The organism is uncultured Brachyspira sp. (assembly GCF_944388875.1).
Taxonomy (GTDB): domain Bacteria; phylum Spirochaetota; class Brachyspiria; order Brachyspirales; family Brachyspiraceae; genus Brachyspira.
Genome location: NZ_CALXKQ010000001.1, coordinates 230,686 through 288,356 on the forward strand (window position 1 = coordinate 230,686; position 57,671 = coordinate 288,356).

The following is a 57,671-nucleotide window of genomic DNA, read 5'->3' on the forward strand; positions in this document are numbered from 1 at the left end:
TTCCATATATTTTTTCATATCTTCATTTTTCATTAAAATACCTGCTTTTTAGTATTTCTATTAATTATATTAAACAATAAATTTAAAATAAAACAAGTATTAAAATATAATAAATAAGGCTGCCATTATTTTTTAATGACAGCCTAAAAATTATAGAATTATTTTATTAATCAATATACACCATTATAAGCATCTAAATAAATCTGTTTTAATTCTTTCATCAAAGGATAAACTGGATTAGCACCTGTACATTGATCATTAAATGCCTGCTCTACTATATCATCAAGTTTAGCCATAAAGTCTTTTTCAGATACTCCATATTCTTTTATAGATAAAGGTATATCCAAATCTTTTTTAAGACCATTTATAGCTTTAATTAAATTAGCAACTTTTTCAGTATCGTTTTTGCCGCCTAAATTAAGCAAATCAGCAATAGCAGCATATCTTTCTCTAGCATGCGGATACTTATATTGAGGGAATAAACCTTGTTTAGTAGGCTTTTCATTAGAGTTATATTTAACAACCTGACATATAAGCAAAGCATTGGCAAAACCATGAGGTATATTGAAAGCGGCACCAAGTTTATGAGCCATAGAGTGGCAAATACCAAGAAAAGCATTAGCAAAAGCCATACCAGCTAAAGAAGCAGCATAATGCATTTGTTCGCGTGCTTCTGGATTTTCTGCTCCTTCCTTATATGAAGAAGGCAAATATTTGAATATAAGTTTTACAGCTTTTTCAGCATTAGAATTAGAAAACTCTGTAGCACAAACAGAAGCATAAGCCTCAAGAGCATGTGTTAATGAGTCTATACCGCTTGCAGCACATAAACTTTTAGGCATACTCATAACAAGATTAGCATCAAGTATGGCCATATTAGGTGTAAGTGCATAATCGGTAATAGGATATTTAATATGTGTAGCATCATCTGTAATAACAGCAAAAGGTGTAGTTTCAGAACCTGTACCAGATGTAGTAGGTATAGCAACAAACTCTGCTTTTTTACCTAATTCTCCAGCATCGCATATTCTTTTTCTTATATCCATAAATACCATAGCTATATCTTCAAATTTAACTTCTGGATTTTCATATAATAACCAAGCTATTTTACCAGCATCTATAGGAGAACCTCCTCCTAAAGCTATAATCAAATCTGGTTCAAAAGCATTAGCAACTTTTAATATATCCATTACAGTACCAATAGTAGGATCAGGCTTAACATCTGAGAATACAGTATATCTTACATTTATATCATCTAATACTTTAGTAACATTATCAGTAATTCCTAATTTATAAAGAGGTCCGTCTGTAATAATCAAAGCTCTTTTTTTATCAGCATACTCTCTTAAAGCAACATCTAAAGAACCTCTTTTTAAATATATTTTTCTTGGTACTCTATACCATAGCATATTCTCTCTCCTTGAAGCTACAGATTTAATATTCAAAAGATGCTTAACTCCTACGTTCTCACTAGTAGAATTATTACCCCAGCTTCCGCAGCCCAACGTCAAAGAAGGCTCTAATCTAAAGTTATAAACATCACCTATAGCACCCTGTGAAGAAGGCATATTAATAAGTATTCTTCCTGTAGGCATTTTTTCGTAGAATTTTTCTATTCTTTCTTTTTGATTATCTTCATCTGTGTATAGTACAGAAGTATGTCCAAGTCCTCCGAATACTATCAAACTATGAGCTTTATTTAAAGCATCATCATAATCATCAGCCTTATACATACCAAGAACAGGTGATAATTTCTCATAAGAGAATGCTTCATCTTTACTTATAGAACTAGCCTCCCCTATAAGTATTTTAGTATCTTCAGGAACAGTAATTCCAGCCATTTTAGCTATAACATAAGCAGGCTGTCCTACTATTTTAGCATTTAGTGAACCGTCTATAATAATCACTTTAATAAGTTTAGCTTTTTCTTCTTTATTAAGGATATAAGCTCCCCTATAAGTAAACTCTTTTTTTACCTCTTCATAAACATTTTTTACAACAACCACAGTCTGCTCGCTTGCACATATCATACCATTATCAAAAGTTTTACTCATAATAACAGAGTTTACAGCCATTTTTATATTTGCAGTTTCATCAATAATAGCAGGAGTATTACCAGCACCTACTCCTAAGGCAGGTTTTCCGCTTGAGTATGCAGCTTTTACCATACCAGGTCCGCCTGTAGCAAGAATCAAATCTATATGAGGATGGCTCATCAAAGCGGCTGAAAGCTCAACTGTAGGCTCTTCAATACATCCTATAAGTCCGTCTGGAGCACCATTTTCTACTGCTACTTTATTAATTATTTTACAAACTTCTGCTGTGCATTTTTTTGCCCTTGGATGCGGAGAAAATACTATTGCATTTCTTGTTTTTAATGCTATTAATGCTTTAAATGCTGCTGTAGATGTTGGATTTGTAGTAGGTACAACGCCAGCTATTACACCTATCGGCTCAGCTACTTTTTTTATACCCATTGCTGTATCTTCGCTTATAATTCCGCAGGTTTTTGTGTTCTTATATTTATTATAAATATATTCTGAAGCAAAGTGATTCTTTATAACTTTATCTTCAACTATTCCCATCCCTGTTTCTTCGCAAGCCATTTTTGCTAGAGGTATTCTTCGGCTATTAATTGCTATGGCACATGCCTTAAATATAGCATCTACTTGTTCTTGACTAAAAGTAGAATATATTTCCTGTGCCTTTCTAGCTTTTGATATTAACTCATCAAGTACAGAATTTTCGCTTTTTACTTTAGTATCTTTACTCATTTCTGCTCCTATATTAATTTGTGATAAAAATATTATATATTGTACTATTTTTAATATATAATGTCAATAGTAATTATATTATATGCGTAAATTTCATAATAAAATATAGAAATTTCATATATTATTATGAAATTATCATATATTTTCTATAAAATGATGGCATTAAAATTAATCATGTTATATAATTAATAAAAAATATATTTTTTTTAATAATAAACGGAGATAAATGAATCATGACTTTCACAGATTTAATTATGAATTTAAACAAATTCTGGAGTGAAAACGGATGTATAATACAACAAGGCTATGACTTAGAAGTAGGAGCAGGTACTTTTAATCCCGCAACCGCATTAAGAGTATTAGGACCTGAACCTTTCAATGTAGCTTATGTAGAACCATCAAGAAGACCTACAGACGGAAGATATGGAGAAAATCCTAACAGACTTCAGCATTATTATCAATACCAAGTTATAATGAAACCATCTCCTGAAAATTTTCAGGATTTATATATACAAAGTTTGGAAGCACTAGGCATAAGTTTTAAAGACCATGATATACGTTTTGTACATGATGACTGGGAATCCCCTACTCTTGGAGCATGGGGTTTAGGATGGGAAGTTTGGCTTGACGGTATGGAAATTACTCAATTTACATATTTCCAAGCTGTAGGAGGAGTAAATTTAAAGCCTATAGCGGGAGAAATTACTTACGGACTTGAAAGAATATGCATGTATCTTCAAAATGTTGATAATGTATATGATTTGGAATGGGGACATGGAATTAAATACGGTGATGTACATTTACAAGGCGAAAGAGAGTTTTCTAAATATAATTTTGAAATAGCTGATACTGATATGTATTTCAGACATTTTAAAGAGTATGAAGATGAATGCGACAGATGCTTAGCTAACGGATGTGTGCTTCCTGCTTATGATATGGTTATGAAAAGTTCGCATGTATTTAATATGCTTGATGCTAGAAATGCTATAAGCGTTACAGAACGTGCAGGATATATTGCAAGAGTAAGAGAACTTATGAAAAAAGTTTCTGCTGCCTATATAGAATCAAGAGAAAAAATGGGATATCCATTAATAAAAAATAATTAATATTAAATAAAAAAAGGCTGATATATAAAAAATATCAGCCTTTTTATTATATATTTTCTTTTATTTCTTCATAAAATTTTTTAAAAGTATTATCAATATTATCTTCCCAAGTATTGTGAGTAAATATTATATGAGCTGTTTCTCTATATAAAGAATCCCTTTGTTTTGAAAGCTCTAATAATTTATTTTTATCTTTAGCAAGTAAAGGGCGTTTCCGAGGATCTATATTTTCAAGTATAATTTCAGGACTTCTATCTATAAAAATAGTTAATCCTTTTTCTTTCATAATTTTTCTATTTCTATCTGCCAATACTATACCTCCGCCTGTAGATATTACAGAATTATTTGAATTACTAAGCTCCTCTAAAACATCGCTTTCAAGATTTCTAAAATAAGCCTCTCCATTGTCAGCAAAAATATTCGTTATAGTTTTATTCTTTCTTTTTTCTATAAAAGAATCCATATCATATAAAGTGTAATTCAAATACTCAGCAAGCATTTTAGACAATATGCTTTTACCGCATCCTGGAAGCCCTATTATAAATATAGTATTATTTGTATTATTATCATTCATCATACTGCCCCAATATTATTAAATTCTCCACACTTCTTTCAAAATCTTCCAAATCTTCCTTATATTTATTAAAATCTCCAGTCATATCAATATAAAAATAATACTGCCATTTTCTATCGCTATGCGGACGGCTTACTATAGAAGTTAAATTAAAACATTTTAACTTATCAAGAGAATTAGCCAAACTTCCATTCTCATGCGGAAGTAAAAATCTTATAGTCATTTTATTACCGCTTCTTAAAGCATTGTCATAATTTGCAACTATTATAAAGCGTGTGGTATTGCCTCTTATATTTTCAATATTTTCTTTTAGCATTTCTAAATCATAAACTTTACATGCATTTTTATTTGAAATAGAAGCAATAGCTTTATCATCTCCATTAGAAACTATATATGCAGCCTCCGCTGTATTTGATGCTGTTATCTCTTCAAAGTTATTTTCTTTAATAAAATTAGAACATTGCTTCAAAGCCTGATGATGAGATATAACTTTCTTAATATTTTTTATACTGCTTCCTTTCTTTGCCATAAGTCCGTATTCTATAGGCAGATAAATTTCCCCCACAATCCTGCAGTTATAATCAGCAAGTATATCCAAAACTTCATTAACCATGCCAGTAGAAGAATTTTCTAAAGGCAAAACTCCATAATAACTTTCCCCGCTTCTTATACTTTCAAGAACCTCATCAAAATATGCTTTTTTTATAAATTTAGCATTATCTCCAAAAAATTTACAAGCAGCCTCATGTCCGTTTCCTCCTTCACGTCCCTGATAAACAACCGTTTCATCATACTTTATTTTATTCTCATTGATATTTTCTCCTTTTGATTCATCAATTAAATGTTTCTGAAGCTGCTTAGAAGCATACATTATATCATTATACATAGTAGTTATAAGCCCTGATAATTCTTTATTTTCAAGAAGCTCTATCTTGCCTGCAATAACTTCCTTTTCTCTTTCTGGATCAAATATAGGTATATTATTTTTTTTCTTAGTTTCTCCAACTTTTAAACTTATTTTCATTCTCTCATCTATTAAACTTATTATCTGCTTATCTATTCTGTCAATCTCTTTTCTTAATTCCTTTAATTCATCATTCATAAAAAATCCCTCATAAACTTTAATAAATAGATTATACAAAAATGAATACAAATTGTAAAGAGTTTTTAATATCATAAAAAAATGATGCTTCAAAATACTTTAGTGCTTTTATCATTATAAAGACTTTATTATACATATAACACTAATATATAAATTTTTTGACTAATTTTGATTATTTTTGATTGATTTTGATTGATTTTTATTTGTTTTTTTATATAATTATTAATATAAAGATTTCTGATGAGGAATAAATTAAATGCTCAAAGTAAGCAGATACGAATTAATATTGGAAATGATAAAAGAAAAAAGAAATATAAAAATAGAAGAGTTGATTGAAAAAGTTAATGTATCTGAGGCTACTATAAGAAGGGATTTAACATTTCTTGAAGAGGCTGGAAAAATAAGAAGAGTGCATGGAGGTGCTATACTTATAGACACTCAGGAAGAGAGTTTAATATACAAAAAGGAAATGCATTCTGAGGAAAAAGAGAAGATAGGTAAATTTGCAGCTTCTTTAATAGAAAGAGGCGACATAATATATTTAGATGCGGGAACAAGCGTATTTGCTATGATTAAATATTTAGCTGGTATAGAAAATATAAAGGTTATAACAAACGGACTTACTCATGCAGAAGAACTTTATAACAAAAAAATAGAAACATATTTAATAGGCGGAAAAATAAAAATGCTTACAGGAGCTTTAGTTGGAGCCAATGCTGTTTTATCGGTTAGAAATTTTAATTTTAATTTGGCATTTATGGGTGCAAACGGCGTAGATATTAATGGATATTCCACTCCAGACCCTGAAGAGGCATTAATAAAAAATGAGGTTTCTATAAAAGCTGATAAAACTTATTTTTTATGCGATGAATCTAAATTAAATAAAAAGAGCCTAGTAAACTTTTATAATTTGGAGGATTCTTATTTAATAACAAATGCTAAAGAAATAAATGATGATATAAAAAATAAATTAAAAGGATTATACATTGTTAATTAATAAACATAAAAAATGGAGAATAAATTATGATATATACTTTAACATTAAATCCAGCTATAGATTATTATATAGACATGAATAACTTTGAAGAGGGAGAATTAAATAAGGTTAATAATGCCTATACATTGGCTGGAGGAAAAGGAATAAATGTTTCAAAAGTTTTGAAAAATTTTAATATTGATTCTGCCGCTTTAGGATTCTGCGGAGGATTTACTGGGGATTATATAAAAAAACATCTTAAAGAATATGGTATTAAAGAGAGTTTTATATATTTAGAAGAAGATACAAGAATCAATATAAAATTAAAAACAGATAAAACAGAAAGTGAAATAGCAGGGAAAGCTCCTAATATTTCAAAAGAAAAAGTAAATGAATTATTAGAGTTCATAAAAAATAATATAAAAGAAAATGATATATTGGTATTATCAGGAAGCGTTCCTAGCTCTATTGAAAACTCTATATATAAAGAAATCATAAATAAAGCAGGCAAAAATGTAAAGGTGATATTAGATGCAAGAGATGAGGCATTCAAAATAGGTGTAAAAGAAAAAGTATTTCTTACAAAACCAAACAAAAAAGAGTTAGGAGAATATTTCAATAAAAATATAGAAACCACAGAAGATATTGTTAAGTACGCTAGAGAATTAATAAAAGACGGAAGCGAAAATGTAATAGTATCGCTAGGCAAGGAAGGTTCTATGTTAATAACAAAAGATGAGGCTTATATAGGCAATGCACCAGACGGCAAATTAATAAGCTCGGTTGGAGCTGGAGATTCTATGGTGGCAGGAATAGTTTATGGAATAAGTAAAAACCTTAGCCTAATAGAATCATACAAATATGCTATAGCAAGCGGAAGTTCTACGGCATGCTCCGAAGGATTAACTACATTTGAGAATATGAAAAAATTTTTAGAAAATACAGAAATAAAAAAAATTAATTAATGTTATAAATAAATGGAGGCTAAAAATGCTAAAAGATGTTATAACTTTAGATTGTATAAATATTGATTTAAAGGGACAAACAAAATTAGAAATTATAGATGAAATGGTAGACATGCTCTATAATAACGGTAAATTAAATGACAGAGAAGAGTACAAGAATGAGATTCTAAAAAGAGAAGCTCAAAGCTCAACTGGTATGGAAGAGGGAATAGCTATACCTCATGGAAAAACTAAGGCTGTAAAGATTCCTACCGTAGCAATAGGTATTTCAAAAAAAGGTGTTGATTATGAATCATTAGACGGAGAACCTTCCCATTTATTTTTTATGATAGCAGCTCCTGAAAACTCTAATGATTCTCATATAGAATTATTATCAAAAATCACTACTCTTCTTCTTGAAGATGATATAAGAGAGGCTTTATTAAATGCAAAAAGCAAAGAAGAAGTATTAGATATTTTAATGAAAAATGCTGAAAAGGATAATGAAAACTCATCTCTAAATCAGGAAAGTAATAATAATAACAATTCATATCAGGTATTAGCTGTTACGGCATGCCCTACTGGAATAGCACATACTTATATGGCGGCAGATGCTTTGCTTAAAAAAGGTAAAGAATTAGGAATTACGGTTAAAGTAGAAACTAATGGTTCAAGCGGAGTAAAAAATGAACTTACAAAAGAAGAAATAAAAAATGCAAAAGGTATAATAGTAGCTGCTGATAAGAATGTAGCTATGGAAAGATTTGCAGGAAAAAATGTTGATATAGTAGGAGTTAAAGAAGCTATAAAAAATCCTGAACAATTAATAAGAAATGCTGTAAATCAAACTGCTCCTATATATCAATCAAGTAATGACAGTTCTTCTTCCAATAATAGATTTGCTAAAAAGCCTAAAACTGGAGTATATAAACATTTGATGTCTGGAGTATCAAATATGCTTCCTTTCGTTGTAGGAGGAGGAATACTTATAGCTTTCTCATTCATGTTCGGCATAAATGCAAGCAATCCTAATGATCCTTCCTACAATTATTTTGCTAAACTTTTAAATGATATAGGAGGAGGAAATGCATTCTTCCTTATGGTTCCTGTAATGGCTGCATTTATTGGTATGAGTATTGCTGACAGACCTGGATTTGCTCCAGCTATGGTAGGCGGCTTAATATCAATAAACAGCGGAGGCGGTTTTTTAGGCGGTTTAATAGGAGGATTTTTAGGAGGATATATTACTCTTCTTCTTAAAAAAGTATTCAGCAAATTGCCAGACAGTTTGGAAGGAATAAAGCCTGTTTTACTATATCCGTTATTTGGTATATTCTTTACTGGTGCTGTAATGTATCTGTTTATAGTTGACCCAATAGCTGCAATCAATTCTGGACTTTCTGAGTTCTTAAAAAGTTTAGGAACTGGAAATTTAATAGTACTTGGTACTATACTAGGTGCTATGATGTCTACTGATATGGGAGGTCCTATAAATAAGGCTGCTTTCACATTTGGTATAGCAATGATAGCATCTGGAGATTATGCTCCTCATGCTGCTGTTATGGCTGGAGGTATGGTTCCTCCTTTGGGAATAGCATTGGCTACTACAATATTTAGAAATAAATTTACTGCTGATGAAAAAGATGCAGGAAAAACGTGCTATATTATGGGTTTATCATTTATTACTGAAGGAGCTATACCATTTGCCGCATCAGACCCTATAAGAGTACTTCCATCATGCATAATAGGTGCTGCAATTTCTGGGGCTTTATCTATGGCTTTTCATATAGAACTTAGGGCTCCTCATGGAGGATTATTCGTTTTGCCTATAGTAAACAATCCTGCATTATATCTGCTTGCTATAATTATAGGCTCTGTAATTACTGCCTTGATACTTGGATTTATTAAGAAACCTGTGAACAATTAACATATATCGGCTAGAGTTTATAATTAAGCTCTAGCCTGAAATTTTCAAAAAATTATTCTAAATAGCATCTATGAAATCTATGAAAGCCAAGAGAATCATAATAAACATCTTTAAGTTTAGGAGATACAAGTAATGGTTCTGTATAATAGTATATAGGTATTATAGCCTCTTCTTTCATAAGCATCTCCTCAGCTTTATGCATAGTTTCCATTCTAAATTTTTGATCTCCAGAAAGCATAACCTGATTAATCATATCATCATAAGCCTTATTGCTGTAAACACTGTAATTGTTAGGAGAATAGCTTATACATAGAGTCATAAAATTAACAGGATCATCAAAATCCCCATTCCAGCCTCCTCTAGCCATAGTAATATTTCTATCATATCTAGTTTGCAAAAATACAGCCCATTCTTCTTGAGTTAATGTAACATCTATACCCAAATTTTCTTTCCACATCTGCTGAACTGCTTCAAATATTTTTACATGTATTCCTGGATCTGCCTTAAACTCCATAACTGGAAAACCTTCTCCATTAGGATATCCAGCTTCTGCCATTAATCCCTTAGCTTCTTCAACATTCTTTGCATATCCTTCTTCACTTAAATCAATATATTCCCCGCCATTTTCTCTAAAATCTCCTTCATAATCTGATATGCCGTAAGGAACTAATGCTCCAGCAGGTTTTTCTCCTCCCATAGTTACATATTGAACTATATAGTTTCTGTCAATAGCAAGAGATAATGCTCTTCTTACTCTTACATCTTTCAATATATCATTAGTTAAATTTAAGCAATAATAATATGATGATATTCTAGGCTTAATAACTATAAGTCCCTCATCCTGCAATGCTTTTATATCCTGTCTTGGAAATGATCTTGCAAAATGCAAAGTTCCGCCCTTAACTCCTGCAACTGAACCTGTTTCATTTTCCATAAGTACAAATGTAATCTTGTCTGGAACTATATTATCTATATTCCAGTAATTAGTATTTTTTATCATAACTAAACTTTCATCTCTGTTTCTCTCAATAAGTTTGAAAGCCCCGTTTCCAATATAAGTATCAGCTTTCAAAGTCCATTGATCTCCGTACTTATCTATAATATCCTTTCTTAATGGGTAAAAAGTAGGAAAACTTAAAAGCTCTAAAAAATAAGCTGTAGGAGCTTCTAGTGTTACTTCTAAAGTATAATCATCTATTGCTTTTATACCCAAACTCTCTTTAGGCATTTCACCAGCAGTTATAGCCTTAGCATTCTTTACTGGCTCATGCTGATAACCATACTGACTGCCTGTTGCAGGATCAACAACTCTCTGCCAAGAATAAACAAAATCTGATGCTGTTACTGGTTTTCCGTCAGTCCATTTAGCATTAGTTCTTAATTTAAATGTATAAACAAGTCCGTCATCACTAATATCCCAGCTTTCTGCAACTGCAGGCGATAATTTACCATTAAAATCTTTTTCCACCAAGCCTTCAAATGTATGAATTAAATAAAATACTGCATCCGAAGTAACATTAATGCTAGGATCAATAGTATTAGGTTCAGGTCCTGTATTGATGAATATTGATATGCCTTCATTTGATGAATTTGTCTTTGATGAGGAACATGATATCATTAAAGACATGATAATAGTTAAAATAAATATTATATTTATCTTTTTCATAATAATATATCTCCTGTATAACTTTATAAAGTAATATTTTAGATAGTATACACTTTATTCAATTAATATCAAATTTAATTTTTTTATTCTAAATATGCACTAGAAAAACTATGTTTACCCATAGAATCGTATAGAACACCTTTTAATTTCGGAGATACCAGCAATGGTTCATTATAAAAATAAATAGGTATTATAGCCATATCCTGTATTAATAGTTCTTCTGCTTTATGCATGGTAAGCATTCTATGAGATGTATCTGTAATCAAAGTAGCACTCTTTATAAGATCATCATATCTCTTATTGCTGTAAACACTATTATTATTTGCAGAATAGCTTAAAAATATAGATAAAAAATTAATAGGATCATCAAAATCTCCGTTCCATCCGCCGCTTGCTATTTCTATATTTTTATCAAATCTTTGAGTAACTAAATCAGACCATTCCAATTCCTCTAAAACAACTTCAATACCAAGATGATCCCTCCACATCTTCTTCACAGCATCAAATATATATTTATGAACACCATGAGTAGTTTTAAAAGTCAAAGTAGGAAATCCAGCACCGTTAGGATAACCTGCAAGCATCATTAATTTTTTAGCCTCTTTAATATTATTCTCATAATTTTCTTTTGTTACATCTATATAATCTCCGCCGTTCTCTCTAAAATCTCCAAAAAATCCTGAAACTCCATAAGGAACTAAAGCAGCTGCTGGTCTTTCACCGCCCTTTGTAATATTTTCAATTATATAGTTTCTGTCTATAGCTAGAGATAAGGCTTTTCTAATATTGGCATCAGATAAAACTCCGTTAGTAACATTAATAAAATAAAAATATGTCGCCACTCTAGGAATATTGCGTATATATCCTGCCTTATTTAAAGATGCAATATCTTCTCTTGGAAAATTTCTTGAAAAATAAAGATTACCATCCAATACAGCTTTAGCAGAATATCTATTATTATTAGTTAATACAAATTCTAATCTGCTTGGATAAACATATTCTTTATTCCAATAATATTCATTTCTTTCCATTACGATGGATTTATCAAACTCTCTCTTTGTAACTTTGAAAGGACCATTGCCTACAAAAGTTTCAGGAGAATCAGTCCAATTAGAACCGTATAAAGTTATTATATCCTCTCTTAAAGGATAAAAAGTTGGGTATGCTAGAATTTCTAAAAAATATGTTAAAGGCATATCCAATATTATTTCTAAAGTATAATCATCTATGGCTTCAACACCCAAATATTTTGTCTCAATTTCTCCACTGTTAATAGATTTTGAATTTTTAATAACATTATATTGATAAGCAAATTTACTCTTTGTTTTGGGATCAAATAATCTTCTAAATGAATAAACAAAATCCTTAGCTATAACTGGATTGCCGTCGCTCCAATAAGCATTATCTTTTAAATGAAATGTATAAACTAATCCGTCGCTGCTTATATTCCAGCTTTTAGCAACAGCAGGAATTATATTTCCATCTTTATCTTTATTTACCAAACCTTCAAATACATGAGTTAAATAAATTAATGTATCGGATGTTACATTGATGCTTGGATCTATTGTATAAGGTTCTGAACCTATATTAATTAATAATGATTGATTTTTATTAACTCTATTCTGCGATACGGCACTATCTATCTTAGAACATGATACCAAAAATACAAATATAGCAAATAAAAAACAATATTTTAACATACAGCATTCCAATAAATATTACATTCTATATTTGAGTATATATTTTATATTAATTAATGTCAAATAGTATTTTTACTCTCTTAATTTAAAATAAGATATTATTTTCTTTAATTCTTTTACCTCATCAGAAAGAAATCTGGATGATTCAGTAGCCTTATCTATAAACTTAGAATCTGCAGCATTGCTTATATCTTTGCTGGAATCATTAATCTTGTCTACATATTCATGTATCTTATCAGAATTATTTGAAACCGTATTAACTTTTCCTTTTACTGTACTTATTACATCATTTAAATAATTTATAGTACTGTTAATACCTCTGCTCATATCCCCAATCTCATCGTTTAATTTAAGATAATCTTCAGAAATCTCCCAAGATATATCTCCGTCTTTTATTTTAACAAGATTATCATTCAAAACATTAACTACAGATACTACCTTTCTATTAATAATATTAGGAACTATAACCACTATTAATATAATTATAGCTGATATTATTATCCACATAAATATTATGATTTTATAATTACTGAAAAATTCTGCTTTAGCTGATACAGCCAGCTCTATTCCCCAATACACGTCATCAAACATATGTATAGGTTTAAGAATATAAAAATATTTACTTGAACTCTTTTCATTATATGCTTCTTCAAATACAGTATTATTAGAGTGTATAGCTCCTAATAAATTAATATCTTTATATATAGACGAATTGGTAATATTTTCTCCTATTCTGTATATATCTGTTGTGCAGTAAATAATATCTCCTTCATTATTAAATAGAGAAACTGTAAAACCATTTGTATCATCATAAAATATAAGATTATCCAAAGATAAATTCAAAGAAGATACAGCAATTATTTTATTATCTCTAGAAAATATTGGTACTGAGTATGTATACATAGGCATATATTTTTCTTGCACTGGATAATAGTTCAATGTTGTAATATGAGGCTTTCCGCTTTTTATAGTAATATTTAAATAATTATATTCCAAATCTGATTTCTTCATACTAATTCTGCTCACGCTATTATCTTTATCTTTAAGCAAATATATTCCCAATCTTCCGTCAATATCATTATAAAGAGGATTATTAATATATATGCTGTCATTATCAAGAGCATTAGTTAAAAATACCAAAGATATAGATGCAGCATTAGTACTCATTTCGCTTGCAAATCTCTTCATTAAGTCTTCATACACTTCTCTATTTCTAACATTATAATTATATAAGTTTTCTACAGAATATTTTATATTATTAAGATAGTTTAATTCTACATTGATTATGCTTTCTACTTCAAATAATTCTTTATCAGACATTTGAGATATTGCAAATAAAGACATTTGCTTTGTCATTTTATATATATAAATTGTATTTATGATACCGAATATTAATATTATTGTTATTATAGGTATCATAATGAATAAACTTATCTTTATATTTAAGCTTACTTTATCATTCATAAAATCCCTTTTAATTTTAAATTTTTTATTATTTATCAAATTGGAATATAAAATAATTATCTAATTTCTCAATTTAAAATATCCAATAGCTTCTATTAATTCACTAGCTTCATTAAGTAAAGACTGTGAAGCAGCTGTTGCCTCTTCAACTAAAGCGGCATTCTTTTGAACAGAAGAATCCATATTGCTTATAGCCGAATCAACTTGTTCTATACCTTTTTGCTGTTCCTGAGATGCTATATTTATTTTATCCATCATGCTTGATGCACTATCCATCTTTAGGGAAATGTCTTCAAACATTTCCTTAGAATTTTTTACACTATCAGCTGCTAAATTAGTTTTTTCATTACTGTCTATTATAAGTGCAGTAATATTTTTTACAGATTCCTGAGTATTCTGTGCCAAGTTTCTTACCTCGCTTGCAACAACAGCAAATCCCCTACCCTGTTCGCCTGCACGTGCTGCCTCTACAGAAGCATTAAGTGCAAGTATATTTGTCTGAAATGCAATATTTTCTATAAGTTTAGTAATATCCATTATCTTAGTACTGGCTTCATGAACATCATTCATCTTATTAACTGTTTCTTCTACTGTAATTCCAGCCTTATTTAATGATTCCTTAGCATCTGACACAATAGAAGTACTTTCAGCTACACTCTCAGCCGATTCTTTTATAGCACTAGCCATTTGATTCATTGAAGCCGCAGTTTCCTCCAAACTAGATGCCTGAGATTCTGTTCTCTGAGATAAATCATTGTTACCTGCCAAAACCTGATTTGCAGCTGTAGAAACTTGCTCTGCAGAATTTTTTACCGTTCTCACTACTTTATTTAAATTGCTCAATATCCTTTCCAAACTTTTGGCAATATCTCCCCATTCATCATTCATATTAAGAAACTTCTCTGATACATGAAATGATATATCTCCATTTGATATTCTTGACATAGATTTGGAAAAAATACCTATCATACTAACTACTTTTCTTTTAGTTATTATAGGAACAATTATTGAACTTATAACCACTATTAAAAATGATATTATAATCATAATATTTCTTATTATGTTGCTGTCTTTTAATATAACATCATTTGGAGCAGTTATTTTTAATCCCCAATATCTTCCCTTTGACAATTCTAAAGGAGTAAAAGAATACGTATAATACTTCTTCAATGTACCGCTGAAACTTTCAAATATCAAATTCTGCCCGCTTTTTATTTTATTGAATACATCATGCTTCGCATAATAAGGATATATTTCATCTATAGACTTATACCTATAACTGCTTTTATCACTATCATATACTATAGTTCCTGAATTATCAAAAAGAGTAACTGTAGTACCTTCAAATAATTTTATTTTTGATAATAAATTATTAACAGAATCAGATATAATATCTAAGCAAATAACCCCTATTACCTTATTGCCGTTTTTTATAGGTATACCCCAAGTATAAAGCATATCATTATATACATCTGTAATATAAACTTCTCCAGTATTCAATGGCTGCGTATAAGAAAGATTTCCAAAAACCTTTGAATCAAAATATGATTCTTTAAAATTATCTGCACCGTTTCTTTGAACATAATAATTAAAACGTCCATTAGCAGAACCATATTTCTGAGAATTTGTATAGTTAGAATCATTATCTAATGCATTAGGTTCAAATCCTATAAATATAGCGTTAACATTTTGAGATAGTTTTGTGAAAAAATTATATACTGTTGTTTCGTAAAAAACTCTGTTTGTCATTCCGTCGCTATAAAAACCCTCTATAACTTTTTGAAGCCCAATAGTATAATACAAATCATCTTCCATAAATGACTGTAATTTTGCCGCTTCACCTTTTGAGCTTTCCTCTAAAATTTTATAAGATAATTTCTTGTTTGCATTTTTTACATATAAAACATTAATAGTGTTTGAAATGATAAGCATTACAAGAAGAGGAACTAATATTGCTAAACTGATTTTTATTTGAAGACTGAATTTTTTAATCATAAAAAAACCTTTATATATAATTATGAATAATTATATATATTAAACATATAATTTCAATAATAAAAATTGTTTTATTACAAATAATTTTTAAAATAAAATGAAATAATTATACAATATACATGTTTGAAAACTCAATTGATAAGTAATTATACTATTTTAATTTATAGTATCTGTATTTCTATGATTTCCTTCTGCTTTATAAAACGTAAGCATAAAGAATATCTTATACAAAATAGTTAATATTTCAAAATATAAAACATTATTTTATAATTAAAAAAAACTTTATAAAGTACTTTCTATGCAATATAATACTTAATTTTGTATACCATTATTTAGTAACTTTTTAAAATTTATCCTAAACAATGTTACAGTTGTACATACTGCTATAAAATCAGCTATAGGTTCAGCTAATAATACTGCCATAACTTTATTTTCAAAGAATATAGGAAGTATAAATATAAGAGGTATTAATAGTATAACCTTTCTCAATATAGCAAGAAATGCTGATATTTTAGCATTTCCCAAAGCAACAAATGTCTGCTGGCATGCAGTCTGAGCTCCAAATATCAAAGAACTAGCCATATATATTCTTAAAGCCCAAATACTATAATTTATTAATTCATCATTACTAGTAAATACTCTTACAAAAAGATATGGAAAAAATATTGATATTGTCCACATTAATGAAGAAAATGATAAACAGCTTATAAGAAGTATTTTAAAAGTACTTTTTACTCTTTGCAAATTCCCAGCTCCATAATTGTAGCTTATAATAGGCTGAGCACCTTGAGTAAGCCCCATTATAGGAAGAAAAGAAAACTGCATAATACTGCTTAATATTGTCATAGCACCGACTGCTAAATCTCCTCCATATTTTAAAAGGGAAGTATTAAAAGATACTGATAAAATACTCTCTGTAAACTGCATAATAAAAGGTGAAAAACCTAAAGCCAAGCATGGAAGTATTATTTTTGGAGATATTTTCAAATTTTTTATTCTTAATTTCAAAATAGTTCTTTTTGAAGTCATAAATAAAAGAATCCATATACAAGATATAGCCTGAGATATTATTGTTGCAAGTGCCGCACCTCTTACATCCATATTAAATGCAAATATGAATATAGGGTCTAGTATTATGTTTACTACAGCACCTATAAGAACAGTAAACATGCTTGTCTTTGCCTTACCCTGTGCAGTAATAAACGTATTTAATCCCAATGCCAATTGAACAAATATTGTACCTATAGAATATATACGCAAATATCTTAATGCATATATAATAGTATTTTCACTGGCTCCGAAAAGCATAAGTATAGGCTCAGCAAATATCAATAATAGTATAGTTAATGTTATTGAAATTATTATTAACGTCATAGTACAGTTGCCAAGTATCTCTTCGGCATTATCATAATGCTTTTTTCCCATCATAATAGATGCACGTGGAGAACCGCCCATACTAATAAGATATGCAAATGCTGATACGGCAATAATTACAGGCATTGTTACACCAACTCCTATTAAAGCCATTGCTCCAATATCTTTAATATGTCCGATATACATTCTATCTACTACATTGTATAAAACGTTTATTATTTGGGCTGCTATGGCAGGAAGGGCTAACTGAAATAATAGTTTTCCTACTGGTTTATTTGCTAAATCATTTGATTTATTGTTTAATACTGCATCATTACTCATAATTATTCCATATAACAATTTTTTTATATAGTATACAATATAATAAACCTATTTATATTTTAGTCAAACTATATTATTTATTCATTTACTCCGCCTGCTGTTATATTAGATATAATTTTTTTGGATAATATTATATACATCACTATAGTTGGTATCAAAACTATGACAACAGTAGCAAACATACCTGAATAATCATTCGTATATCTCATAGACTGTATCATAGAAAAAAGTCCTATTGACAAAGGGCGTAAATTTGTTCTATTTGCAAATATTAATGCTATAAAATACTCATTCCATATAGATATAAAATTAAATATAGAAACAGTTATTATTCCCGGCGAGGCTAATGGAAACATAATACTCCAAAAGGCCCTGAAAGGCGTACATCCATCTATTGCGGCAGACTCTTCAAACGTAGATGATATATCTTTAAAAAATGATATTAAAAAGAAAATTGTAAAAGGTATATGCATAGCTATATAAACCATAATAAGTATAAATCTGTTATTTATAAGTTTTAAGCTGGTTGCTATACCAAATAACGGAATAACTATCATTATACCAGGTATTCCCATACCAAGCACAAATATATTTTTCAAAAGTCTGTTAAATTTAATATCAATTCTAGCTATAGCATAAGAAGCAGGAGCACATAATATAATCAAACCTACACAGGAAACAATAGAATAAATAATAGAATTAACAAAATATGTACCTACCCTATTATTAACAAAAGCCTTATAATAATTTTGAAAGTTTATACCAGAAGCAAGCAATTTTCCATCAAAAATATCAGCTGTTGTAGATAATGAAGCTAAAAATATCCATCCCAAACATATAAATGTTAATAAACACCAGCTAAACATTATAAAATATTTTAATATAGATGATATCTTAATACTTTTTTTTCTTTTTATATTATTGATTGTCATAATTATTTATTTTTATCCTTTATCAATAAGTTTACTAACAAGAAAGAAATCAATGCTATTATAGACAAAATAACGCATACCGAAGCTCCTAATCCTGCATTTCTCTCAGATATTGTAACCTCAGAACCGAATAATTGAGTATACATATATACTTTTGGAGTAACTGTACCAGGCAATGCAAAAAGAGGTGAAAATATTTGAGACCATACAAATATTCCAAATGATTCCACACTCCATATAACTATAGCACTTTTTACAGCACCTAAAATCATTGGAAAAGTAATATTAAAAAATTTATCAAAAGAATTAGCCCCATCTATTGAAGCAGAATCGTATAAACTTGCAGGTATTGATTCCATAGATGCTGAAAACATAACCATATAATAACCTATATTAGAAAATGAATATGCTGTCAATATTGCAATAAATATATAGTCAGGGGAAGCCCATTTTACTTGTGCTAAAGAATTCAGTCCTATTAATGTAAAAAATGATTTTAAAAATCCATAATCAGGCTGAAAGAAATAATGAATCCACATTGTAGCCAAAGCAACCGATGATATAATATTAGGCATATATATAACTGTTTTGAAAAATGATTTAAATCTTATATTGGAAAATGTAATAACAGAAGCAAAAAATAAAGCTATAGAAAAAACTATAATTCCTCCTATAATCCATATTAAAAATACATTAAGTAAAGATCTAACAAATAATTCACTATTAAAAAGATAAATAAAATTTTCAAGTCCTACAAATTTCCAATTAGCAAAACTGTCAGATATAGTTTTTACATAAAAAAGACTCATAATCCCAGTTCTAAAAGCAGGATATAAAAATGTCAATATAAATACTATTAAGGCAGGAAGTACAAAAACTACCGCTGTTATTTTACTATATTTTTTATACATACTATATACTCAAAAACTGTAAGGAGAGAATAATCCTCTCCCTACAGTGATTATAACAAAACTATTTTATTTTTTCATCTCAGCTACAAACTCTTCAGCTGTTATTTGACCAGACATTAATTTTATAATATTAGCATTTATAACAGGTGTTTTTTCTGTATTAACATCTATTCCTCCGTCTATAGGATAATATTTTCCTAATTTAGGGAATATTTCTTTAGTATCTTCAAGCTGTTTAGTCCAATATGTTGTCATAGTAGATACAGGAAGTGCATAAGAACGCTTAGCTATCTCTTCATCCCATTTTCCAGTTGTAAGATGAACTATTATATCAAATACTTCTTTAGGATATTTTGTATCTTTATTGATTTGGAAAGACTGACTTCCATACTGCATATCATAAAGTCCGTCAGTTCCGCCTTCAACTGTAGGATAAGGGAAATGTCCCCATTCAAAATCCTCTCCTGCTGTAGCCATTACAAAATTAGGAACCCAAGTACCATTTAAAAACATAGCAGCTTCTCCTCTGGCTAATTCATGTCTTCCTGCTGGGAATTTATTTCCTGCAACCTTAGGAGATACATATCCCAATTCCACCATTTCCTGCCAGTCTTTAGCAGCTTTTAAAACTATAGGATCATCCCATAATCCTTCCATAGCTACTTTTTGCACAAATTCCGTACCCTTATATCTAGCTATATGATATCCCAATAAAGCATTAATCTCAGCATCATCATCTGTAATAGGAGGTATTCCTAAAGCTTTTATTTTAGCACAAGCATCTTTAAACTCTGCCCATGTTTCAGGTACTTTTTCTATACCAGCATCTCTGAATATTTTTTTATTGTAATTAAATACAAATACAAAAGGCTGATATGGTATAGAATATAGATGTCCATCACCAGCATGCTGTCTGCCCAAGTCTAATAATGATTTTATAATAACATCCTGATAAGGTTTTCCGCCTGTAGTATCATAAACATTAGTAATATAATCATCTAAAGGCAATGCATATTTTTTCCAAAGTTTAGAAGTTCTTTCAATATCTTCATCCCAAAAATCTATCACCTGTCCGTAATCCAAAGCAGGCTCAAGAGTTTTTCTGATTTCACGTCCATTGAAATTCATCTCTACTTCTATATCAGGATGCTGCTTCATATAATCCTCAATAGCAGCCTTAACTGCCTGACCTTGAGATTCTGTTTCATTCCACATTGACCAATAAACTATTTTCTTTTTTTCTGTATTACTGCCTGAACATGACAGTAAAAATACAAATACTAATAAAATGAATAAGATTTTTTTCATAGTAAAATCTACCCTCCAAAAAATATTTAATTTTTATTTATTTGATTTTTAAGGCAATGTTATTTCACAGATATTAATATATTGTGAATAAATATGAATTGTATTTAATACAGATGACCCATCTGCAAATATTAAAGAATTGGAGGAAAGCAGTATTTATAGATGAAATGCATAGTATGACTTTTTTTAAAAATTTTCATAATAAAATACCTTTGAATAACTTTACTCTATGTTACAGATATTAAATTAATATATTAAAAAAGTCAATTATTATTTTTATTATTTAATATAAAATTTATTAAACATATTTTTCCATTTGATGATATATTATATCAGCCAAACCGAAAGTTTTAGTTTTAGAGAATTCTTTTGCATATTCATCATAAAGCATATCTCCAAAAATTTGTTCAGCCATACCGCCGTCTATTAAACCGCTTTTATCAACTGTTTTTCTCATTTCTTTAAGCATCTGATTAATCATTAATGCTTCAAAATCCTCTGAAACTTGTCTTAAGCGTTTTTTTTCAAATTCTTTATCATATTTTGATATATTATTATTTTCTAAAGAAGATGCTTCATCTATAGAAAATTTAGCATTTCCGTATTGTTTTTTTGTGTTTTCTAATTTAGAAAGATTAGCACTATTCATACTTAAATTATATTTATCAGTTATATTCATATCTTAATCCCAAATTGTTAAATATATAAAATTTTATCGGTAAAGCAAATAAAGCCATTAGTATTTTTTATAGCAAATAAAAAAGGCTTAAACCGCATTAAAGATTTAAGCCTTATATTTTTAAATTACCAAGTTACAATGTACTCAGTATAAATATAGCCTTTGCTTATTGATTTAGTCATTTTTACCTTTGAACTATTAGGATATTTATACCTTATTATATTTTTTATCATTTCATCATAATAAGTTTCTATAATAGAATCATAATTAGGGAAATAATGTAAATGATAAATTATACGTTTTTTCTCTGCTTTTACAGCTTCAATATTAATATTCTTAAACATCTTTTTATTGAAATTAATAAATATATCAGCTAAAGTACGTTTTTGAGCAACTTTTATCAGCATTTTAGTAAATATACTAAACTTTTTAAAATCATATCTTGCTTTCTCTCTTATACCATCTCTTGAACCTTCATAAAACTCATCCATTATAGTAGTCATTGGTATAAAACATGAAGAAGATAATGGATATTTCTTTCTAAATTTCAATTTCTTAATATCTTTAAAGAGTAATTTGGAATCATCAGGCATTTGTTCAAGCATTTGTTGGAATTTATCTTTGCCGAAAGTTGCTATAACAAATCTATAAATACTTAAAACAAAAGCACTTCTGCCGTAAGCTCTATCCCCTTCATTAATAACTTTAATCTTCTCTTTAATAACCTCTTCAAAATCCTTAACAACATAGTTAGACATTTCTTTTTCTAAAGTGTCTACAGAATCATTAGCAACATTTGATAACTGTTCTATTTCTTTAATAAGTCCGAAAACATTTCCTATACTTTCGCTCATGTTCTGAGTTCTGGAAACTATATCATCAGTATTTTGAGATACTAATTTCATAGCTTCATCATTCTTTTTAGACAAATCTGAAAGATTTACCAAATCATCTTTAGCAACGGATATTCTGCCATGCAGTGTAGTATACTGTTCTTTAATTTCTTTTACAGCATCATATAAACTTTCTATAGAGCCGCTTATCTCATTTGTAGATACATACTTTTCATCAGAAACTTTTTTTACTTTAGTCATAGTATTAACAAAATTCTGCATTTTATTAAGCATGTCTTCTATACCGATAATTCTATCAGTCATACTTGACATAATGAGATTCATTTCTTTTTCTATATCTCTTAATATTTTCCAAGCCTTTTCAGACTGCAAATTAGTAGTTGTAGCAAGTTTTCTAATTTCTTCAGCAACAACAGCAAATCCCTTACCTTGTTCTCCAGCATGAGCAGCCTCAATAGCAGCATTCATCGCCAACATGTTTGTCTGCTGAGATATATCTATTGTAGAGTTTACGAAGTCTGTTATACCTCTTATAGAAGTAATAAGTGATTTTGTAATGCTCTCTGTTTTCATTATTTTTTCTTTACTGTCTTCAGTTAAAGCAACCATTTTTTCTGATTCTTCTTTTGCTTTTCCTACAGAAGCAGATACCTCCTGCATATCCTTTTGCATAGTTACAGTTAATGAATTAATTTGATTCAAGCTCACAGACTGATCATCAATTTTTCTTTGAAGATTATTAGTCATATCATCAATGGAAATTAATTCTGCTAAACTTGAAGCTATAATTTTATATATTTCCAAATTACTGCTTTCTACATGTTTAAACTCTGTTTGCTGAGATGATATATTATCTACTATTAAACTCACAGATTCTGTCATTGATCCTGCAGACTCAGATATATCTATCATCTTTTCTTTTAAAGCATTGCTTTGCTCTTTTGATATTTTGAGAGTTTTTGATACGCTTGAAAATACATGCTGAATCATATCAAAAAATATTCTTATCCAAGTACTCAAATCCCCAAGAGAGTCCTTAGAATTAATCCTGCTTACATTTACAAATATATTATTATCAAATACTCCAGACTCTAATTCCTGAGATATTTTTTCCAAAGGTTTCAATGATATAGGTATTGTAATATTTAGTACAACTATAATAATTATTACAGCAACTATTAATATTAAAAATATTGTATTATTTGTTGCTGTTAAAACATTATAGAAATAATTTGTAGGAACATACATGAAAATATTATAAAAACCGTTATCAAATTGTCTGAAAAATAAAGAATAAGACTGATCATCAACTATATAGTTTTCTCTTACTCTGGTATTAGTATAGAAAGTTGTATTATTAATAGCATTATCAACCCACTCTATATTTGTTAAACTAGAAAGTATATAATTAGGATTATCATGGTAAACTATTTTTTTATTTCTAGAGTCAAAAATTATTGTATTGAAAGGTCCTGTTTTTACTATATTAGTAAACATTTCATAAGCTATATCCAAAGATAAATCTGAAAGCGAAACACCTATAAGATTCTCATTCACGCTGGAATATATAGGAGATGAAAAAGAGATAACCTTTTGAGGTCTGTCTATATTCTTTAAATATGGAGAAGAAAAATACACAGTACTTGGTCTTTTAGCCTCTCTATTCCAGTTATCAGGCAAAGCTAAAGAATAAAATTCCTCCTGAGTATAATTATCTCTGGAAGTTTCTATTTTAGGCTGCATATTGCCAGTATCTCCAACATCATATAGATATAGAGAATAAATATCTCTCATATATGGATTATTATCTACTATATTAGGCTCAAAATATATACCGTTCGCTATTACATGATGCAAATCTCTTTGTGATTTATGGAAACGGTAAATAACTTTTCTAAGGTTTGTGGCTACATCCCTAACTGTTCCTGTAGAATATAAATCATAAGATACTGTGGCTATATCGGACAAGGAAACAGTTCCTACAGTAGTAGAGGCAAATATATTATCAAAAGTAGACACCATATCATAAAAATAATTCTGTGATACTGACATTGCTGAATCATATAATGCCTTTTTATTTGTTCTTGTATTTATAAAAATAGTAGGAGATAATACCAAAATAACTACTATGACTACCAAAAGAAGTACCTTATTCTTTAAACTCATATAAAAAACCTTATTATTTTATTAAAAAATTATTACTTAAATTGTCGGATATTTCTAATATATTATTGAGAATTATTAAAAATATATATATTATTTTTTGCTAAACCTTCTCAATAGTCTGCCTTTAAACATATTAATAAATGACATAAAATCATCATTTCTAAATATTATATTGACTACAGAATATATTAATACTCCAAACAATATAACTATAAAAACTTTAATTATAAAAAATATCCTAGAATCGCTATTATATAATATGTAGTATTTTAAACCATAAACAGCAGCAGCCATAAATAAACTGGATATAATAGTTTTTACTACCTCTATTTTTTTATTAATTATAGATTTAACAGCCATTCTTTTTATAAGCAATACATATAGTATACAAAAAGATACAATATTTGCAATAACACTTGATATTGATATTCCAATAATATCGAATTTAAATACATAAACACATAAATAATTACTTACAGCATTAATTATAAATGTAAAAAACGCTATATATACAGGAGTTTTCATATCCTTCATAGCATAAAAAGACTGTACTAATATTCTATAACTAGCTACAAAAAACAATGACACAGATAAATATCTTAAAGCACTTGATACTAAATATGTAGATTTTGAAGAAAATGCCCCATATTCAAATATCATTCTAACTATTTCTTTACCTAACACTATAAACCCGAAAGTGGCTGGAATAGTAACTAATGCCACAAGTCTTAAAGAATATGATAAAGTTTCAACAGCCTCATCTTTTTTGTTGTCTGTTATAAGTTTGTTTAAAGTGGGAAGCATAACAGTTGCAACACTTACAGCAAAAACTCCTAAAACAAATTCATGTATTCTAGTAGCAAATGTAACAGCAGAAACCCTACCCTCTCCGATAGCACCTGCAAATGCAGTAGATACCAGTAAATTGATCTGATATATACTAGCTCCAAATATACCGGGAGCAAATAATTTTATCATTTTTATAACATAAGGATCTTTAAAATTGAAATAAGGCTTAAAACTAAATCCCTGCTTATGAACAAAAGGCATTTGATACACAAACTGCACAAATCCTCCCAGTAATACAGCAAATGCAAATACATAAGCCATATTGCTGAAAAAATTAGGCATAAAAAAATAAAAAAACAGTGCCATAGATATAATGACTGTATTTAAAAGTATAGGACTTGCTGCCGAAATGGAATAATATCCTCTTATATTAAGAACTCCCTGCATTAATGCTGCTAATGATATAAATAGAAGATATGGAAACATTATTCTTGATAAATCGGATGCCAAACTTAATGCCTCTATATTATCTTTTCCAGATTTATAAAGTATATTAACAAGTAAAGGAGAAATTATGATACCAACAGCAACAACACCTATAAGTATTAATCCAAGAAGTGTAAAAACAGCTCTAAAAAATTTTTTTGATTCCTCTTTTCCTTTTTCTTTTTCAAGCTCTGTAAATACTGGTATAAAACTTGCTACCATATTGCCTTCAGCAAATAAACGCCTTAAAAGATTTGGAAGTATAAATCCTATGGCAAAAGCATCAGCTATAAATGTAGTTCCAAGTAATGCCCCCTGTATTTGATCTCTGACAAGTCCGAATACTCTGCTTATTGTTGTTACAAGCGACATTTTTAATGATGATTTGGCTATTTTTTCTTTGCTTACTGTTTTATTATCTGACATATTTCCTCTATAATAAATAAACTGCTGATAGTTTTTATTTTAAAATATTATTAATTATAACAGTATATCAAACATATCATAAAAAGCGAATTTATACTAAAAATTTTTTAGTTTTTTAGTTTATATATTTTTATGCATGCTTCTTTGAATAATGCTGCAGTAAAAAAATAATTGACACAAAACAAAGCCAAATATAGAAAAATAAAAATTAATTATGAAACAAATCTATTAATAATACATCAAAATGAAATCAAATTTTTCTTAAAAAAAATAAAAAAATTACGTTTTTGTGGAACTTTTACAAAAAATATTCGTCTAATTAATAAATTAAATATACATATAGGGAGTATACCTATAAAAAGAAATCTTTTTATTATTTTCACACTATTATTAACAGCAGTTATGAGCAATGCTCAAACAGCAAAAACCGAATCATACGAACTTGACAATATAAAAGTTGTCAACAAAAACGGATTAGCACTTAATGACTTTATATCGCTGCTTAAATCTGATCCTAATATAGTATTGGTTGATGCAAGAACACCAGAAGAAATTAAAGAAACAGGAACTATAAAAAACTCTGTTAATATTGACTACAGAGCTAAAGGCTACAGCAAAAAATTATTATCACTAGACAAAAACAAAAAATACATGTTCTATTGCAAAACAGGAGGACGCTCTGGAAAAACTGTGCAGTATATGCTTGATAACGGATTTAAAAATATTAATTATCTAAAAGATGCAGGATATGCAGAACTTTCAGTCGCTTTGAAATAAGTTTAATTGAATAAATATACTTAATTTAAATAAATACAAAAAGAGGGACTGTTTATTACAGTCCCTCTTTATAATTTTACTTATAATTAATTATAAAATTTATTATATATAAGGCTATTGAATAAATATATTTTAAATATATTATACATTGATGTTTAAAATCATAAAAATAATACTAATATCACTACTAGTGCTATTTGTAAATTATGACAATAAAAATCATAGTTCAAATTATAATATACCAATAGATGATTTATGTATTATAAGAAAGAATACTGGATTCCCATGTCCAAGCTGCGGTATGACTAGAGCATATATAGAAATGTTTAAGCTAAATTTTAAAAGAGCTTTTTATTATCATCCGTTATTCATTCTTCCTGCTGTAATCTTTTTGACTGCCTCATTAAGAAAAAAATCAAAAACAGCAGATAAAATATACAATAATCATTATATTACAATTACTATATTAATAATATTTATAGCAGTATATATAGTGAGATTTATAACTTTATTTCCAGATGAAGAGCCTTTTACATACAACTATAACAGTAATCTATACATATTTATACAAATAATACAAAATATAAAATAGACTATTAAGCATAAATTTTATTATATTAAATATTGATTTTTTTTTAATAATATATATAATACTTCAGTGCTATTTTTTACATAAATTATTGTTTATTTATTTTTATTTACTAAATTGGTTGGATATCTTATGAATTTTTTTACTAAAATAAAACTATATATAATAGTTCTTATATTCTCATGCAATTTAATATTTGCTAAAAGCGGTTTTGAAGCCATATTAAATATTCCTTTTGGCATAACATTATCATACCCAAATGAAACTCTTAAAAATTTAGGATATAAAATGTCCCCTAATCTGGATGCATCTGTACTACTGCAGACTGGATATATGTTCTCTATAGTTGAAAACTTTTCTATAAGTGCTTTAGGCGAAATAGGATATTCTTATGACAGTTTTTCTGTATATAAAAAAGAAAATGATATCTCTAATATAATTTCATGCTTTACACATAATATACAGCTTGGAATATTATCAAAATTCAATATAAAACAATATTCAATAGGAATAGGCGGAGGAATGAAGTTTCCTATGTATGTTAATTATTTAGTAAAAAATAATAATTCTATAGTAAGCAAAGATTCTATAAAAACTGCTGATATAAAAAATTATTTTGATTCTGTTTTTTCTTGGTATGTAAAAGCAAGTATAGATTATTATGTATTTTTTACTGATATTCTAGCATTGAACATAGGTGCGTATTTTTTATATGATTTTGGCTTAAAAGGAAAAAAAGAGTATAATAATACCATAGGATTCAGCAGTTTTGATGTAGGAATACAAATAGGGTTCAGGTTCGGTCCAAAGCCTTAATATCATAAAATTTATATCTTTATTACAATTTATTCATAATATAAATTATTTTCCCATTTTAATATTTATATGGTTTAATTTATGTGCAGTTTTTTACGTTAATAATGAAAAAAATATGATTAATGTTATAATACAAATGTGATTTTTATTATATTTAATGAAGTCAAGTGTTGAAATAGGAAGATAAAATATGAGAATTATATTGATATTGTTTATATTATTATCTGTATATTCTTCACTTTTTGCTGAGGAGATTATAACTAATTATCAAAATACGAATTATGAAGATGTAAATGATATAGACTATGAAGATTATAATGAGGAGGAAGATAATCAGGATTTTGATACCCCAAATAATATACAAGTTCTGCATAAAAAGAAACAGCTTCTTCTTGACAGCATGATAATAATAAGAAAAAAAGATATAAAAGAATCAAAATCAAAAAACATAGCTGAGCTTATAAGAGAATATGCTAATATAGACATAAAAAATAAAACGGTATATTCACAATCCACATTCATATTAAACGGTGAAATACTTAATAACGAAAAGAAAAAAATATATCTATTTTTATATGATAAAAACAATATAGACTCTATAGATATTAATTATCATGTTATGACAGGAAGAATAGTATATAACATATTAAGCAAGAATTATGCAAAATCTGAAGAGATTTTATATATGAATCTTTCAAGAGATGTTCAATTAGAATCATCAAAAACTATAGGATATACAAAAACTCAGACTAATGAAAGTAAAACTTCAGGAAAGATGAATCTATTAGAATATAATATAAAAAATCAAAATAACAGCTCTTTGAAATTCAATTTAGATACATCAGGAGAAGAAAGAGGAGGGAGTACTAAAAAAAGCACCTCAGCAGATTTCAGATCTTATATAAACGGAGATGTTAACTTTAATATCAATCCTATAAAAGAGATATCTTTAACAGGCAAATACTTCGTAAATATGCAGACAGATATTGCTTTATTAAATAAAGGATACACAAACAGTATAAAAAATCAGAATATATATCAAGGCGGAAATATAGGATTATCTATAAAACCAACAAGCATGATAACAATAGAAGCATTATATTTTATAAGCAGTAAAAAAGACCTGTTAAATGTAACTAATAATAATTATTTAACAACGCAGGGAAACAGAACAAGCATAACATTCAGCATACCAATAAGACAAATTAATTCTACCATAAAAATAAAAGGTAATTATTCTTATTTGGTTGGCGAAAATTTATATAATGTTAGCGTTCAAAATAACAGCCTTCCTGGACTTCCTAAACATCAATTTAATACATCATTGGAATATGTTTACAGCAAAACAAGTGATTTAGAATCCAGCATACTATTTAATGTTCAGTATATAGGAGATGAATATAATAATGCCACTCAAACAGACCTTGACAAAGCATACACAACTTTTGATATAATAGCTTCTTTCATATTCAAAAAAGATATATCACTAAAATTTGGAGTAAAAAATATATTAGATGTAAAATATGAAAATATAAAAGGATATCCTATATCAAGCAGAGAGTATTTTCTTAATGTATCTGCAAAATTAAGATAAAATATAGAATTTTATGACCTAATACAAAGATTTGATTTATTTACGCACGCAGAACAAAGTTAAAACTACATAATTATTTGCAATTCAAATTTATGTTATATTAAAAATTTGGTTTATCGTGCGTTAATAAAAATTCTAAATTTAATAAAAGCTAGGGCGGGTGTGCTTTTGTAATTAGGCAGTAAAATTAATTAGAATTCTATTTTTAATAAAAACATGAAATTTATAAGGGCGGGGTATGTTTAAAAAATTTTAAAATCTATTTTCATTTTCCCACCCTTTATATTTTCTGCTTTAATATACAATTTCTATATTATTTTTCTTTTTGGTTAGAAATAGTCATGGCACTACCCACCCAAGTGTTTTTTTAATTTATTTCTAACCCACCGCACACAGAACGAATTTGAAAATATAATGTATTTATAATTTGTATTTTTTTATATTATAAATTTTATTAACCGTGCGTAGTATAAAAACAATTATTATAATTGTATCAAAATACTCGACAAAATTAGTAATAAAATTAGTTTTGGAACAAGTCTAAAGTACTTTTCAAATATATATAGTTTATGTATTACAATTTTATAAATAGTGATTTTTTATACATTGTTTTTATTTTAATATAATATTTCATATAAGGATAAAGTATTTCTCTTGCTGTAGGCAGTAGTTAATATAGTTCTTTATGTACTCCCTGTACTACAAAAAACTGGGTATACTTCCAACTATTAAAATTATAAATATATACATAGCTACATAACCAAAATTTTTAAAAAAGTGTTGAATTATTTATTTTAATATAGTATAATCCGCCAATGGATATTAATAAGATGAATAATACTTTGGGCTTAATCAAGCCAAGCCAAGCCAAGCCAAGCCAAGCCAAGCCAAGCCAAGCCAAGCCAAGCCAAGCCAAGCCAAGCCAAGCCAACTAATATAATAATCTTTATTTTAAAAAATTATATAATTCTAATAATCTGTGTTAGGTATTTTTGTTTAGAAAAATTTGATACAATAGGAGATATAAAATGGATAGAAAAACAATAGATATGATAGTATGGTGGATACCTTTTAGACGATTAAGAGATGTTGTAAGATGTACTTTAAATGATATACATTCTATTCTAAATGAAACAATAGATACAAAAAATAAAATAAATAAGATATTATCAAAAGAGAATATAATATACCCTTGCAAATTATCTGATATAGATTTTTATTTTTATGATTCTATGATATCTTGTACTACAGATGTAGTAAAAAAAGAAATAGGTCCATATAATTTTGATTCAATAGATTTCAAAGAAGGTGATATAGTGATAGATATCGGAGCCAATATTGGCATGGTATCTATATATTTAGCTAAAAAATATCCTTTTTTAAAAATATATGCTTTTGAACCCGTAAAACAAAATTATGAAAATTTATTAAAAAATATAGAAATAAATAATATACCTAAATATACAATTACAGCTGAAAATGTTGCAATAACTAAGGATAGAAGAGATATTGATATAATAATTCCATTATATAATACAGCTGCAAGTAGTTTCGTAATAGAACGCGGTACAACAGCATTAACTTCAAATATTGATATACATGTACAATCAATCACATTTGATGATATATTTAAAAAATATAATATAAATAAATGCAAATTATTAAAAATTGACTGTGAAGGTGCTGAATATGAAATATTATACAATGCTAGTAAGGAAAATCTAAAAAAATGTGAGAATATGAGAAGAGAATTTCATGGATGTATAGATGAACAAAAACAATTATATGAGTATTGTTCTAAGTATATAAAAAACATAGAATAAACTTGTTTTTAAAGTTATTTTTACTTATAGCTATATTAGCTTTATTAAAAAATGTTATAGATATACAGATAGTATGCTTTTCTTGCTATAATATTTTTTTAGTGAATAAATCTTCTTTGATTATTCTAAAAATGTGTATTTTTTAATCAATATTTTCTTTACATTTTTTTATTATTTTTTTAATTTTTTACCTTAATATTCAAAACATATATAATATAAATTTATGTTCTTCTGTTATAATTCAAGTATGAAAGATATTAACATACTTAATGATTTATTTATGCGGTATATATTGGAAAATATTGTTAATGCTGTTTTTAAATGAGGAAGGATTCAGACAAGGTATAAAATAAAATCAAATATTAACAGCTAAAAATATGAAAAATAAAAATATGGATTTGAACCTCATAAGCGAATTAACAGGACTAAGTATAGATAAAATAGAATAAATATAAAAAAATAATTAATTATGATTTAAAAGGTTATAAAATTAAATACTTTTTTATCAAAATAAATTTATTCCAGTTATTTTATTTTACATTATAAATTAATTATATATAATTCAATATTTACTTATTTCTATAAAATTGTATAATTCAATATTATGAAAAAGACATTTCTTATTATTGACGCATTCGGTATACTTTACAGATACCATTTTATTTTTTTGAAAAGACCTCTATTAAACTCTAAGGGGCAGAACGTTTCATCTATTAATGGTTTTATGAGAACTTATTTCTCGCTCATTAATACATATCCTGCAGAATATATTGCTATAGCATTGGATAGTTCCAGAAAAACTTTTAGAAATGAAATATATAAAGAGTACAAAGAAAACAGAGAAAGCATGCCTGATGATTTAAGGAGCCAGATACCTATACTCTATAATCTTATAGATGCTTTGGGAATATCTAGAATAGTTCTTGATAATTATGAGGCTGATGATATTGTAGGAACTATTGCCGAAAAAAATAAAAAAGAGAATATTAAAACTATTATTTACTCTCCTGATAAAGATATACTTCAGCTTGTAGATGATGATGTCAGAGTGGTTGCCAGCAATAAAGATAATGAGCTTATGGAGTATGATGCTGAAACTGTAAAAGAAAAAAGAGGAGTTTATCCTAATCAAATAATAGATTTACTTTCTCTAATGGGGGATGCTTCAGATAATATACCGGGAGTAAAAGGAGTAGGAGAAAAAACTGCTTTAAAACTTCTTGAAGAATATAAAAGTTTAGATGGAATATACGAAAATATCGATTCTATTAAAGGAAAGGTTCAGGAAAAATTAATTGAATCAAAAGATATGGCATATATGAGTTACAAACTCGCTACTATTGAAAGAAATATAAAAGATTTTAATTTAGACTATAATGAAATAGCAAGCAATAAAATAAATATTGAAGAAGTCAATAAAATATTAGATGAATTGGAATTAAAGCAAATAAGAGATAAAATAAACTCTTATATAAATGTGGTAAGCAGCAAAAAAGAAGATAAGGTGAAAATTTCAAATAATGCAATTAATTCATCTAAAACAGAAGAAGATACAAAAGAAGAAAGCCCAATACTTAGTGCTAAGGATAATAAGGCAAGCTATTATTTAATAGAAAATGAAACAGAATTAAAAAATTTATTAAATGATATTAATAGTAAAAAATTGGTATGCATAGATTTTGAAACTACAGGTCTTGATACATTTAAAGATACTATAATAGGAATTTCTTTTGCAATAAAGTCTAATGAAGCATTTTATTTAGATTTAAGCAGCAGAACAAATATAGATAAAGAAAAATGCTTAAATATGGTGTTTGAAACTTTAGCTAAAGAAGATATAAAAGTTATAGGGCATAATCTTAAATATGAATATAAGATGATGAGGGCTATTAATAAAAGTTTCGGAAATTTATATTTTGATACTATGGTGGCTGCCTATTTGATTAACCCAACAAGAGGAAGATATAATATGGACGATTTAGCTATAGGATATCTTTCATACAATACTATAAAATACAGTGATATAACAGATAATGCCAAAAAAACTTTATTGGAAGTGCCTTTAAAAGATGTTGTAGAATATGCATGCGAAGATGCGGATATAACATTCAGATTTTATGAATGCTTTGCCCCGCTTTTAAAAACACATAATCTTGAAGACTTATTTTTTAACATAGAAATGCCTCTTGTAAGCGTACTTGCCGACATGGAATTTGACGGAGTATATATAAGCAGCGAAAAAATGAAATCATTATCCGATGAATACTCCTCACTTTTAGAGAAAACAAAGAAAAAAATATACGAAGAAGCAGGAGAAGAGTTTAATATACAGTCTCCAAAACAGCTTGAATATATACTATTTGATAAAATGGGTATACCTCCTACCAAAAAAACTAAAACAGGATTTTCTACTGATGAGGAAGTATTAACAGAATTATCACAGAAATATAAAATAGCCGAGTATATGCTCACATACAGAAAATATGCAAAATTAAAAAACACATATCTTGATGTATTTCCTACTTTGATAAATGAAAAAACAGGAAGAATACATGCTTCATTTAATCAGACAGTAACAGCTACTGGACGTTTGTCATCATCAGAACCTAATTTGCAAAATATTCCAGTAAGAGGAGAAGAAGGCAGAGAGATAAGAAATACATTCATAGCAGAAAAAGGAAATTTGCTTATAGCTGCCGACTATTCCCAAATAGAATTAAGACTATTAGCACATTTCAGTAACGACCCTGCTTTGGTAGAAGCTTTTAAAAATAATGATGATATTCACAGAAAAACAGCAATGAAAATATATTCCGTAAGTAAAGAGCATGTAACTCCTTCAATGAGAAATATTGCCAAAATAATAAACTTCTCTATTATTTATGGGAAAACAGCATTTGGCTTATCCAAAGAACTTGGTATAAAACGCAAAGAAGCAGATGATTTTATAAAAGGATATTTTTCTACTTATTCTAGGGTAAAACCTTTCTGTGAGGAAGTTGTTGAGGAAGTAAGAAATAAAGGCTATGTTCGTACTATGTGCGGAAGGATTAGAGATTTATCTAAGACTATAAACTCATCAAATGCTATGGCTAGAAATGAGGCTGAAAGAATGGCTTTAAATACTCTTATTCAGGGAAGTGCTGCAGATATGATAAAGGTTGCTATGGCTGCTATACATAAAGAGTTTAAAAATCATTTGAAAACTGCAAAAATAGTCATGCAAGTTCATGACGAATTAGTAGTCGAAGTTTCAGAAGCAGAAGCTGATAAAGCTATGACTATAATGAAAGAGATAATGGAACATTCAGTAAAAACTAATGTGCCTATAACTGTTGATATACATAAAGGAAACAGCTGGGGAGAGGTTCATTAATATTCTGATTTTTAAAGAAAAAGAGTTTTGTATAAAATTTAGGAGTTTGTAATGAGAATAATTGAAATTGTTAATTATGATCCTAATTGGAAGAATTTATATGCAGAGGAAGAAGTAAAAATAAAAAATATTCTTAATGATATACTCATAAGCATTCATCATATAGGAAGTACATCAATAGAGAATTTAAAAGCAAAACCTATTATAGATATACTAGCTGTAGTTGATGATATAAATAAAGTTGATCATTATAATAATGATTTTTATAATGTTGGATATAAAGCTATGGGAGAAAATGGAATAGCAAACAGAAGATTTTTTATGAAAGATTATATTAATGATAAAGGTACCCAAAAAAGATTTTCTCATATACATATATTTGATATTAATAATAAATTTGATGTTGAAAGGCATTTAGCTTTCAGAGATTTTTTAAAAGCTAATAAAAATATTGCAGAAGAATATGTTAAAATAAAATTACAAGCTTTAAAAAATTGTAATAATGATATTGAATTATATTGCAATTATAAAGACAAATTTATAAAAGACACTGAAAAAGCAGCATTGGAATTTTATATAACAAAATTATAAATATTATAAAATATTATTTTATTAAATTTCTTATTAATGACAGAGAATCATTTTATAGAATGAAAGATTTATTTTATAATTAAACTATTTTAAGAAGGTATTATGTAAATTAACTATAATAAAAAAATATAAATTTATTTGATAACAAATTAAAATATTTTAATAGATAATAAAAAAAATAATAATATACATAAAGTTTTTTTTATATTTTTAAAAATATACATTTTTTACAATTTTATTTATTTCTATTTTTTATATAAACTGTTTTATTTATAAAATTCTATAAGGAATGAACATGGTTAAGAAAATATTAATAAGTTCAATTATGATTATATCTCTAATATCATGCGGTAATAAATCGCAGCAAAATGATTCAGCAAAAAATAATACAGAAAACAAAGTTATAGAAAATGGCTCTTGGAATATTGATACACAGCAGTCAGATGCTATAAACGAAGATATTAAAACAATTTTTTCTAATGCAACAAAAGAACTATTAGGTGTAAAAAGAGAATTAATGCTTTATCTAGGAAATCAAATTGATGAAGGAATAAATTATGCTTTTATATGCAGAAGTGAAATCCTCGCTCCGTCTGCCCTTCCATATTATGAAATTATTATATGTAATGTGTCAGATCAAAATGAAACATCAATAACAAAAATAGAAAAAATTATAGAAAGTAGCCAAAGTTCTGTAGGCGGTATAATATGTACTTCTTCAGATGAAGCTAAAATTAACACTTCAAAATCAAAAGAGTCTGAAGATATAATAAAAATATTTGAAAATGCTATTAAAAATGCTGGAGATGTAAAATATAATCATGAACTTTATGTTGCAAATCAAGTTGTAAAAGGAATTAATTATTATTTCATAGCAAGCGACGAAACAAGCATAAAATTATTAACTATAAACAATTTTATGGATTCAAGTGAAATAATTAAAACAGAAAACATATTATAAATAAAAAATATTCTCATTCAATTAACATAACAATGCAGATTTATGATATTTAAAACCGATAATAATTTGCAGAGGGTATAAACTATGAGAAACATAAGATATAAATATTTGCTTGTTATTTTATCGGTAGTATTAATAACTACTTTAGGAAATTTATATGGTCAGAATAATCTAAATACTTATGCTATACGTATTAATCAAAATGATATTTTGATTGATAAATTAGCCAATGGTTATCAAATCTATATAAAGAAAAAAGGAAATACTGCAGGATTGAGATTGTATTCAAGACTGCCTAATGGAAATTACTCTTATCTTTATATTAACAATACTGGAAATACTAATTCAATAGTTAATATAAATAATGTAGATTTTCATAACAGCCTTGGAGAGGTATTTGAAGTATTCATTCCAGAAACATTATATTTAGACAGAAGAAATAATAATTCTGTTTTCAGACTAAGCGATAGTATTAATATAATATTAGAGTCTTATGATACAAATGGAAACACATTATTAGATAATGAAATCGTTTTCAGAGTGAATAATAACAGTACTTCAAGACCTACTATAACATTAAGAAATGTAGAAAAAGAAGGTGATTTGTATGCATTTTATTTGTATTATTCAGGAGGCGATAACGGAGAATACGCTTTCTATGTAAGAGAAGGAAAAACAAATACAGCATATAAACTAATAAACACTTATTATGGAAGCACATTAAATGCTGATAATAGTGCTGTAGTATTGGAAAACACTTATAATAGAGAATTAGGTAAAAAACTATATATTAAAGCATATTTTAAGCAGCTGCCTAAAGACAGATACTTATCATTTAATGTCTTTAATATAAGAGGTGAAAGTTTTACCTACCCTATAGACTATGTTATAGAAACAACTAATGTACAGCAGGAAGTTATACCTCCTCAAATGCCTAGCGGAGGAAATGAAGGAGATGTGCCTAGAAGACCTATAGATAAAGTTATAGATCAGTCTACAAATACTATTATAGTAAGCAGTAAAAAAGAAGAACCTATTATACTTGCAGAAAGTGAAAATAAAGAAACTGCAAAATCAAATGAAGTGGATATGAAAGAAATAAAAATTACTGAAAACGTAGTAAAAAAAAACAACTTTTATGACGGAGAGGCAATGGATGCATTAGACAATACGAGCAAAGCATTCCATACTCCTAATAATTATGCTGAAGATGAAGATGAACTTACTGACAAATTGAAAAGTATAATAGACAGATATAAGAATGCAGGCAGTATAGACTTGGTTATAGTGCTTGATACAACAGAAAGTATGCATCCTTATCTTAAAACTATAAAAAGAGAAATAAGAGGCATAGTAAGAGAATTATTTGACAATCATAAAGAAGCTAGAATAGGATTCATGCTTTATAGAGATGTTAAAGATACATACTTTACAAAGATGATAGACTTCAGTGATAATATTAATGTTATAAACAGGGAAGTTAATTATTTTTATGCTGCTGGAGGCGGAGATAAGCCTGAACCTATGTACGAAGCTATACAGGAAGCATTAGAGAAATTTAATTTTACTAATGAAAAAAAATTAATAATAGTTGTAACAGATGCACCTGCTAAAGTTATAGGAAGAGCTAATTTAGAGCTTAATGCTAAAACTGCAGAAGCAAAAGGCATAACTGTAGAATTGGTATTAACCTCAGAAATTGAAGAAGAAGATACATCAGATGATCATTTATATTTTCTAAGCTTCTAATTAAAAATTATAAAGCCCTTGTATTATTAATGTACTTGGGCTTTTTTATTTCATAAAATCATTAATAATATTATTAATTTCAAATTTAGGTATATAAATTTGATTGAAATCCTCAATATCAACATCCATTACATATATGAGTGAAGATATTTTTTTGTTTCTATTTGCTATAGCATTAAAATCACTATTTATCTTTTCTATGTTTTTATTATAATTTTTTATATACTCTTTTATATCATTTTCTTTTGATATATTATATTCAGCAGATAAAATAATAAAATTAGCCTCTTTTATTTTTTCCAATGCATCTTTTTTATCATTAAAACTTTCAAAATCTTTTAAACTATTTTCAAACTGTACTACCCCATTCTTAGCAGCTTCAATATACTTTAAAAATAATTTTTTTATTGTACTGTCATCCAAAAATACATTTTCAGATTTTTTCTCATAATTACTATTTATATTTTCTTCTGTTATTACTTCTCTTACAGTTTCTATATTATCATCATTACCATTATTATTACTCTCAATATTTAAATTAAACTCCTCATCACTGTAATAATCAAAATTAAGCATAGCATCAGCTTTATTTAAAACATATTTCAAAATAGAATACATCAAAATTCTAATATCATTATCCTCAAAATTAAAAGCTATATTTTCATTACTATCAATATTTATAATTGGTATATCATTATTCTTTAAAAACTCTTTAATAGATAATTTTACTAATTTTAAAGCCTTTATATCAGCATCTTCTTTACTGCTGTTTTTAGAAATTTCATTATTGTAAATATCATCTAATAATTCAAATTTTACTTCTATACCCTGATCCTCATAATAATAATATTTCTTAGAAGCTCTTACATTCCTGCTATGATTAATTACGATATTTAAATACTTATCATTATTTATATAATTTAATCTATTCAATACAGTTTCTATTGCTGTAATATTTTTAATCCCAATAGGTTCATAATTACTTGCCTGATTATCATTATAAACCATAGCTGCTCTATAAAAATAACTCATATTATCCTCCATTTTTTATAATATATATAACTTATTTTATTTGTCAATTTGTTTTTTATAATATAGACAAAAAGTATAATGTTAATTATAATAAAAAATCAAAATAAATAATTAAGATTGTTATGGGATTTATAATGGATAAGATTTTAACATTAGATGAAATAAATAATTTAGCAGAAAAAAATTATAATAAAAAATTCGATAAAAGCACATTATTTATAGATGATTCTATAATATCAAATGTACTTACAAAGGATAAAAGTTCAGCTGTTTCAAGCAGAGTTATAAGATATATTTTAGGAGAATATTTAGATATAAAAGAGCCTTACAGAATTAGAAATGCCGATTTAATAGGATGCTCTTTAGATAATAAAAGTTTAAGCGATGCTATGGAAAATGTATATAATGCTTGGAATGAAGATAATAAAACTAAATCAATACTTTATCCATACTGCATATTTGCAAATAATAATCAGCTTGATAAACTATATCAAAAGGCAAAAGAAATAGGAAGCAGCAGGTCTAAACTATCATGCTTTATGCTTGAGGCTATTGCTTTAAGCGGAACAAAAAAGGGATTCGGATTAGTGTATGAAGCATCAAGAAAATTCAAGCAAAGCAGTGTAAGAAATAGATGTTCGGAAATTTTGTTTAATATAACTAAAAGACTGGGAATAAGCAAAGAGGCTTTTGCAGATAAGGTTATACCAGATTTTAATTTTAATAAAGACGGTGTTAGAATAGTAGAAAGCAGCGGTACAAAATTTAAGATAACATTAAAATCAGATTTCACTATATCAATATTCGATGAAATAAAAAATAAAGAATTCAAAACGTTCCCAAAAGATTTTCCAGAAGAGGCAAAAAAAGAATTATCAAAGATAAAAAGCGAAATAAATAAAGTATTAAAAACTCAAACAGAACGTATGCAGTTGGTATTTATGGATGCAAGGAAATGGACAGTTACAGAATGGAAGGAGGTATTTTTTGAAAATCCTTTTATGAAAGCATTTGCTATTAAGCTCATTTGGGGAATATATGATAAAAATAATAATTTATTAAATACATTCAGATATATGGAAGACGGATCATTTAATAATATAGACGATGAAGAAATAATAATAGATGATAATTCTTTAATAACTTTAATAAGTCCAGTAGAAATAAAAAAAGAATTAATATTAAAATGGAAAAATCAGCTTGCAGATTATGATATAGTGCAGCCTTTCAATCAGTTATCAGAATACACAAAAGAAGAATTAATTTCTAAAATACCAGAAACTGTAACTGTAGGAAATATTAAAAACACAGCACAAAAATTGGGAATGGAAAAGGAAGAAGACGGAGGATTGATAGAAGGATATTATATACATGACTCATACAATAATGCATTAGTATATATTTCAGTATCAAATATGTATTATGGTTCTGGCAATAATGATGAAACTAATATAAAAATCAATTTTAAGAATTCAGATAATAGATTTGAATACGGAGCTTATTTAATATTATCTAATTATTTAAAATAAAAGAGGGAAAAAATAATCCCTCTTTATTTATATAAATAAAAAATATTTTCTATTCTTTATATGAATAATAAAACTTATGAACTGAAAGAGGATCATATAAAACATCTTTCAATTTAGAAGAAACCAATAAAGGTTCTGAATAAAAATACATAGGTATTATTGCAAAACTATTTATTAATATATCTTCAGCCTTATGCATAGCTTCCATTCTTATTTTTTGATCCGATGTGCCTAAAGCAGTTTTTATATATTCATCATACTGAGCATTGCTGAAAGATGAAAAATTATAAGGAGAGTAGCTTGCAAATAATTCTAAGAAGTTTATAGGATCATTAAAGTCGGCAAACCATCCGCCTCTTGCTATTGTGAAATCTCTTGAAAATCTTCTGCTTAAAAATACGGACAATTCCTCCTGAACTATTTTTGTATCTATACCTAAATTCTCCTTCCACATCTGCTGAACGGCCTCAAAAATTGCAACATTTATACCGGGATCAGAATTAAATTCAAATACAGGAAAACCCTCTCCATTAGGATATCCAGCCTCAGCCATTAATTTTTTAGCCTCTTCTATATTATTTTGATAATTCTCACTGCTTACATCAAAATAATCTCCGCCATTCTCTCTGAAATCTCCAGATGCATCTTTAACACCATAATGAACAAAGCACTGGCTGCCCTCTCTCCCGCTTTAGTTATCTGTTTAACTATATACTCTCTGTCAATAGCCAAAGCTAAAGCCTTGCGTATTCTAACATCCTTCAATACCTCATTAGTAGTACTCAAGCAGTAAAAGAAAGATGCTAATGAAGGTTTTATCTGAATCAAACCCTCCTCCTGTAAAGCGGGTATATCCTGTGTAGGAAGTATTTTAGAAAAATCTATAGAATCCTCTTTTATGCCAGCAACAGATGCTGTTTCATTTTGCATTATAATAAAGTTTAGTTTTTCCGCTACTATAGAATCGCTGTTCCAATAATTAGTATTTTTTACCATAACTATTTTGTCATCTGCACTTATTTCAATAGTGGTATAATGTCCGTTTCCTATATATGTTTTTGCATCCAAGCTCCAGCTATCGCCATACTGCTCTACTATATCTTTTCTTACTGGAAAGAATACTGAAAATGATGTCAAATCTAAGAAATATGCTGTAGGACGTTCTAATAATACCTCAAATGTATAATCATCTATAGCTTTTACTCCTAAATCATCAGTACTCAATTCCCCAGCAATAATCTTATCAGCATTTTTTATCGGAGACATTAAATAGTTATAATCACTTACAGTTATAGGATCAACAACTCTCTTCCATGTATAAACAAAATCATTAGCGGTAACTATTTTACCGTCATTCCATTTAGCATTAGTTCTTAAATGAAACACATATCTTGTACCGTTATCAAACTCCTCCCAGCTTTCAGCAACACCTCCTACTATATTTCCAGACTTATCCGTTCTAGTTAATCCTTCAAAAGCATGAGCAATATAATACGAGCCTATTAATGTAGAACTTAAACTAGGATCTATAGCTTTAGTCTGAGGACCTAAATTTATATTTATAGTTTTTTTATCATCAGAAGGCGATGAAGATGAGCATGAAACTGATAACATTAGTATGAATATCAGAATTGCATTTAGTTTATTATTCATTTATAAAACTCCTTAAATTTATTGAAACTATTATATATTTCATATATTAACTGTTAAGCGGGAACTTTTTTAAATTTCATACGTCTAATATAGTATAAAGAGAGTTACTTTAGACATTTGGAGGTTTATGAAAGATTTAAGATGCTTTAAATATTTAGGAGGTTTATATTTAATGCATCTTAAAATAATAAGGAGGTTTTATTATATGTTTAAAGTAACTTTACTTATATATTGTTCCTATAACAAATAGATTTAAGGTACATTGATATTAGCAAGTAAATTTTCTATAATCATATCGCTATTAACATTTTCAGCCTGTGCTTCATAGCTTATGCTTATTCTATGCCTTAGTATCTCATAAGCAACGGCTCTGATATCTTCAGGCATAACAAATCCCCTTCCCTGCATCATGGCATTTGCTTTAGCTGCTTTAGTTAAATATATTCCAGCTCTTGGAGAAGCACCGTACTCTATATATTCAGACTGAAGTTTATATTCCTTAGGATTTCTAGTGGCATCTATAATATTTACTATATAATCTATAAGTCTTTCTTCTATATGTATTTGATTTGCTAATTTTCTTAATTTTTCTATAGTTTCTATAGTAGTTATAGATTTTAATTCTTCAGGTTTTGAAGATGACATATTTTTTATAATAGTTTTCTCCTCGCTTTTTGTAGGATACTGAACTATTACCTTTAACATAAATCTATCAACCTGTGCTTCTGGAAGAGGGTATGTTCCTTCCTGCTCTATTGGGTTTTGCGTTGCCAATACTAAAAATACATCAGGCAGCTGATAAGTAGTATCCCCTATTGTAACCTGATGCTCTCCCATAGCCTCAAGCAATGCTGACTGAACTTTTGCAGGAGAACGGTTTATCTCATCAGCCAATATTATATTAGAAAATATAGGTCCCTGCTTAGGTACGAATGCTGAATTTTTTATATCATAAATTTCTGTTCCTACTATATCTGCAGGAAGTAAATCTGGTGTAAACTGTATCCTCTTGTATGTGGCGTCTATTGTACTTGCTAAAGATTTTACAGTTAATGTTTTTGCTAATCCTGGTACTCCTTCTAATAATACATGCCCATCGCATATAATACCTAAAAGAAGTTTATCTATCATATTTTCCTGACCGATTATAACTTTTTTTATCTCATTTTTTATTGCCTGAACAACATCAAGTGCCATTTTTGAGGCTTCTGAAATTACTTGTAAATCTTTTGAATTGCTGTCTACCATTTACCAAATTCCTTTTCTTCTTATATGTTTTTTAAAGATTTTTTATTTTGCCTATGCTGATCTATTATAAATTTATAAATCAAAAAAGCAATAAGCACTATTATAACCCATTGACCAATCATAATAAGTATAAACCAAGAACTAAAAACTCTTATATCATATTCTCTTATAATTTCTTCCTCTGGAACTAAACTATTTCCCCGTTCTATATTATAATATCTAGCTTCCAATTCAGGTATTTTTAATTTGCCTTTAGTAATAGGCTTTAATGTATATGTTATCTTATAATTCATAGAAGCAATTTCATTATCTTTATGTATAGTTTCGCTTTCTATTTTTTTATTAATAACCTCAAAATCACTTATAGCATTTTCATTTAAGCCTTCAACTTTAAACTTACCCGCATCGCCTGTAAATAAAAGAGAATACTCTATAGTCTGCCATTCATATATACTCTTTTTATTAACTTTCTCTTCAACTATAACTATAGGATATAGTATATTTGTCATCATTACTATTAAAAAAATATAATATTTAATCATTGAAGTAGATTATATAAAAAATAAAAAAAAGTCAATATAAAGTAAAAAAACTTATCTTATAAATCTGTTAAAATCAAAAGTATATGATAAATAAGCACCTATACCGAAATAAAATCCGCTTGCTAACTGCTCTAAATAAGGAGTAAAGTTAAGAGAAAGACTAGCATCGCTGTTTAATACCAAATATAAACCCAAACCTAAATGATTAAGATATAGAAATGCCTTATTATAAAAATCATAAGCTATATGATATTCTAAATATATTCCTGCAAGAGAAAATCCGAATAATGCCCCCGGATAAACACCGAAAGCCGCCTTTAATCTTAAAGATTCAACTACTCCTCTAGGATCATTAAAATACATTGGAACTTCAAAGTTAAAAAATGCTGTAAAGAAGTCGCCTAAACCTATTAAATAATGAAGCTGAGGATTAAGTCCGAATTTCTGCTTGGATGACCCAGGAAATAATACCTCCACTGCTCCTATAAAGCCGTTAAAAAATTGGAATCTAGGCATTATAGAAAACTGAGGCTCTCCTTCTACTCCAACTCCTACTTCAGGTATATAAGTAATGGGAAGCACTCTTGCAAAGATATCAAAATTTCTAAAAATACCAAAATTAATCATAATAGGACTTGAAAGCGTATAATTCTTAGTACCTATTCTGTCATTATTTAAATAAATTGTTCCGCCAAGACGCAAAGCTCCTGTCATTCCTGTATACATATTATATGGAAAGGAATAAAGAAACGCTGACAATATTAACGTAAAAATAAATGTAAAAACAAACTTTCTCATACTATACTTCTAACTTTTTAATAATATATTAATATATTATCTAAAAAATATCAATAAATAAATATTGCTTTAAGTAAAATACAATTCTATGAATATAGTAATTTTTTAATTTTATAGTCCAAAATTTGACTTTTAAAAACTATATGATATAATCTACTTAAAAGTTCATCAAAGGTTGGATAAGATGTCTAATTATTAGATTTCTTCTCCAGCCTTTTATTTTTTGCAGGAGTGCAGATTATGGATATACTTAAAGCAGATGTTAAAAAAATATTTTTTAAATATTTGTATGCAAGTTTTGGAAGTGCTTTAATAGCGGCAATTTATTCTATAGTGGATGTCGCTATGGTAGGACAATATGAAGGGGATAATGGAGCAGCTGCATTAGCTGTATTTGCTCCTATATGGAATATAATATACAGCATAGGCATGTTATTTGGTATTGGAGGATCTGTACTTTTTAGTAAGTCAAGAGGTTCAGGAGAGCATGAAAAATCAAATATTTTCTTTACTGCTTCATTCATTGCTCTGTCAATAGTTATATTTATAATTTGGGTTTTATCAATAGTATTTGAAGATAATATACTTTATTTTTTTGGTGCGGATGATGTACTTTTAAGATTAGCTAAAATATATTTTCTTCCTATAAAAATAATTCTTCCCTTATTTTCATTCAGTCAGTTTTTTGCTGCATATCTTAGAAATGATAATGCCCCTATGAAAGCAACAATTGCTGTTATGGCAGGCGGAATATTTAATATATTTGGAGATTACTTTTTTGTATTTGTATGCGACATGGGTATATTTGGTGCTGGTCTTGCTACTGCTATAGGACAGGTTATTACCGCTTCAATTTTAATATCTCATCTATTTACGAAAAAGAATACTTTAAAATTTGTAAAAGTAAATAAATTATTTTCATTATCAAAGAATGTCATATCAATTGGTTTTTCTACATTTTTTATAGATATAGCAATGGGAATACTAGCTTTAATGTTTAATAATCAGATAATGAAATATTTTAACTCTTCAGCATTAGCAGTGTACTCTGTAATAATTAATATTAATATATTAGTTCAGTCATCAGCTTATGCAATAGGACAAGCAGCACAGCCTATAATATCTGCTAATTTAGGTGCAGGCAACATGAACAGAATAAAATCTGCAGTAAAATACGGTATATTTACAGCTTTAATACTAGCAATAGTATCTACTTTATTTACATACTTTAATACTGACTTTTTAATGAAAGCATTTATGAAGCCTTCAGATGAAGCTTTAAGTATATCAAAAAATATTATGAGAGCTTATTTTATATCATTCTTAATACTTCCTTTCAATGTATATGCAACATACTATTTTCAGGCTATAATGAAACCAGCCTCTTCATTTATAATTGCTGTATTAAGAGGGCTTATAATAAGCGGTATTTTAATATTTGTAATGCCTTTAATATTTACAAGAGAAAGTATATGGTACGTTATGACTATTACAGAAATTTTTGTTTTTATAATTGTTATGGTATTTTTTATCAAATATAGAACTATATATTCAAAATAATCATCTTAATTATAAAAATAATTATTAAATTTAATATAATCAATAAAAAATCAAAGGAGATACATAATATGAAACTTTTAGATAAAAAAATAGCATTAGTAACATCAGCAACCAGAGGTATAGGTTTAGCCTGTTCAAAAAAATTAGCAGAAAATGGAGCAAAGGTTTATTTAGCTGTAAGAAGACTTGATGCTGGAAAAGAAATTGCAGATGAAATAATAAAAAACGGCGGAGAAGCTGATGCTGTATACTTTGATGCGACAAAAGAAGAAACATTTACTTCCATGGTTGAAGATGTAGTTAAAAAAGAAAATAGAATAGATATACTTGTTAACAATTTTGGTACTACTGATACTAATAAAGATTTTGATTTAGTTAATGGAGATACAGATGCATTTTTTAATATAGTTAATGAAAACTTGAAAAGTGTTTATCTTCCTTCAAAGGCAGCAGTCAAACAAATGATAAAAACAGGAGGAGGAAGCATAATTAATATTTCTTCAGTAGGAGGTATATTCCCAGATATGTCAAGACTTGCTTACGGCATATCAAAATCAGCTATAAACTTCCTTACAAAAAATATTGCAGTTCAGTATGCCAGACAAAATATAAGATGCAATGCTGTACTTCCTGGATTTGTAGCAACTGATGCAGCTATGGAGAATATGTCGGAAGATTTTTTAAAATTATTTTTGAAAAATGTACCTTTAAACAGACCAGCATCTCCAGAAGATATTGCTAATGCTGTACTATTTTTTGCAAGCGATTATTCATCATTTATAACAGGAGAAACTATGCCTGTAGCAGGAGGCTTCGGACTTCCTTCTCCTATGTACAGTCAGTATATGGATATGGGAGGAAAAAAAGGATAATAGCTGTTTTTGTAAAAAAAGCCTATACTCTTAAAAGAATATAGGCTTTTTATTTAGTTTTATATTATTTATTTTTTATCTTCTTCATCTAAAGGAACAACAGCTAAGTCGCTCACTCTTGCACCGTCAGAAATATTAACTATTTTTACACCTTTAGCGTTTCTTCCAAGTTCTGGTATAGAATCAGCTTTTATTTTTATAGTCATATCATCGGTAGTAACAACCATGATCTCATCTTTATCACCAACAGTTTTTACGCTTACAACTTTGCCTGTCTTGTTATCAAGTTTTATATAAATCTGACCCTTTCCGCCTCTTCCTTTAACATTAAACTGTTTTGAAGAAAGCCTTTTTCCTATGCCATTTTCGGTAATAACTATTAATGATTCTCCTTTATGTATAGCATTGCCTGATACGCATATATCATCATCGTCTAAAGATATACCCTTAACACCGCCTGCTGCCCTGCCCATTTTTCTGATTTTCTCTTCAGTTATTCTCAAAGCAAGACCAGTAGCTGTAGTCATTATAAAATCATCTCCAGTCTGAACTGCAGAAACAGCCACAAGCTCATCATTATTTTCTAATGTTAAAGCAAGTATTCCTCTTTTCTTAGCATTTTCAAGATGTTTTAATTCCATCTTCTTTATAGTACCCATTTTTGTAACCATTATAATTGACTGCTTAGGATCAAAATTGGAAACTGTAAAATAGCTTGTGATTTTTTCTTCAGGAGCTAGATTAAGTATGAATTTAATACTTTTTCCTTGAGAAATCTTGCTTAAAGCAGGTATTTCATGCACCTTCATCCAGAAAGCCTTGCCTCTGTCTGTAAAAATGAATAAATAATCTTTTGTAGAAGCAACGAATAAATGCTCTATATAATGCTCGCCCTGAGATTTACCTCCTTGAACACCTACTCCGCCCCTTCCTTGCGTACGGTAGCTTGAAGCGGGTACTCTTTTAATAAAGCCCTGAGTTGTGATTGATACAGCAACATCTTCATCATGTATCAAATCTTCTTCATCTATTTCTGTGTCATTAGTTTTTCCTATTATTTCGCTTCTTCTGTCATCGCCGTATTTTTCTGATATTTTTTTAAGTTCATCTTTGATAACAGCAAGTATTTTTTCTGGGTGAGCAAGCAAATCTTCACAGTAAGCTATAAACTCTCTTAATTGCTGTAATTCCTGTTCTATTTTTAATTTTTCTAAAGCAGTTAAGCGTTTAAGAGGCATATCCAGTATAGCCTGTGCCTGTTTTTCTGAAAGTTTGAATCTTTCCATAAGAGTATTTCTAGCAGAATCTGTATTCTCACTCTCTCTTATTATTCTAATAACTTCCTCAATATTAGCCTGTGCTATGAGTAAGCCTTCTAATATATGTGCTTTAGCTTTAGCCTGATTCAAATCATATTCTGTTCTTTTAGTAATAACTTCAACTCTATGATCAACAAAATATTTTATAAGCTCTTTTAAATTTAGAACTTTAGGCTCTCCATTAACTAAAGCAAGATTAATTATACCGAAAGTTGTTTCCAAATCAGTATGCTTCCATAACTGATTAAGAACTATCTGAGTAGCAACACCTTTTTTAAGTTCTATTATAAGACGAATACCAGCTCTGTTACTTGATTCATCTCTAATATCAGCAACACCTTCAATTTTTCCCTGTTTAACTAAATCTGCTATTTTTTCATGCAAAGTAGTTTTTACAACTCCGTAAGGAAGTTCTTTTACTACTATAGCCTCTCTGTCTCTTTTTGTTTCTTCTATTTCAAGTCTTGCTCTTAATTTTATTCTTCCCTTTCCTGTAGTATAAGCTTCTTTTATGCCTTCTTTACCATATATAATACCAGCAGTAGGGAAATCAGGACCTTGAACATAACGCATTAAATCTTTAATTTCAGCATCCTGATGATCTATGTAATAAACTACAGCATTTACAACTTCTTTCAAGTTATGAGGAGGCATATTAGTAGCCATACCAATGGCAATACCCATACTTCCATTAACTAAAAGCTGAGGAACTGTTGCTGGAAGAACAGAAGGCTCAGTTCTAGAATCATCAAAGTTTGGTACGAATTTAACAGTTTCTTTTTCTATATCATTAAGCATCTCTTCAGCAAAACGCGTCATTCTAGCTTCTGTATAACGCATTGCTGCAGGAGGGTCATCATCTATAGAACCAAAATTACCCTGTCCGTCTACAAGCAAATATCTCATAGAGAAATCTTGTGCCATTCTAACCATTGTACCATAAACAGCAGCATCTCCATGCGGGTGATAACGTGCTAAAACCTCACCTACTGTAGCTGCCGACTTTTTATATGGTTTGTCATGCGTAAGATTAGCATCATACATGGCATATAGTATTCTTCTATGAACTGGCTTTAATCCGTCCCTTACATCAGGCAATGCCCTTGACACTATAACGCTCATAGCATAGGTTAAATAGGACTCTCTAAGTTCATTCTCTATCGATATATGATCTACTCTTTTTAAGATGTCTTTTGTCAGTGTGGAATATTGTCTTTCTTCCGAGCCATCTTCATTTTTATTCTTTTTTACTGCCATAACTTATTATCCTTAAAAAAATATTGTTTTTATTATAACATTTTAGTGTAAAATTATCAATATAACATAGTCTATATATATGTAAGAAATTTATAAGTTATACCTGTTTTTTATATAAAAAAGCACATATCTGTTATAAAAAATAATCAGATATATGCTTATAATTTTATAATCTCTTATTTTATATTATATTTTTGTATAATTTTATTTTTATACACTTCGGCCTGAGTACCATAAATAGCCTGTATTCCGTTTCCTGCTCTTAATACTTTTTTAGATTTAAGAGAAGTCCATACATCATCGCCTGCAACTTTACTTGGATCTTTAACTGTAACTCTTAATCTAGTAATACATGCATCTATATTATCTATATTATCAACTCCTCCAAGTGCATCAACTATAGAATCTATTATACTGTCATCATCAGCTTGTGATGCTTTACTATCTTTAGAACCTTCTTTTTCATTATAGTCGGCTCTTCTATATAATTTTACTTCGCTTCCTGCTCTTCCAGGAGTTGCAAAGTTAAATTTAATTATTAAAAACTTAAATACAAAATAATATACAACCGCATATACTGGAGCTAATATTAATATCCATTGATAAGAAGTTTTACCCATACCCTGAAGTAATCCAAAGAACGTGAAATCAATTAACCCCCTTGAAAAAGTGATACCCACAGCAACATTCAATACATACATAAGCATATATGCCAAACCTTCCAATACAGCATGAACAACATATAAAGGAGGAGCTACAAATAAGAATGTAAACTCTAAAGGTTCTGTAATACCTGTTAAAAATGAAGTTAAAGCAGCAGATAATAATATACCTTTAGCTTTTGATTTGCTTTCATCATCAGCTACATGATACATAGCTAAAGCAGCAGCAGGCAAACCAAACATCATAGGCAAAAATCCTCCTGTCATAGTTCTAGTAGCAGCTGCACTGAAATGTGTTACTGTAGGGTCTGCTAATTGAGCAAAGAATATTCTCTGTCCTCCTGCTACCATTTTACCGCCTACCTCTAATACGCCTCCCAATTCAGTATACCAAAATAAAGGATATATAGCATGATGAAGTCCGAATACATTTAATATCCTCATAGCAAAGCCGTAAAAGAATGTTCCTATATAACCAGTAGCAGCAAAAAGCTCTCCTGCTTTTACTATACCCTTAAAAATACTAGGCCATATAAAAGGAAATATTGCAGCCAATGGAATAAAAAATACCATAGTCAAAACGGCAACGAATCTGTTTCCGCTGAAAAATGCTAAATAATCAGGCAAAGTCTGATTTGCAAATTTATTGGTTATAAATGCTGATAATAAACCGCATATAATACCTCCGAAAACCCCAGTCTGTAATGTAAATATTCCTAATTCTCTGGCATATAAGGCAGCAGTACCAGCAGCCTCTCCTGAACTCATACCTGCAGCCATTAAAGCATCAACTGTTGTATTATCAGGCGTATGACCTTGAAATTTTAATATAACACCTATAACAGTATGAAATAATAAAAAACCTACAACAGCAGAAAGAGCAGCAGTTTCTTTACTCTTATTTGCCATACCTATAGCTATACCTACCGCAAACAAAAGAGGCAGATTAGCAAATACAAAATTACCCGCATTGAATAATAGAACTAAAATATAATTTAAAGGCTTTCCTGATTGCAAAAAAGTTAGATTATATGTTTCTATTAAAGTAGGACTTGTAAAAGCTCCGCCTATACCTAATAATATACCCGCCATAGGAAGTATGGCTATAGGAAGCATGAAAGACCTTCCTATTTTCTGAAGCAGTGCAAATGAATTTTTCATTTTTTGATTTTCTCCTGATTATTTTGCATATTTATATTGAACAATTATAACATAATAGATAAAAATTGATATAATACTTAATTTTTTATAAAGATTCTATAGCTTTTACAAATTTTTCTGCTATTTGCTTAGGTCTTGTTATAGCTCCGCCAACAACAACAGCTAATGCCCCCATTTCTATAGCCTTTTTAGCCTTATCAGGAGTATCTAAATTACCTTCTCCTATAACAGGTATTTTTACAGATTTTAACACATCTCCCAAAGTAACTAGAGGTTCATTGCCTTTTGTGTAATCGGTATATCCGCATAATGTTGTACCCACTATGTCAATACCTATACTCTCAGCATAAACAGCTTCAGAAACATCGGAAATATCGCCCATTATAATTTGATTAGGATATTTTTCTTTTATTGCTTTCACAAAATCCTTTAATTCAACTTTGTCAGGTCTATCCCTTTTTGTAGCATCTATTGCAATAATATCAACACCCTCTTTTGATAATTCATCTATTTCTTTCATAGTAGGCGTAATATATACATTGCAGTCGCCGTAATTTCTTTTTATTATTCCAATGATAGGAAGATTAGTATTTTTTTTGATTTCCTGTATATCAGCAACCGTATTTGCTCTTATGCCGCCTGCTTTAGCCTGATCTGCAGCCAAAGCCATTCTTCCCATTATAAAAGAACTAAATAGTGGTTCATCCTCTAATGCCTGACATGATACTATAAGTTTACCTTTTATTTTATTAAAAATTTCATTCATGTATTAACTCCTTATTAATTTATAATAAGGATTATAATACAAAAAGCAATTATTTTAAATAATCCTCTCTGCCTAAAACTTTAGCTAGATGCTCAACAACAGTTTGACGCTGAACAGGTTTAACAACATATCCTTCTACTTTTAGTTTTAAAAATTCCATCAAAACACCCTTATTAGCATAGGATGTAACTACTATTATTTTTGAATCAACATCTAAAGCTCTTATCCTCTTTAATAAATCAACCCCATTCATCTGCGGCATTTCAAAATCTATCATTATAATATCAGGCTTCTCCTCTGCCTCTTTTAATTTCTTTAAAGCATCCATTGCCCCATCAGATTCCAGCATAACCTCAAATTGTTCAGATAAAAGTATTTTCTTCTCTGCCATACGTATAGTGCTAGAATCATCTATAACCATAACTTTATAAGGCTGATTTGTTTTGATATTAATTCCTAATGGACTACTGCTCATATTAATTATACCCCAAAATATTTTTCATACTATTAAATCTATAAAATTTGCTGATATTGTCAATTATTTTTTATAAAAATTAAAGAAAAAAAATATTTTTTGTTCAGTAATTTGATTTTTATACATTTTTTGTTATTATAATTGAATGAATATATCAGCTAAACTGCATAGTTTAATACAAGAAAAAAATACAGATTTGGACTCTTCCTACTTGATAGAAAAAAATAAAGACGGAATAATAACTATTTCTAAAAATGGAAGGGCTGTACATAGTAAATATAATATAAACAATGAATGCCGAAAATCTCTAGAGAAAATTAATAAAAATAAAAACCTCCTAATAATATACGGCTATGGACTCGGGTACATTCTGAAATTTCTGCTTGAAAATATAAATGATTACTTTAATCAGAAAACTACTCAAACATTGAAAATAGTTATAGTTATTGAAGATGCTAAACTGTTCAAATATTCATATTATAATATATATAATACCGATAACAAGAATGTATTTTTTATATATAAAGATGATTCTATAGATTATGTAAATCAATTAATAGATTATAAGAGTATAAATGGTATTAATTTGGTGATACTGCCTTCTCTCACAAAAGAAGAAAAAGAGAATGCAAATAATTTTTATAGTGAAATACTTGCGGATATGGAAAAAGAAATATCTAATATATTCACAAATATGTATTTTGAAAATATATGGACTAAAAATATAATATTCAACAGCGAATTTATTAAAAACTCTGCTGATATATCTATATTAAAAAATGCATTCAAAATGTTAAAAGCATTATTAATATGTCCAGGTCCTACATTAAAACATAGCATAGAAATTATAAAAAAAGAAAGAGATAATTTTTTAATAATATGTGTTGATACAAGCTATAGTGTATTATGTAAACATGGTATAGTGCCAGATTTTGTTGTAACAGTTGATGGAGGTTTTTTTAATTCATTAGATTTTGTTTATGAAAATAATAGTTTTCCATATCTGGTAATGGATATGGCATGCAATAAAATAATACCTAGAAATATTAATAGCAAGTCCAAAATTATAAGATTTACTTCAACTGATAACTTAGGAATTATGGAATATATAAAAGAATTCGCATCGATATCACATTTAACAACATCAAATACTGTAGCAACAACTATGATTGATTTTGCATACTATTTAGGTTTGCAAGAGGTTCTTTTAATAGGATTTGACAACAGCTATCCTTTTTATCAAAGACATATAAAGCATGCATTATCTTATGAATATATGGTAAACAAAATTAATAAATTAAAAACTTATGAATCTTACTATTTCAATACTATAAGAAACAATACAAATATAGATAATTATCCGCCTACAGAATTTATATTTGAAAGTCAAATAGAGTATTTTAATGATTTCAAAAATAAATATTCAAATATGAAAATAAAAAGATTAACTTATGAAGCTGTTAAAATAGATTCTATTGACGAAGGAAATATTAATGACTTTCAGCAAAACAATGCAAAAGAAAAAGCATTAAATATAGCAAATAATCTATTTAAAGAAAACGGCAGTCAAAATATTAAAGAAGCATATATAAATTTAATAAGCACATTAGAAGAGTTTAGAAATATCATACTAAATATATATAACAACTTGAATAATAACCCTGATAATATAGATAATATATATACTGACACTATAAACATAATAAAAGAATATCAAAATAAAGTGAGCATATTAAAAACTATACTTTCTGCCTCAATTATGATGTGTGAAAGAGGAGAAAGAGATAATAAAGAAAAACTTATATTTTTATTAATGGAAAGTTTAAGAAATATAAACTACTTTATTACAAGAATATCTATAATAATAAAAAAACTATAAAATTATGAAGTTAGAAATTATATATGAAGACGAATATATATTGGCAGTCAATAAAAGTGCCGAAATAGAAGTTGATGAAAGTTTAATAAAAAAATTAAAAGAACAATATAATCGTATAAACAATTTATATTTAGTTCATAGAATAGATAAATACACATCAGGAATAGTAATACTTGCAAAAGATGAAAATACTAAAATCTACTTTGAAAAGGCTTTTAAAGAAAGAAAAATTAATAAGATATATCATGCTATAACAGAAGGCACTATAAGAAAAGAAAGCGGATGTATAGATATATCAATAGGTATTGACAAAAAAAATCCTAATAAAAGGATTCCTTTATCTATTAAAGACGGAGGAGAGGCTGCTGTAACATACTATAAGATATTAAAAAAACTTAATGAACACACTTTAGTGGAATTAAAGCCTGTAACTGGAAGAACACATCAAATACGAGTACATCTTTCATATATAGGGCATCCTATAATAGGTGATAAAATATATTCAAAAAATGCTGGTATTTACAAAATGAAAGGTTTTGCTTTAATAGCTAAAGAGATAAATTTTATTCATCCTATCACAAAAAAAGACATAAAAATCACAGTAAAATATAATAAAGAGTTCTTAATAAGGCTTAAACTATTAGAACAATCAAAAAGAACATAATAATTTCTTTTTTTTATTGACTTTTTTCCTAATAATTATATATTTTCTTTAAAAAAGATAATAATTATTTTTATTATTAAAATAATATTGAAGGAGTAGAAAAATGACAGTTACATTTCAAGGTGCAACACAAAATTTAGAAGGTGCTCAATTATCAGTTGGTTCAAAAGCATTGGATTTTACAGTAGAAAAAACAGATTTAAGCCCATGGAAACTTTCTGATGCAGGCAATACTGTAAAAATCATATCATCTGTACCATCTTTGGATACACCTGTATGCGATGTACAAACTAAAAGATTTAATAAAGAAGCTGCTGCTCTTCCTGGAGTAACAGTTGTAACAGTGTCAGTAGACTTACCTTTCGCTCAAGCTAGATGGTGTGCTGCTGCTAATGCTAGTTCACATATCGTAGCTTCTGACTACAATCAAAAAGATTTCGGAAGAAAATTCGGTACTTTATTAAAAGAATTACAGCTTTTAACTCGTGCTGTATTCGTACTTGACAAAGACAATACTGTTAAATACGTACAATACGTTCCAGAAATCACTAATGAACCTGATTATGATGCTGCTTTAAAAGCTGCTAAAGCTCTTTTATAATTTTTAATTAAATTATAAAATTATAATATAAAGGCATATCTTTAAAAGGTATGCCTTTTTTCTTTACATTATGTTTGCATATATAATAAAACTAATTTATAATTTGCTCAATGTAAAGTTGATGTAAGGTTATGGAGGATATTAATATGAGCATATACGATTACACCGTAAAAGATGCTGAAGGCAAGGACGTTAAATTAAAAAAATATGAAGGCAAAGTTTTACTAATAGTGAATACTGCAACTAAATGCGGATTTACAAAACAGTATCCAGCATTGCAGGACTTATATAAAAAATACAAAAAAGAAGGTTTTGAAATATTAGACTTCCCATGCAATCAATTCGGAGGTCAGGCTAAAGAACCTATAGAGGAGATTGCTGAGTTTAGAAAAGAAAAATTTGGCATAACATTCAAACTATTCGACAAAGTAAAAGTTAATAGTAAAAATGCTGATCCTTTATTTATTTATTTGAAAGCAGAAAAGCCTACTGAAGAAGGCATTGAAAAAATAAGATGGAACTTCGGTAAGTTTTTAATAGACAGACAAGGAAATATAGTAGGACGTTATGATCCTAGAGTAAAGCCTGAAGAGCTTGATGAGATAGTAGGCGAACTTGTAAAAAAATAATAAATAAAAGTTAAGAGCTTTTATATATAAAAGCTCTTTTTTATTTAAAAGTTATTGATTTAGAAAAAATTATTTATTTAATTATAAAAAACTTGTTTGCTAAAGACAATGACATTCTTACAGGTATCAGGTACTCACAAATTTTTTATTATAATTTTTCTATTTCTTCTATACTTAATCCTGTATTTTCGCTTATAATTTTTATGTCTATGCCTGAATTTTTTAAACTTTTAGCTATAGATATCTGCTGCTGCCTTTTACCTTGTTCTATACC

45 protein-coding genes and 2 pseudogenes (2 of these 47 only partly in view) are annotated in these 57,671 nt (G+C 28.1%); 21 read left to right on the plus strand and 26 right to left on the minus strand.

All coding sequences use genetic code 11. The features are described from left to right. Positions 1-33: the start of a MarR family winged helix-turn-helix transcriptional regulator gene (locus Q0J69_RS01115; RefSeq protein WP_297203508.1), read on the minus strand. It extends 408 nt beyond the left edge of the window; the window shows 33 of its 441 coding nt (coding positions 1-33); the start codon lies at positions 31-33; its stop codon lies off the left edge, out of view. A 137-nt stretch (positions 34-170) separates the two neighbouring features. Beyond that, a complete protein-coding gene (gene adhE, locus Q0J69_RS01120; RefSeq protein ID WP_297203509.1) occupies positions 171-2,774 on the minus strand; it encodes a bifunctional acetaldehyde-CoA/alcohol dehydrogenase in 2,604 nt (867 codons plus the stop codon). A 233-nt stretch (positions 2,775-3,007) separates the two neighbouring features. On the opposite strand from adhE, the gene Q0J69_RS01125 reads away from it, so the two are divergent. Beyond that, positions 3,008-3,880: a glycine--tRNA ligase subunit alpha gene (locus Q0J69_RS01125; RefSeq protein WP_297203510.1), complete on the plus strand. Its 873-nt coding sequence runs from the start codon at positions 3,008-3,010 to the stop codon at positions 3,878-3,880. Between the two features lie 46 nt (positions 3,881-3,926). Here the strand turns inward: Q0J69_RS01125 and Q0J69_RS01130 are convergent, their stop codons facing one another. Both Q0J69_RS01130 and Q0J69_RS01135 read right to left on the minus strand, forming a co-directional pair. Then, positions 3,927-4,454, minus strand: coding sequence for a shikimate kinase (locus tag Q0J69_RS01130; protein ID WP_297203512.1), 528 nt, complete (start codon positions 4,452-4,454; stop codon positions 3,927-3,929). Beyond that, positions 4,447-5,556: a chorismate mutase gene (locus Q0J69_RS01135; RefSeq protein WP_297203514.1), complete on the minus strand. Its 1,110-nt coding sequence runs from the start codon at positions 5,554-5,556 to the stop codon at positions 4,447-4,449. The genes Q0J69_RS01130 and Q0J69_RS01135 overlap by 8 nt, the downstream gene beginning before the upstream one ends. Before the next feature lie 256 nt (positions 5,557-5,812). Here Q0J69_RS01135 and Q0J69_RS01140 point away from each other — a divergent pair, with 256 nt between their 5' ends. The 3 genes from Q0J69_RS01140 to Q0J69_RS01150 are packed head-to-tail and all read left to right on the plus strand — an operon-like array spanning position 5,813 to position 9,403. After that, positions 5,813-6,553: a DeoR/GlpR family DNA-binding transcription regulator gene (locus Q0J69_RS01140; protein ID WP_297203515.1), complete on the plus strand. Its 741-nt coding sequence runs from the start codon at positions 5,813-5,815 to the stop codon at positions 6,551-6,553. Between the two features lie 26 nt (positions 6,554-6,579). Further along, positions 6,580-7,497: a 1-phosphofructokinase gene (gene pfkB / locus Q0J69_RS01145; RefSeq protein ID WP_297203517.1), complete on the plus strand. Its 918-nt coding sequence runs from the start codon at positions 6,580-6,582 to the stop codon at positions 7,495-7,497. A 25-nt stretch (positions 7,498-7,522) separates the two neighbouring features. After that, positions 7,523-9,403 (plus strand): fructose-specific PTS transporter subunit EIIC, encoded by a 1,881-nt coding sequence (locus Q0J69_RS01150; RefSeq protein ID WP_297203519.1) that lies wholly within the window; start codon positions 7,523-7,525, stop codon positions 9,401-9,403. Positions 9,404-9,455: 52 nt separating this feature from the next. On the opposite strand, the gene Q0J69_RS01155 is transcribed toward Q0J69_RS01150, so the two are convergent. From Q0J69_RS01155 to murJ, 11 genes are all read right to left on the minus strand, one after another. After that, on the minus strand, positions 9,456-11,069 hold the full coding sequence (locus Q0J69_RS01155; RefSeq protein WP_297203521.1) for a peptide ABC transporter substrate-binding protein: 1,614 nt from the start codon (positions 11,067-11,069) through the stop codon (positions 9,456-9,458). A gap of 83 nt (positions 11,070-11,152) precedes the next feature. Then, positions 11,153-12,769, minus strand: a complete 1,617-nt coding sequence (locus Q0J69_RS01160; protein WP_297203523.1) for a peptide ABC transporter substrate-binding protein — start codon at positions 12,767-12,769, stop codon at positions 11,153-11,155. 72 nt (positions 12,770-12,841) lie between these two features. Then, positions 12,842-14,233, minus strand: a complete 1,392-nt coding sequence (locus tag Q0J69_RS01165; protein ID WP_297203525.1) for a methyl-accepting chemotaxis protein — start codon at positions 14,231-14,233, stop codon at positions 12,842-12,844. Between the two features lie 60 nt (positions 14,234-14,293). Beyond that, positions 14,294-16,228 carry a methyl-accepting chemotaxis protein gene (locus Q0J69_RS01170; protein WP_297203527.1) on the minus strand — a complete coding sequence of 645 codons (1,935 nt, stop codon included), beginning with the start codon at positions 16,226-16,228 and terminating at the stop codon, positions 14,294-14,296. A gap of 312 nt (positions 16,229-16,540) precedes the next feature. Beyond that, positions 16,541-17,923 (minus strand): MATE family efflux transporter, encoded by a 1,383-nt coding sequence (locus Q0J69_RS01175; protein WP_297203530.1) that lies wholly within the window; start codon positions 17,921-17,923, stop codon positions 16,541-16,543. A gap of 77 nt (positions 17,924-18,000) precedes the next feature. Continuing rightward, the gene (locus Q0J69_RS01180) at positions 18,001-18,855 is read right to left on the minus strand and encodes a carbohydrate ABC transporter permease (RefSeq protein WP_297203532.1); all 855 of its coding nucleotides are present in this window, start codon (positions 18,853-18,855) and stop codon (positions 18,001-18,003) included. Positions 18,856-18,857: 2 nt separating this feature from the next. Then, the gene (locus Q0J69_RS01185) at positions 18,858-19,766 is read right to left on the minus strand and encodes a sugar ABC transporter permease (protein WP_297203534.1); all 909 of its coding nucleotides are present in this window, start codon (positions 19,764-19,766) and stop codon (positions 18,858-18,860) included. 66 nt (positions 19,767-19,832) lie between these two features. Then, positions 19,833-21,074, minus strand: a complete 1,242-nt coding sequence (locus Q0J69_RS01190; protein ID WP_297203537.1) for an ABC transporter substrate-binding protein — start codon at positions 21,072-21,074, stop codon at positions 19,833-19,835. A gap of 298 nt (positions 21,075-21,372) precedes the next feature. Next, the gene (locus tag Q0J69_RS01195; RefSeq protein ID WP_297203539.1) at positions 21,373-21,753 is read right to left on the minus strand and encodes a rod-binding protein; all 381 of its coding nucleotides are present in this window, start codon (positions 21,751-21,753) and stop codon (positions 21,373-21,375) included. 125 nt (positions 21,754-21,878) lie between these two features. Next, complete coding sequence (locus Q0J69_RS01200; RefSeq protein ID WP_297203541.1) at positions 21,879-24,773, minus strand: methyl-accepting chemotaxis protein; 2,895 nt, start codon at positions 24,771-24,773, stop codon at positions 21,879-21,881. Between the two features lie 90 nt (positions 24,774-24,863). Beyond that, a complete protein-coding gene (murJ, locus tag Q0J69_RS01205) occupies positions 24,864-26,474 on the minus strand; it encodes a murein biosynthesis integral membrane protein MurJ (protein ID WP_297203543.1) in 1,611 nt (536 codons plus the stop codon). Between the two features lie 354 nt (positions 26,475-26,828). On the opposite strand from murJ, the gene Q0J69_RS01210 reads away from it, so the two are divergent. From Q0J69_RS01210 to Q0J69_RS01225, 4 genes are all read left to right on the plus strand, one after another. After that, positions 26,829-27,251, plus strand: a complete 423-nt coding sequence (locus tag Q0J69_RS01210) for a rhodanese-like domain-containing protein (protein WP_366030052.1) — start codon at positions 26,829-26,831, stop codon at positions 27,249-27,251. Positions 27,252-27,441: 190 nt separating this feature from the next. Further along, entirely contained in the window at positions 27,442-27,843 is a 402-nt protein-coding gene (locus Q0J69_RS01215) for a DUF2752 domain-containing protein (protein ID WP_297203547.1), read from the plus strand. 129 nt (positions 27,844-27,972) lie between these two features. After that, positions 27,973-28,656, plus strand: a complete 684-nt coding sequence (locus Q0J69_RS01220; RefSeq protein WP_297203549.1) for a hypothetical protein — start codon at positions 27,973-27,975, stop codon at positions 28,654-28,656. Positions 28,657-28,846: 190 nt separating this feature from the next. Next, a complete protein-coding gene (locus Q0J69_RS01225) occupies positions 28,847-30,250 on the plus strand; it encodes a TonB-dependent receptor (protein WP_297203551.1) in 1,404 nt (467 codons plus the stop codon). A 769-nt stretch (positions 30,251-31,019) separates the two neighbouring features. Here Q0J69_RS01225 and Q0J69_RS01230 read toward each other — a convergent pair. After that, the gene (locus tag Q0J69_RS01230; protein WP_297203553.1) at positions 31,020-31,181 is read right to left on the minus strand and encodes a hypothetical protein; all 162 of its coding nucleotides are present in this window, start codon (positions 31,179-31,181) and stop codon (positions 31,020-31,022) included. Positions 31,182-31,278: 97 nt separating this feature from the next. On the opposite strand from Q0J69_RS01230, the gene Q0J69_RS01235 reads away from it, so the two are divergent. The 6 genes and pseudogenes from Q0J69_RS01235 to Q0J69_RS01260 all read left to right on the plus strand — a co-directional run bounded on the left by Q0J69_RS01235 (position 31,279) and on the right by Q0J69_RS01260 (position 38,750). Next, positions 31,279-32,073: an FkbM family methyltransferase gene (locus Q0J69_RS01235; RefSeq protein ID WP_297203555.1), complete on the plus strand. Its 795-nt coding sequence runs from the start codon at positions 31,279-31,281 to the stop codon at positions 32,071-32,073. Positions 32,074-32,396: 323 nt separating this feature from the next. Beyond that, positions 32,397-32,522 (plus strand): annotated as a pseudogene (locus tag Q0J69_RS01240) (ATPase); the annotation flags it as partial. 155 nt (positions 32,523-32,677) lie between these two features. Next, the gene (gene polA, locus Q0J69_RS01245; RefSeq protein WP_297203557.1) at positions 32,678-35,449 is read left to right on the plus strand and encodes a DNA polymerase I; all 2,772 of its coding nucleotides are present in this window, start codon (positions 32,678-32,680) and stop codon (positions 35,447-35,449) included. Between the two features lie 51 nt (positions 35,450-35,500). Further along, positions 35,501-36,040, plus strand: a complete 540-nt coding sequence (locus Q0J69_RS01250; protein WP_297203559.1) for a GrpB family protein — start codon at positions 35,501-35,503, stop codon at positions 36,038-36,040. 295 nt (positions 36,041-36,335) lie between these two features. Next, positions 36,336-37,001 carry a hypothetical protein gene (locus tag Q0J69_RS01255; RefSeq protein ID WP_297203561.1) on the plus strand — a complete coding sequence of 222 codons (666 nt, stop codon included), beginning with the start codon at positions 36,336-36,338 and terminating at the stop codon, positions 36,999-37,001. Between the two features lie 84 nt (positions 37,002-37,085). Then, complete coding sequence (locus tag Q0J69_RS01260; protein WP_297203564.1) at positions 37,086-38,750, plus strand: vWA domain-containing protein; 1,665 nt, start codon at positions 37,086-37,088, stop codon at positions 38,748-38,750. Between the two features lie 45 nt (positions 38,751-38,795). Here Q0J69_RS01260 and Q0J69_RS01265 read toward each other — a convergent pair whose 3' ends face one another. After that, positions 38,796-39,782, minus strand: a complete 987-nt coding sequence (locus Q0J69_RS01265) for a hypothetical protein (protein ID WP_297203566.1) — start codon at positions 39,780-39,782, stop codon at positions 38,796-38,798. A 134-nt stretch (positions 39,783-39,916) separates the two neighbouring features. Here Q0J69_RS01265 and Q0J69_RS01270 point away from each other — a divergent pair, with 134 nt between their 5' ends. Then, entirely contained in the window at positions 39,917-41,311 is a 1,395-nt protein-coding gene (locus Q0J69_RS01270; protein WP_297203568.1) for a DUF4132 domain-containing protein, read from the plus strand. 49 nt (positions 41,312-41,360) lie between these two features. Here the strand turns inward: Q0J69_RS01270 and Q0J69_RS01275 are convergent. From Q0J69_RS01275 to Q0J69_RS01290, 4 genes and pseudogenes are all read right to left on the minus strand, one after another. Then, positions 41,361-42,964, minus strand: a pseudogene (locus tag Q0J69_RS01275) (peptide ABC transporter substrate-binding protein). 252 nt (positions 42,965-43,216) lie between these two features. Further along, a complete protein-coding gene (locus Q0J69_RS01280) occupies positions 43,217-44,161 on the minus strand; it encodes an AAA family ATPase (RefSeq protein WP_366030054.1) in 945 nt (314 codons plus the stop codon). A 71-nt stretch (positions 44,162-44,232) separates the two neighbouring features. Next, positions 44,233-44,721, minus strand: coding sequence for a BatD family protein (locus Q0J69_RS01285; RefSeq protein WP_297203572.1), 489 nt, complete (start codon positions 44,719-44,721; stop codon positions 44,233-44,235). Positions 44,722-44,805: 84 nt separating this feature from the next. Continuing rightward, positions 44,806-45,552 (minus strand): hypothetical protein, encoded by a 747-nt coding sequence (locus Q0J69_RS01290; protein WP_297203574.1) that lies wholly within the window; start codon positions 45,550-45,552, stop codon positions 44,806-44,808. A 240-nt stretch (positions 45,553-45,792) separates the two neighbouring features. On the opposite strand from Q0J69_RS01290, the gene Q0J69_RS01295 reads away from it, so the two are divergent. Then, complete coding sequence (locus Q0J69_RS01295) at positions 45,793-47,112, plus strand: MATE family efflux transporter (RefSeq protein ID WP_297203576.1); 1,320 nt, start codon at positions 45,793-45,795, stop codon at positions 47,110-47,112. Between the two features lie 68 nt (positions 47,113-47,180). Beyond that, positions 47,181-47,984 (plus strand): SDR family NAD(P)-dependent oxidoreductase, encoded by an 804-nt coding sequence (locus Q0J69_RS01300; RefSeq protein WP_297203578.1) that lies wholly within the window; start codon positions 47,181-47,183, stop codon positions 47,982-47,984. A 68-nt stretch (positions 47,985-48,052) separates the two neighbouring features. On the opposite strand, the gene gyrA is transcribed toward Q0J69_RS01300, so the two are convergent. The 4 genes from gyrA to Q0J69_RS01320 form a co-directional block, all read right to left on the minus strand. Then, positions 48,053-50,560 (minus strand): DNA gyrase subunit A, encoded by a 2,508-nt coding sequence (gene gyrA, locus Q0J69_RS01305; RefSeq protein ID WP_297203580.1) that lies wholly within the window; start codon positions 50,558-50,560, stop codon positions 48,053-48,055. A 176-nt stretch (positions 50,561-50,736) separates the two neighbouring features. After that, on the minus strand, positions 50,737-52,383 hold the full coding sequence (locus Q0J69_RS01310) for a PTS transporter subunit EIIC (RefSeq protein WP_297203582.1): 1,647 nt from the start codon (positions 52,381-52,383) through the stop codon (positions 50,737-50,739). Between the two features lie 85 nt (positions 52,384-52,468). Next, positions 52,469-53,149: an N-acetylmannosamine-6-phosphate 2-epimerase gene (locus Q0J69_RS01315; protein ID WP_297203584.1), complete on the minus strand. Its 681-nt coding sequence runs from the start codon at positions 53,147-53,149 to the stop codon at positions 52,469-52,471. 49 nt (positions 53,150-53,198) lie between these two features. Continuing rightward, on the minus strand, positions 53,199-53,624 hold the full coding sequence (locus Q0J69_RS01320; RefSeq protein WP_297203586.1) for a response regulator: 426 nt from the start codon (positions 53,622-53,624) through the stop codon (positions 53,199-53,201). A 145-nt stretch (positions 53,625-53,769) separates the two neighbouring features. On the opposite strand from Q0J69_RS01320, the gene Q0J69_RS01325 reads away from it, so the two are divergent. From Q0J69_RS01325 to Q0J69_RS01340, 4 genes are all read left to right on the plus strand, one after another. Then, positions 53,770-55,503, plus strand: a complete 1,734-nt coding sequence (locus Q0J69_RS01325; RefSeq protein ID WP_297203588.1) for a 6-hydroxymethylpterin diphosphokinase MptE-like protein — start codon at positions 53,770-53,772, stop codon at positions 55,501-55,503. Positions 55,504-55,507: 4 nt separating this feature from the next. Then, positions 55,508-56,167: an RluA family pseudouridine synthase gene (locus Q0J69_RS01330; protein WP_297203590.1), complete on the plus strand. Its 660-nt coding sequence runs from the start codon at positions 55,508-55,510 to the stop codon at positions 56,165-56,167. Between the two features lie 103 nt (positions 56,168-56,270). Further along, positions 56,271-56,768: a thiol peroxidase gene (tpx, locus tag Q0J69_RS01335; protein WP_297203592.1), complete on the plus strand. Its 498-nt coding sequence runs from the start codon at positions 56,271-56,273 to the stop codon at positions 56,766-56,768. Positions 56,769-56,914: 146 nt separating this feature from the next. Beyond that, entirely contained in the window at positions 56,915-57,397 is a 483-nt protein-coding gene (locus Q0J69_RS01340) for a glutathione peroxidase (RefSeq protein WP_297203594.1), read from the plus strand. A 148-nt stretch (positions 57,398-57,545) separates the two neighbouring features. On the opposite strand, the gene Q0J69_RS01345 is transcribed toward Q0J69_RS01340, so the two are convergent. After that, positions 57,546-57,671: the 3' end of an Rpn family recombination-promoting nuclease/putative transposase gene (locus Q0J69_RS01345; protein WP_297203596.1), read on the minus strand. It continues 780 nt past the right edge of the window; 126 of the gene's 906 nt are visible here — the last part of the coding sequence; its start codon lies beyond the right edge, outside the window; it ends in the stop codon at positions 57,546-57,548.

What these genes read in the sequence shown, in the direction of transcription:
- adhE (WP_297203509.1), bottom strand. Translation starts at nt 2,774, where the DNA reads ATGAGTAAAGATACTAAAGTAAAAAGCGAAAATTCTGTACTTGATGAG.
- Q0J69_RS01125 (WP_297203510.1), top strand. Translation starts at nt 3,008, where the DNA reads ATGACTTTCACAGATTTAATTATGAATTTAAACAAATTCTGGAGTGAA.
- Q0J69_RS01130 (WP_297203512.1), bottom strand. Translation starts at nt 4,454, where the DNA reads ATGAATGATAATAATACAAATAATACTATATTTATAATAGGGCTTCCA.
- Q0J69_RS01135 (WP_297203514.1), bottom strand. Translation starts at nt 5,556, where the DNA reads ATGAATGATGAATTAAAGGAATTAAGAAAAGAGATTGACAGAATAGAT.
- Q0J69_RS01140 (WP_297203515.1), top strand. Translation starts at nt 5,813, where the DNA reads ATGCTCAAAGTAAGCAGATACGAATTAATATTGGAAATGATAAAAGAA.
- pfkB (WP_297203517.1), top strand. Translation starts at nt 6,580, where the DNA reads ATGATATATACTTTAACATTAAATCCAGCTATAGATTATTATATAGAC.
- Q0J69_RS01150 (WP_297203519.1), top strand. Translation starts at nt 7,523, where the DNA reads ATGCTAAAAGATGTTATAACTTTAGATTGTATAAATATTGATTTAAAG.
- Q0J69_RS01155 (WP_297203521.1), bottom strand. Translation starts at nt 11,069, where the DNA reads ATGAAAAAGATAAATATAATATTTATTTTAACTATTATCATGTCTTTA.
- Q0J69_RS01160 (WP_297203523.1), bottom strand. Translation starts at nt 12,769, where the DNA reads ATGTTAAAATATTGTTTTTTATTTGCTATATTTGTATTTTTGGTATCA.
- Q0J69_RS01165 (WP_297203525.1), bottom strand. Translation starts at nt 14,233, where the DNA reads ATGAATGATAAAGTAAGCTTAAATATAAAGATAAGTTTATTCATTATG.
- Q0J69_RS01170 (WP_297203527.1), bottom strand. Translation starts at nt 16,228, where the DNA reads ATGATTAAAAAATTCAGTCTTCAAATAAAAATCAGTTTAGCAATATTA.
- Q0J69_RS01175 (WP_297203530.1), bottom strand. Translation starts at nt 17,923, where the DNA reads ATGAGTAATGATGCAGTATTAAACAATAAATCAAATGATTTAGCAAAT.
- Q0J69_RS01180 (WP_297203532.1), bottom strand. Translation starts at nt 18,855, where the DNA reads ATGACAATCAATAATATAAAAAGAAAAAAAAGTATTAAGATATCATCT.
- Q0J69_RS01185 (WP_297203534.1), bottom strand. Translation starts at nt 19,766, where the DNA reads ATGTATAAAAAATATAGTAAAATAACAGCGGTAGTTTTTGTACTTCCT.
- Q0J69_RS01190 (WP_297203537.1), bottom strand. Translation starts at nt 21,074, where the DNA reads ATGAAAAAAATCTTATTCATTTTATTAGTATTTGTATTTTTACTGTCA.
- Q0J69_RS01195 (WP_297203539.1), bottom strand. Translation starts at nt 21,753, where the DNA reads ATGAATATAACTGATAAATATAATTTAAGTATGAATAGTGCTAATCTT.
- Q0J69_RS01200 (WP_297203541.1), bottom strand. Translation starts at nt 24,773, where the DNA reads ATGAGTTTAAAGAATAAGGTACTTCTTTTGGTAGTCATAGTAGTTATT.
- murJ (WP_297203543.1), bottom strand. Translation starts at nt 26,474, where the DNA reads ATGTCAGATAATAAAACAGTAAGCAAAGAAAAAATAGCCAAATCATCA.
- Q0J69_RS01220 (WP_297203549.1), top strand. Translation starts at nt 27,973, where the DNA reads ATGAATTTTTTTACTAAAATAAAACTATATATAATAGTTCTTATATTC.
- Q0J69_RS01225 (WP_297203551.1), top strand. Translation starts at nt 28,847, where the DNA reads ATGAGAATTATATTGATATTGTTTATATTATTATCTGTATATTCTTCA.
- Q0J69_RS01235 (WP_297203555.1), top strand. Translation starts at nt 31,279, where the DNA reads ATGGATAGAAAAACAATAGATATGATAGTATGGTGGATACCTTTTAGA.
- polA (WP_297203557.1), top strand. Translation starts at nt 32,678, where the DNA reads ATGAAAAAGACATTTCTTATTATTGACGCATTCGGTATACTTTACAGA.
- Q0J69_RS01250 (WP_297203559.1), top strand. Translation starts at nt 35,501, where the DNA reads ATGAGAATAATTGAAATTGTTAATTATGATCCTAATTGGAAGAATTTA.
- Q0J69_RS01255 (WP_297203561.1), top strand. Translation starts at nt 36,336, where the DNA reads ATGGTTAAGAAAATATTAATAAGTTCAATTATGATTATATCTCTAATA.
- Q0J69_RS01260 (WP_297203564.1), top strand. Translation starts at nt 37,086, where the DNA reads ATGAGAAACATAAGATATAAATATTTGCTTGTTATTTTATCGGTAGTA.
- Q0J69_RS01265 (WP_297203566.1), bottom strand. Translation starts at nt 39,782, where the DNA reads ATGAGTTATTTTTATAGAGCAGCTATGGTTTATAATGATAATCAGGCA.
- Q0J69_RS01270 (WP_297203568.1), top strand. Translation starts at nt 39,917, where the DNA reads ATGGATAAGATTTTAACATTAGATGAAATAAATAATTTAGCAGAAAAA.
- Q0J69_RS01280 (WP_366030054.1), bottom strand. Translation starts at nt 44,161, where the DNA reads ATGGCACTTGATGTTGTTCAGGCAATAAAAAATGAGATAAAAAAAGTT.
- Q0J69_RS01285 (WP_297203572.1), bottom strand. Translation starts at nt 44,721, where the DNA reads ATGACAAATATACTATATCCTATAGTTATAGTTGAAGAGAAAGTTAAT.
- Q0J69_RS01290 (WP_297203574.1), bottom strand. Translation starts at nt 45,552, where the DNA reads ATGAGAAAGTTTGTTTTTACATTTATTTTTACGTTAATATTGTCAGCG.
- Q0J69_RS01295 (WP_297203576.1), top strand. Translation starts at nt 45,793, where the DNA reads ATGGATATACTTAAAGCAGATGTTAAAAAAATATTTTTTAAATATTTG.
- Q0J69_RS01300 (WP_297203578.1), top strand. Translation starts at nt 47,181, where the DNA reads ATGAAACTTTTAGATAAAAAAATAGCATTAGTAACATCAGCAACCAGA.
- gyrA (WP_297203580.1), bottom strand. Translation starts at nt 50,560, where the DNA reads ATGGCAGTAAAAAAGAATAAAAATGAAGATGGCTCGGAAGAAAGACAA.
- Q0J69_RS01310 (WP_297203582.1), bottom strand. Translation starts at nt 52,383, where the DNA reads ATGAAAAATTCATTTGCACTGCTTCAGAAAATAGGAAGGTCTTTCATG.
- Q0J69_RS01315 (WP_297203584.1), bottom strand. Translation starts at nt 53,149, where the DNA reads ATGAATGAAATTTTTAATAAAATAAAAGGTAAACTTATAGTATCATGT.
- Q0J69_RS01320 (WP_297203586.1), bottom strand. Translation starts at nt 53,624, where the DNA reads ATGAGCAGTAGTCCATTAGGAATTAATATCAAAACAAATCAGCCTTAT.
- Q0J69_RS01325 (WP_297203588.1), top strand. Translation starts at nt 53,770, where the DNA reads ATGAATATATCAGCTAAACTGCATAGTTTAATACAAGAAAAAAATACA.
- Q0J69_RS01330 (WP_297203590.1), top strand. Translation starts at nt 55,508, where the DNA reads ATGAAGTTAGAAATTATATATGAAGACGAATATATATTGGCAGTCAAT.
- tpx (WP_297203592.1), top strand. Translation starts at nt 56,271, where the DNA reads ATGACAGTTACATTTCAAGGTGCAACACAAAATTTAGAAGGTGCTCAA.
- Q0J69_RS01340 (WP_297203594.1), top strand. Translation starts at nt 56,915, where the DNA reads ATGAGCATATACGATTACACCGTAAAAGATGCTGAAGGCAAGGACGTT.